The sequence below is a fragment of the Pseudomonas flexibilis genome (assembly GCF_000806415.1).
Lineage (GTDB): Bacteria > Pseudomonadota > Gammaproteobacteria > Pseudomonadales > Pseudomonadaceae > Serpens > Serpens flexibilis.
Genome location: NZ_JTAK01000008.1, coordinates 1 through 56,156, shown reverse-complemented (window position 1 = coordinate 56,156; position 56,156 = coordinate 1). Strand labels below are relative to the sequence as shown.

General features: G+C 65.7%; 53 protein-coding genes, 1 tRNA gene and 1 pseudogene (1 of these 55 running past the window's edge). 24 read left to right on the top strand and 31 right to left on the bottom strand.

The window, feature by feature from the left end:
* The 15 genes from nuoG to PT85_RS16365 form a co-directional block, all read right to left on the bottom strand.
* Positions 1–2,325: the 5' portion of an NADH-quinone oxidoreductase subunit NuoG gene (gene nuoG, locus PT85_RS16435; protein ID WP_039607262.1), read on the bottom strand. Its footprint begins 378 nt before the window's first position; 2,325 of the gene's 2,703 nt are visible here — the first part of the coding sequence; it begins with the start codon at positions 2,323–2,325; its stop codon lies beyond the left edge, outside the window.
* Positions 2,326–2,369: 44 nt separating this feature from the next.
* Complete coding sequence (gene nuoF / locus PT85_RS16430; RefSeq protein ID WP_039607261.1) at positions 2,370–3,710, bottom strand: NADH-quinone oxidoreductase subunit NuoF; 1,341 nt, start codon at positions 3,708–3,710, stop codon at positions 2,370–2,372.
* Positions 3,707–4,204 (bottom strand): NADH-quinone oxidoreductase subunit NuoE, encoded by a 498-nt coding sequence (gene nuoE / locus PT85_RS16425; protein ID WP_039607260.1) that lies wholly within the window; start codon positions 4,202–4,204, stop codon positions 3,707–3,709. Before nuoE ends, nuoF begins: the two co-directional genes overlap by 4 nt.
* A 2-nt stretch (positions 4,205–4,206) precedes the next feature.
* Entirely contained in the window at positions 4,207–6,009 is a 1,803-nt protein-coding gene (nuoC, locus tag PT85_RS16420; protein ID WP_139182076.1) for an NADH-quinone oxidoreductase subunit C/D, read from the bottom strand.
* Positions 6,002–6,676, bottom strand: a complete 675-nt coding sequence (locus PT85_RS16415; RefSeq protein ID WP_027590926.1) for an NADH-quinone oxidoreductase subunit B — start codon at positions 6,674–6,676, stop codon at positions 6,002–6,004. The genes nuoC and PT85_RS16415 overlap by 8 nt, the downstream gene beginning before the upstream one ends.
* A gap of 10 nt (positions 6,677–6,686) precedes the next feature.
* A complete protein-coding gene (locus PT85_RS16410; protein WP_027590925.1) occupies positions 6,687–7,097 on the bottom strand; it encodes an NADH-quinone oxidoreductase subunit A in 411 nt (136 codons plus the stop codon).
* Between the two features lie 153 nt (positions 7,098–7,250).
* Positions 7,251–8,846, bottom strand: a complete 1,596-nt coding sequence (locus PT85_RS16405; protein WP_039562125.1) for an isocitrate lyase — start codon at positions 8,844–8,846, stop codon at positions 7,251–7,253.
* Positions 8,847–9,275: 429 nt separating this feature from the next.
* On the bottom strand, positions 9,276–10,025 hold the full coding sequence (locus PT85_RS16400; RefSeq protein WP_039607259.1) for a secretin N-terminal domain-containing protein: 750 nt from the start codon (positions 10,023–10,025) through the stop codon (positions 9,276–9,278).
* A gap of 51 nt (positions 10,026–10,076) precedes the next feature.
* Positions 10,077–10,505 (bottom strand): GNAT family N-acetyltransferase, encoded by a 429-nt coding sequence (locus tag PT85_RS16395; RefSeq protein ID WP_027590922.1) that lies wholly within the window; start codon positions 10,503–10,505, stop codon positions 10,077–10,079.
* Positions 10,495–11,664 carry a ribosomal protein uL16 3-hydroxylase gene (locus PT85_RS16390; protein WP_039607258.1) on the bottom strand — a complete coding sequence of 390 codons (1,170 nt, stop codon included), beginning with the start codon at positions 11,662–11,664 and terminating at the stop codon, positions 10,495–10,497. Before PT85_RS16390 ends, PT85_RS16395 begins: the two co-directional genes overlap by 11 nt.
* An 85-nt stretch (positions 11,665–11,749) precedes the next feature.
* Positions 11,750–13,120 carry an adenylosuccinate lyase gene (gene purB, locus PT85_RS16385; RefSeq protein WP_039607257.1) on the bottom strand — a complete coding sequence of 457 codons (1,371 nt, stop codon included), beginning with the start codon at positions 13,118–13,120 and terminating at the stop codon, positions 11,750–11,752.
* A gap of 86 nt (positions 13,121–13,206) precedes the next feature.
* Positions 13,207–13,830 carry a high frequency lysogenization protein HflD gene (gene hflD, locus PT85_RS16380; RefSeq protein ID WP_027590919.1) on the bottom strand — a complete coding sequence of 208 codons (624 nt, stop codon included), beginning with the start codon at positions 13,828–13,830 and terminating at the stop codon, positions 13,207–13,209.
* Positions 13,827–14,936, bottom strand: coding sequence for a tRNA 2-thiouridine(34) synthase MnmA (mnmA, locus tag PT85_RS16375; protein WP_267958212.1), 1,110 nt, complete (start codon positions 14,934–14,936; stop codon positions 13,827–13,829). The genes hflD and mnmA overlap by 4 nt, the downstream gene beginning before the upstream one ends.
* A gap of 11 nt (positions 14,937–14,947) precedes the next feature.
* Positions 14,948–15,385, bottom strand: coding sequence for an NUDIX hydrolase (locus PT85_RS16370; protein WP_027590917.1), 438 nt, complete (start codon positions 15,383–15,385; stop codon positions 14,948–14,950).
* A gap of 140 nt (positions 15,386–15,525) precedes the next feature.
* On the bottom strand, positions 15,526–17,751 hold the full coding sequence (locus PT85_RS16365) for an NADP-dependent isocitrate dehydrogenase (RefSeq protein ID WP_027590916.1): 2,226 nt from the start codon (positions 17,749–17,751) through the stop codon (positions 15,526–15,528).
* 353 nt (positions 17,752–18,104) lie between these two features.
* Here PT85_RS16365 and icd point away from each other — a divergent pair, with 353 nt between their 5' ends.
* Positions 18,105–19,361, top strand: coding sequence for an NADP-dependent isocitrate dehydrogenase (icd, locus tag PT85_RS16360; protein WP_027590915.1), 1,257 nt, complete (start codon positions 18,105–18,107; stop codon positions 19,359–19,361).
* A gap of 73 nt (positions 19,362–19,434) precedes the next feature.
* On the opposite strand, the gene cspD is transcribed toward icd, so the two are convergent.
* A complete protein-coding gene (cspD, locus tag PT85_RS16355) occupies positions 19,435–19,692 on the bottom strand; it encodes a cold shock domain-containing protein CspD (protein ID WP_027590914.1) in 258 nt (85 codons plus the stop codon).
* A gap of 213 nt (positions 19,693–19,905) precedes the next feature.
* Here cspD and clpS point away from each other — a divergent pair, with 213 nt between their 5' ends.
* Together clpS and clpA are read left to right on the top strand one after the other, a co-directional pair.
* Positions 19,906–20,268, top strand: a complete 363-nt coding sequence (clpS, locus tag PT85_RS16350) for an ATP-dependent Clp protease adapter ClpS (protein WP_027590913.1) — start codon at positions 19,906–19,908, stop codon at positions 20,266–20,268.
* A gap of 25 nt (positions 20,269–20,293) precedes the next feature.
* A complete protein-coding gene (gene clpA / locus PT85_RS16345) occupies positions 20,294–22,561 on the top strand; it encodes an ATP-dependent Clp protease ATP-binding subunit ClpA (protein ID WP_039562129.1) in 2,268 nt (755 codons plus the stop codon).
* A 105-nt stretch (positions 22,562–22,666) separates the two neighbouring features.
* Here clpA and infA read toward each other — a convergent pair whose 3' ends face one another.
* From infA to trxB, 4 genes are all read right to left on the bottom strand, one after another.
* Positions 22,667–22,885, bottom strand: coding sequence for a translation initiation factor IF-1 (gene infA / locus PT85_RS16340; protein ID WP_027591103.1), 219 nt, complete (start codon positions 22,883–22,885; stop codon positions 22,667–22,669).
* 97 nt (positions 22,886–22,982) lie between these two features.
* A complete protein-coding gene (locus PT85_RS16335) occupies positions 22,983–23,690 on the bottom strand; it encodes an arginyltransferase (protein ID WP_039607256.1) in 708 nt (235 codons plus the stop codon).
* A 55-nt stretch (positions 23,691–23,745) separates the two neighbouring features.
* Complete coding sequence (gene aat / locus PT85_RS16330) at positions 23,746–24,426, bottom strand: leucyl/phenylalanyl-tRNA--protein transferase (RefSeq protein WP_027591101.1); 681 nt, start codon at positions 24,424–24,426, stop codon at positions 23,746–23,748.
* Between the two features lie 36 nt (positions 24,427–24,462).
* Positions 24,463–25,413, bottom strand: a complete 951-nt coding sequence (gene trxB / locus PT85_RS16325; RefSeq protein WP_027591100.1) for a thioredoxin-disulfide reductase — start codon at positions 25,411–25,413, stop codon at positions 24,463–24,465.
* A gap of 293 nt (positions 25,414–25,706) precedes the next feature.
* Here trxB and PT85_RS16320 point away from each other — a divergent pair, with 293 nt between their 5' ends.
* The 6 genes from PT85_RS16320 to cysG all read left to right on the top strand — a co-directional run bounded on the left by PT85_RS16320 (position 25,707) and on the right by cysG (position 33,242).
* On the top strand, positions 25,707–28,061 hold the full coding sequence (locus PT85_RS16320; protein ID WP_052199829.1) for a DNA translocase FtsK: 2,355 nt from the start codon (positions 25,707–25,709) through the stop codon (positions 28,059–28,061).
* A 14-nt stretch (positions 28,062–28,075) separates the two neighbouring features.
* The gene (gene lolA / locus PT85_RS16315) at positions 28,076–28,699 is read left to right on the top strand and encodes an outer membrane lipoprotein chaperone LolA (protein ID WP_027591098.1); all 624 of its coding nucleotides are present in this window, start codon (positions 28,076–28,078) and stop codon (positions 28,697–28,699) included.
* Between the two features lie 21 nt (positions 28,700–28,720).
* On the top strand, positions 28,721–30,046 hold the full coding sequence (locus PT85_RS16310) for a replication-associated recombination protein A (protein ID WP_039607255.1): 1,326 nt from the start codon (positions 28,721–28,723) through the stop codon (positions 30,044–30,046).
* Positions 30,043–30,417 (top strand): fluoride efflux transporter CrcB, encoded by a 375-nt coding sequence (gene crcB / locus PT85_RS16305; RefSeq protein ID WP_039607254.1) that lies wholly within the window; start codon positions 30,043–30,045, stop codon positions 30,415–30,417. The genes PT85_RS16310 and crcB overlap by 4 nt, the downstream gene beginning before the upstream one ends.
* Before the next feature lie 15 nt (positions 30,418–30,432).
* Complete coding sequence (gene serS / locus PT85_RS16300; RefSeq protein ID WP_039607253.1) at positions 30,433–31,713, top strand: serine--tRNA ligase; 1,281 nt, start codon at positions 30,433–30,435, stop codon at positions 31,711–31,713.
* Between the two features lie 140 nt (positions 31,714–31,853).
* Positions 31,854–33,242: a siroheme synthase CysG gene (gene cysG / locus PT85_RS16295; RefSeq protein WP_039562137.1), complete on the top strand. Its 1,389-nt coding sequence runs from the start codon at positions 31,854–31,856 to the stop codon at positions 33,240–33,242.
* A gap of 45 nt (positions 33,243–33,287) precedes the next feature.
* On the opposite strand, the gene PT85_RS16290 is transcribed toward cysG, so the two are convergent.
* The 7 genes from PT85_RS16290 to PT85_RS16260 all read right to left on the bottom strand — a co-directional run bounded on the left by PT85_RS16290 (position 33,288) and on the right by PT85_RS16260 (position 37,503).
* Entirely contained in the window at positions 33,288–34,295 is a 1,008-nt protein-coding gene (locus tag PT85_RS16290; protein WP_039607252.1) for a glutathione S-transferase family protein, read from the bottom strand.
* A gap of 81 nt (positions 34,296–34,376) precedes the next feature.
* On the bottom strand, positions 34,377–35,360 hold the full coding sequence (locus tag PT85_RS16285) for a glycosyl transferase family protein (protein ID WP_039607251.1): 984 nt from the start codon (positions 35,358–35,360) through the stop codon (positions 34,377–34,379).
* Positions 35,357–35,692 carry a TusE/DsrC/DsvC family sulfur relay protein gene (locus tag PT85_RS16280; RefSeq protein ID WP_027591091.1) on the bottom strand — a complete coding sequence of 112 codons (336 nt, stop codon included), beginning with the start codon at positions 35,690–35,692 and terminating at the stop codon, positions 35,357–35,359. The genes PT85_RS16285 and PT85_RS16280 overlap by 4 nt, the downstream gene beginning before the upstream one ends.
* Positions 35,689–35,985: a sulfurtransferase complex subunit TusB gene (gene tusB / locus PT85_RS16275; protein ID WP_039607250.1), complete on the bottom strand. Its 297-nt coding sequence runs from the start codon at positions 35,983–35,985 to the stop codon at positions 35,689–35,691. Before tusB ends, PT85_RS16280 begins: the two co-directional genes overlap by 4 nt.
* Entirely contained in the window at positions 35,985–36,344 is a 360-nt protein-coding gene (gene tusC, locus PT85_RS16270; protein WP_039607249.1) for a sulfurtransferase complex subunit TusC, read from the bottom strand. Before tusC ends, tusB begins: the two co-directional genes overlap by 1 nt.
* Positions 36,344–36,736 (bottom strand): sulfurtransferase complex subunit TusD, encoded by a 393-nt coding sequence (gene tusD / locus PT85_RS16265; RefSeq protein ID WP_039607248.1) that lies wholly within the window; start codon positions 36,734–36,736, stop codon positions 36,344–36,346. Before tusD ends, tusC begins: the two co-directional genes overlap by 1 nt.
* Before the next feature lie 98 nt (positions 36,737–36,834).
* Positions 36,835–37,503: a Bax inhibitor-1/YccA family protein gene (locus PT85_RS16260; protein ID WP_039562147.1), complete on the bottom strand. Its 669-nt coding sequence runs from the start codon at positions 37,501–37,503 to the stop codon at positions 36,835–36,837.
* Positions 37,504–37,640: 137 nt separating this feature from the next.
* On the opposite strand from PT85_RS16260, the gene PT85_RS16255 reads away from it, so the two are divergent.
* Positions 37,641–37,728, top strand: a tRNA-Ser gene (locus tag PT85_RS16255).
* Between the two features lie 101 nt (positions 37,729–37,829).
* Here the strand turns inward: PT85_RS16255 and PT85_RS16250 are convergent.
* Both PT85_RS16250 and PT85_RS16245 read right to left on the bottom strand, forming a co-directional pair.
* Positions 37,830–40,337, bottom strand: a complete 2,508-nt coding sequence (locus tag PT85_RS16250) for a sulfite reductase flavoprotein subunit alpha (protein ID WP_039607247.1) — start codon at positions 40,335–40,337, stop codon at positions 37,830–37,832.
* Between the two features lie 85 nt (positions 40,338–40,422).
* Positions 40,423–42,537 carry a TonB-dependent receptor gene (locus PT85_RS16245; protein WP_039607246.1) on the bottom strand — a complete coding sequence of 705 codons (2,115 nt, stop codon included), beginning with the start codon at positions 42,535–42,537 and terminating at the stop codon, positions 40,423–40,425.
* Positions 42,538–42,755: 218 nt separating this feature from the next.
* Between PT85_RS16245 and PT85_RS16240 the strand changes: the two genes are divergently transcribed.
* From PT85_RS16240 to PT85_RS16195, 10 genes and pseudogenes are all read left to right on the top strand, one after another.
* Positions 42,756–44,375: an FMN-binding glutamate synthase family protein gene (locus PT85_RS16240; protein WP_039607245.1), complete on the top strand. Its 1,620-nt coding sequence runs from the start codon at positions 42,756–42,758 to the stop codon at positions 44,373–44,375.
* 168 nt (positions 44,376–44,543) lie between these two features.
* Positions 44,544–44,900, top strand: a complete 357-nt coding sequence (locus PT85_RS16235) for a metalloregulator ArsR/SmtB family transcription factor (protein ID WP_027591544.1) — start codon at positions 44,544–44,546, stop codon at positions 44,898–44,900.
* 15 nt (positions 44,901–44,915) lie between these two features.
* On the top strand, positions 44,916–45,386 hold the full coding sequence (locus PT85_RS16230; RefSeq protein ID WP_039607244.1) for an arsenate reductase ArsC: 471 nt from the start codon (positions 44,916–44,918) through the stop codon (positions 45,384–45,386).
* A gap of 21 nt (positions 45,387–45,407) precedes the next feature.
* Entirely contained in the window at positions 45,408–46,121 is a 714-nt protein-coding gene (gene arsH / locus PT85_RS16225; protein ID WP_039607243.1) for an arsenical resistance protein ArsH, read from the top strand.
* 19 nt (positions 46,122–46,140) lie between these two features.
* A complete protein-coding gene (locus PT85_RS16220) occupies positions 46,141–46,638 on the top strand; it encodes a phosphatase domain-containing putative toxin (protein ID WP_039607242.1) in 498 nt (165 codons plus the stop codon).
* 12 nt (positions 46,639–46,650) lie between these two features.
* Positions 46,651–47,230 (top strand): annotated as a pseudogene (locus tag PT85_RS16215) (hypothetical protein); the annotation flags it as partial.
* Between the two features lie 18 nt (positions 47,231–47,248).
* The gene (locus PT85_RS16210; RefSeq protein WP_027591613.1) at positions 47,249–47,680 is read left to right on the top strand and encodes an OsmC family protein; all 432 of its coding nucleotides are present in this window, start codon (positions 47,249–47,251) and stop codon (positions 47,678–47,680) included.
* A gap of 184 nt (positions 47,681–47,864) precedes the next feature.
* Positions 47,865–48,614 carry a CHAD domain-containing protein gene (locus tag PT85_RS16205; RefSeq protein ID WP_039607241.1) on the top strand — a complete coding sequence of 250 codons (750 nt, stop codon included), beginning with the start codon at positions 47,865–47,867 and terminating at the stop codon, positions 48,612–48,614.
* A 147-nt stretch (positions 48,615–48,761) separates the two neighbouring features.
* A complete protein-coding gene (gene hdhA / locus PT85_RS16200; protein ID WP_027591615.1) occupies positions 48,762–49,529 on the top strand; it encodes a 7-alpha-hydroxysteroid dehydrogenase in 768 nt (255 codons plus the stop codon).
* A 24-nt stretch (positions 49,530–49,553) separates the two neighbouring features.
* On the top strand, positions 49,554–50,117 hold the full coding sequence (locus PT85_RS16195) for a dihydrofolate reductase family protein (protein ID WP_039607267.1): 564 nt from the start codon (positions 49,554–49,556) through the stop codon (positions 50,115–50,117).
* A 12-nt stretch (positions 50,118–50,129) separates the two neighbouring features.
* Here PT85_RS16195 and PT85_RS16190 read toward each other — a convergent pair whose 3' ends face one another.
* Both PT85_RS16190 and PT85_RS16185 read right to left on the bottom strand, forming a co-directional pair.
* Complete coding sequence (locus tag PT85_RS16190) at positions 50,130–51,479, bottom strand: ATP-binding protein (protein WP_039607240.1); 1,350 nt, start codon at positions 51,477–51,479, stop codon at positions 50,130–50,132.
* Positions 51,476–52,144 carry a response regulator gene (locus PT85_RS16185; protein ID WP_039607239.1) on the bottom strand — a complete coding sequence of 223 codons (669 nt, stop codon included), beginning with the start codon at positions 52,142–52,144 and terminating at the stop codon, positions 51,476–51,478. The genes PT85_RS16190 and PT85_RS16185 overlap by 4 nt, the downstream gene beginning before the upstream one ends.
* Positions 52,145–52,287: 143 nt before the next feature.
* Here PT85_RS16185 and dsbD point away from each other — a divergent pair, with 143 nt between their 5' ends.
* The 4 genes from dsbD to PT85_RS18380 all read left to right on the top strand — a co-directional run bounded on the left by dsbD (position 52,288) and on the right by PT85_RS18380 (position 55,690).
* Positions 52,288–54,084: a protein-disulfide reductase DsbD gene (gene dsbD / locus PT85_RS16180; protein WP_039607238.1), complete on the top strand. Its 1,797-nt coding sequence runs from the start codon at positions 52,288–52,290 to the stop codon at positions 54,082–54,084.
* Positions 54,081–54,917, top strand: a complete 837-nt coding sequence (locus PT85_RS16175; protein ID WP_027591619.1) for a TlpA disulfide reductase family protein — start codon at positions 54,081–54,083, stop codon at positions 54,915–54,917. Before dsbD ends, PT85_RS16175 begins: the two co-directional genes overlap by 4 nt.
* 2 nt (positions 54,918–54,919) lie before the next feature.
* On the top strand, positions 54,920–55,474 hold the full coding sequence (dsbG, locus tag PT85_RS16170; RefSeq protein WP_234702721.1) for a thiol:disulfide interchange protein DsbG: 555 nt from the start codon (positions 54,920–54,922) through the stop codon (positions 55,472–55,474).
* A gap of 87 nt (positions 55,475–55,561) precedes the next feature.
* Positions 55,562–55,690 carry a hypothetical protein gene (locus tag PT85_RS18380; protein ID WP_267958211.1) on the top strand — a complete coding sequence of 43 codons (129 nt, stop codon included), beginning with the start codon at positions 55,562–55,564 and terminating at the stop codon, positions 55,688–55,690.
* Positions 55,691–56,156: the final 466 nt, after the last annotated feature.

Below are 56,156 nucleotides of genomic sequence, written 5' to 3'. Positions count from 1 at the left end.
CGGATCGCCGGCCCGCAGGTGGCCGCCCACCTCGTCCTGGAAGCGGTTCCACGCCTGCGGCGAGTTCCAGCCCGGGGACCAGGCGAAGGGGATCTGCTGCCGGGGCTCGGTGCTGCCGGCATAGCCCTCCATGGAAAAGGCGAACGCGCTGTCCCGATCCTGGGGCTGGCGCGGCTCGTGCACGTTGAGGTTGGCGCGCATGGCGGTGCGGCCGCTGTAGCGATGCGGTTCGCGGGCCAGCTTGAGGCCGCGAATGCGAAAGCTTGCCCGGGGCGCGGCGTCGCGGATGCCGGCCAAGAGCGGGTGGGCGGCGGCGCACGCCTCGGTGGCCTGGTCCAGCTCGGTCCAGTCCACCGGGCGGCTCTGCAGGGTGCAGTGCAGGGCATGCAGCCAGCGCCAGCCCTCGCGAATGCGACACTCAGGGTCGTAATAATACGGCTCGAAGACCTGGAAGAAGCGCTGCGCGCGGCCTTCCTGGCTGACCAGGGTGCCGTCGGCCTCGGCGAAGCTGGCGGCGGGCAACAGTAGCTGGGCGCGCGCAGCGGTGGCGGTCGCCTGATGGTCGAGGACGACCAGTGTGGCCTGCTCCAGGGCGGCCTCGATGCGCTGGGCGTCGGTGCGCCGGTACAGATCGTTCTCCAGCACCACCGCGGCCTGTGCTTCGCCACGCTGCAGAGCCTGCAGCGCGTCCTCCAGGGGGCTGCCGCCGAGCAGGCTCAGGCCGAGGCTGTTGGCTTCCGGCACTACCAGGCTGAGCGATGCGTTCTTCCGGCGATTCTTCAGCGCCTGGGCGATGTTGCCCACGGCGTCGAGCAACGCGGGCTCGCCCAGCGAGGTGCCGCCGATCAGCAGCGGCCGGCGGGCGGCCAGCAGGGCGGCGGCGATGCGCTCGGCATCTTCCCGGGTTGCTGGCTCCAGCCCCTCGACCGCCGGGGACTGCGGATCGATGGCGTGTGCCACGGCGAAGCCCAGGCGCGCCAGATCGCGCGGTGCAGCCCGGTGGCAATGCTCGGCCAGATCATCCAGGCGGGTGTGCTCCAGGCTGGCGATGAACAGCGGATTCAGCGCCCGCTGGGCGACGTTCTGCACGGCGGCCTGATGCCAGTCCGGGACCTGCAGCGCGGCGGCCATCTCCCCGGCCTTGCCGTGGGCGGCCTGGCGCACCGCCAGGGCCAGGCGGGCGGCGGTCTGGGTCAGGTCCTCGCCGAGAATGAACACCGCGTCGTGGCGTTCGATGTCGCGCATCGAGGCCACCGGCAACGGGCCCTTGTGCAGCAGGTCGCGGACGCGGTTCAGGCCGTCCAGCTCGGCGGCGCTCACCCCGCTGCAGAAATGTCGCTCGCCGACCAGCGTGCGCAGGGCGTGGTTGCTTTCCAGGCTGGCACGCGGCGAGCCGATGCCGATCACCCGCTTGCCGCGCAGCAGCTCGGCAGCCTTGTCCAGCGCGGCATCAATGCCCAGCATGGCGTCCGCGCAGCGGGGCTGGCGCGGGCGGTCCGGGCGATTGACGAAGCCGTAGCCGAAGCGGCCACGGTCGCAGAGGAAGTAGTGGTTGATCTCGCCGTGGTAGCGGTTCTCGATGCGGCGGATTTCCCCGTAGCGTTCGCCGGGGCTGATGTTGCAGCCGGCCGCGCAGCCGTGGCAGATGCCGGGTGCGTACTGCATGTCCCACTTGCGGGTGTAGCGCTCGGAGTGGGGTCGGTCGGTAAATACCCCGGTCGGGCAGACCTCGGTGAGGTTGCCGGCGAACTCGCTGTCCAGCGGGCCGTCCTCGACGCGGCCGAAGTACAGGTTGTCATGGGCGCCGAATACGCCCAGGTCGGTGCCGCCGGCGTAGTCGTTGTAGTAGCGCACGCAGCGGTAACAGGCGATGCAACGGTTCATCTCGTGGCCGATGAACGGTCCGAGGTCCTGGTTTGCGTGGGTGCGCTTGCTGAAGCGGTAGCGGCGCCGGCTATGGCCGGTCATCACCGTCATGTCCTGCAGATGGCAATGCCCGCCTTCCTCGCATACCGGGCAGTCGTGCGGGTGGTTGATCATCAGCCACTCGACGACTCTTGCGCGGAACGCGCGGGCTTCCTCGTCGGCGATGGAGATCCAGGTGTTGTCGCTGGCCGGCGTCATGCAGGACATCACCAGCCGGCCCCGGGTATCGTGCTCGTCGCGGAACTGCTTCACCGCGCACTGGCGGCAGGCGCCGACGCTACCCAACGCCGGATGCCAGCAGAAGTAGGGAATGTCGAGGCCGAGCGACAGGCAGGCGTGCAGGAGGTTGTCCGCCCCGTCGACCTCGTATGCCTGTCCGTCTACATGAATGGTGGCCATGCTGCTGTCCTTCCTGTCCGCCGCAGCGGGGTTGCGGTTTCTCCTCAGGTTTGCGCGAGCCCTCGGCGCGCGCGCGCCGAGGGCGCGATGCCGGCTTTGAACTCGTCGCGGAAGTACTTCAGGGCACTGCCCAGCGGCTCCACCGCGCCCGGCGCGTGGGCACAGAACGTCTTGCCCGGGCCGAGGAACTCGACCAGTTCGCCGAGCACCTGCAGGTCCTCGGGCGTGCCCTGGCCCTGCTCCAGCGCGCGCAGGATCTTCACGCTCCACGGCAGGCCGTCGCGGCACGGCGTACACCAGCCGCAGGACTCGCGGGCGAAGAACTCCTCCATGTTGCGCAGCAGCGACACCATGCTGACCGACGCATCGACGGCAAGTGCCAATCCGGTGCCCATGCGGGTGCCGACCGCGGCGATGCCGCCGGCGTGCATCGCCGCGTCCAGGTGTTCAGGCAACAGGAAGCCGGTGCCGGCGCCGCCGGGCTGCCAGCACTTGAGCTTATGGCCATCGCGCATGCCGCCGGCGTGGGTTTCCAACAGCTCGCGGGCGCTGATGCCGAAGGGCAGTTCCCACAGGCCGGGCGTGCGGACCCGGCCAGAGAAGCCCATCAGCTTGGTGCCCATGTCGTCGCTGCCGGAGCGGGCCAGGGAGCGGTACCAGTCCACGCCGTGCAGGATGATCGCCGGCACGTTGCACAGGGTTTCCACGTTATTGACACAGGTCGGTCGGCCCCAGGCGCCGACGCTGGCCGGGAAGGGCGGCTTGGCGCGCGGGTTGGCGCGGCGGCCTTCCAGCGAATTGATCAGCGCGGTTTCCTCGCCACAGATGTAGCGGCCGGCGCCGGTGTGCACGAACAGCTCGAAATCGAAGCCGCTACCGAGGATGTTGCGGCCCAGCAGGCCGGCGTCGCGGGCCTCTGCCAGGGCGCGGTTGAGGATGCGCGCCGCGTCGACATACTCGCCGCGCAGGAAGATGTAGCCGCGACCGGCTCGCAGCGCGTGGGCGCTGATCAGCATGCCTTCCACCAGCAGGTGCGGCAGCTGCTCCATGAGCAGCCGGTCCTTCCAGGTGTTGGGTTCCATCTCGTCCGCATTGCACAGCAGGTAGCGGATGTTCCGCGTGTCGTCGGCGGGCATCAGGCTCCATTTCACCCCGGTCGGAAAGCCTGCGCCGCCCCGTCCCTTGAGGCCGGAGTCCTTGACCGCCTGCACGGTGGCAGCCGGGGTCAGCTCGTCGAGGGCCTTGCGCAGCGCCTGGTAGCCGTTGGTACGGCGGTATTCGTCCAGCCACACCGGTTCGCCATCCTCGCGCAGGCGCCAGGTCAGCGGATGGGTGTCTTCGGCACGTGGTACGCGGTTGGCGGGACCGAGAGAGGCGAGTTTCATGGATAGGCCTCCAGCAGCCGGGCGAGGGCGTCGGCGCTCACGTTGCCGTAGGTGTCGTCATCGATCATCAGCGTGGGCGCCTTGTCGCAGTTGCCCAGGCAGCACACCGGCAGCAGCGTGAAGCGGCCATCGGCGCTGGTTTGCCCGGGCTCGATGCCGAGCTGGTCACGCAGGCGGACGAGCAGCGTCTCGTGACCGGCAATAAAGCAGGTCATGCTGTCGCACACGCGCAGGATGTGGCGGCCCACCGGTACGCGAAAGATCTGGCTATAGAAGGTGGCTACGCCTTCCACGTCGCTGGCGGGGATGCCCAGCAGTTCGCCAATGGCCTCGCAGGCGCCGTCCGGCACCCAGCCACGCTGCTGTTGCACGATCTTCAGCGCCTCGATTGAAACGGCCCGCGAGTCCTCGAAGTGCTGTTTTTCCTGCTCAATGGCCTGCCGTTCGGCCTCGCTCAGGGTGAATCGGTCGGTCTGGATCAGGGTCTGGCTCATGGTCAGCGGTCCACGTCGGCCATCACGAAATCGATGCTGCCCAGGTAGGCGATCAGATCGGAGATCATGCTGCCGTTGATCACCGAGGGAATCTGCTGCAGGTGCGGGAAGCTGGGGGTGCGGATGCGCGTGCGGTAGCTCATGGTGCTGCCGTCGCTGGTCAGGTAGTAGCTGTTGATGCCCTTGGTCGCCTCGATCATCTGCAGGCTTTCGTTGGCCGGCATCACCGGCCCCCAGGAGACCTGCAGGAAGTGGGTGATCAGCGTCTCGATGTGCTGCAGCGTGCGTTCCTTCGGCGGCGGCGTGGTCAGCGGATGGTCGGCCTTGTGGGGCCCTTCCGGCATGTTGCGCAGGCACTGTTCGATGATCTTCAGGCTCTCGCGCATCTCGCCCAGCTTCACCAGGCAGCGGTCGTAGGCATCGCCGTTGACGGCCAGCGGCACTTCGAACTCGAAGTGCTGGTAACCAGAGTAGGGACGCGCCTTGCGCAGGTCGAAGTCGCAGCCGGTGGCGCGCAGGCCGGCTCCGGTCACGCCCCAGTCCAGCGCGTCGCGGGTGGTGTAGGAGGCCACTCCCCTGGTACGTCCGATCAGGATGCTGTTCTTCAGGGCGGCCTTCTCGTACTCGTCCAGGCGCCGGGGCATCCAGGCGAGGAACTCGCGCACCAGGGTGTCCCAGCCGCGCGGCAGGTCGTGCGCCACACCGCCGATGCGGAACCAGGCCGGGTGCATGCGAAAGCCGGTGATCGCCTCCACCACCCGATAGGCCCGCTGGCGATCGGTGAAGGTGAAGAACACCGGGGTCATGGCACCGATGTCCTGGATATAGGTGCCGAGGAACAGCAGGTGGTTCAGGATGCGGAAGAACTCGGCGAGCATCACGCGGATGAAATCCACGCGGTCCGGCACCCGGATACCGGCGAGCTTTTCCACGGCCAGCACATAGGGCAGGTTGTTCATCACCCCGCCCAGGTAGTCGATGCGATCGGTGTAGGGGATGTAGCTGTGCCAGCTCTGGCGCTCGGCCATCTTCTCGGCGCCGCGGTGGTGGTAGCCGATCTCCGGCACGCAATCGACGATCTCCTCGCCGTCCAGCTGCAGGATGATGCGGAAGGCGCCGTGGGCCGAGGGATGGTTGGGGCCCAGGTTGAGGAACATGAAATCCTCGTGGGCGCCGCGCCGCTGCATGCCCCAGTCCTCGGGGCGGAAGCGCAGCGCCTCCTGCTCCAGATCCTGTTTGGCGGCGGTCAGGCTGTAGGGGTCGAACTCCGTGGCGCGGGCCGGGTAGTCCTTGCGCAGCGGGTGCCCCTCCCAGGTGGGCGGCATGAGGATGCGGGTCTGCAGCGGGTGGCCGCTGAAGCGGATGCCGAACATGTCCCAGATTTCCCGTTCGTACCAGTTGGCGTTCGGCCAGACGCCGGTGGCGCTCGGCAGTTCCGGATCGCCTTCCAGCAGCGCGACCTTGAGCATCAGGTCGCTGTTCCGCTCCAGTGAAATCAGTTGGTAGAAGACGCTGAAGTCGGCCGGAGGCAGTCCTTGGCGACGGGTGCGCAGGCGCTCATCCATGCCGTGCAGGTCATAGAGCATCGAATAGGGGCGGGGCAGCTGGCGCAGGAAACGCAGGATCTCGATCAGCCGCTCGCGCGCCACCCAGAGCACCGGCATGCCGGTCAGGGTCGGTTGCTCGGTGAAGGCGTCGGCGCCGAAACGAGCGTGAAGTTCGCTGACAATGCCGCGATCATCCTCCTGATAGGGCGGAATGTGCAGCGTTCCGCCGGGGTGCGTCGACTGTTTAGGCTCAGACATCATCGGGACTGCGCAGTTGAGTGACCTGGATGCGCCGTTCACGGTGCCGTTCGCGCTGCGAGGGCATTTCCGCCCTATAGACGCCCTGATCGCCAATGACCCAGGAGAGCGGACGGCGTTCCTGGCCGATCGACTCCTGCAGCAGCATCAGCCCCTGCAGGAAGGCCTCCGGACGGGGCGGGCAGCCGGGCACGTAGACATCCACCGGCAGGAACTTGTCGACGCCCTGTACCACCGAGTAGATGTCGTACATACCGCCGGAGTTGGCGCAGGAGCCCATGGAGATCACCCATTTCGGCTCGAGCATCTGCTCGTAGAGCCGCTGGATGATGGGCGCCATCTTGATGAAGCAGGTGCCCGCCACCACCATGAAGTCGGCCTGGCGCGGCGATGCGCGAATCACCTCGGCGCCGAAGCGGGCGATGTCATGGGGTGCGGTGAAGGCGGTGGTCATTTCCACGTAACAGCAGGAAAGCCCGAAGTTGTACGGCCACAGGGAGTTCTTGCGACCCCAGTTGACCGCGCCGTTGAGCACCTCCTCGAGCTTGCCCAGGAAGATGCTGCGGTGGACCTGATCCTCCAGCGGATCGCCTACCGTCGAGCGTTCACCGATCGGGTAGCGCGGGTTGGCCGCCTCCGGATCGATCCGCACAAGGTTGTATCGCATCACCCATGCCTCATTGTTTGTGCGTCGCCTGACGCGCACGGCGACGGCTGGGTGACCAGTCGAGCGCGCCGATCCGCCCCAGATAAACCAGGCCCGCCAACAGGATTGCCACGAAAATGGTCGCTTCGATGAAGCCGGCCCAGCCGCTTTCGCGTACCGAGATCGCCCAGGCGAAGAGGAACAGCGCCTCGACGTCGAAGATCACGAATAGCATTGCGACCAGATAGAACTTGGCGGACAGGCGCAGGCGGGCGCTGCCGGTGGAAACGATGCCGGACTCGAAAGGTTCGTTCTTGCTGCGGCCCCAGGACTTGCCGCCGAGCAGGCTGGAGACGCCGAGCATGAAGGCGCACAGGCCCAGGACGCCGGCCAGGAACACGGCAAAGGCCCAGTGGTGGGAAAGGGTGGCGATATCGGTCATGGCCAGGCTCCCGGGTGCCGGTGCGGCGGAAGGCGCCGGTGGGTGACTAGCCTAGACCCGGATACGGAAACGACAAGGCCCCGGTATCGCTACCGGGGCCTTGTCTGGACAGTCGCACCGGCCGGACGGGCCGACCGGGCGTGAGCCGGTTCCTTAGTGGAACTGGTTCATGGTGTTGTCCTTGCCGCTTGCCTTCAGAGCCGCTTCGCCAGCGAAGTACTCCTTGTGGTTGTCGCCGATGTCAGAACCAGCCATGTTCTGGTGCTTGACGCAGGCGATACCCTGGCGGATTTCCTGACGCTGCACGCCCTTCACGTAGGCCAGCATGCCCTGGTCGGCGAAGTAGCCCTTGGCCAGGTTGTCGGTGGACAGGGCCGCGGTGTGGTAGGTCGGCAGGGTGATCAGGTGGTGGAAGATGCCTGCGTTGGCGGAACCGTCGCGCTGGAAGGTACGGATCTTCTCGTCAGCCAGCTTGGCCAGTTCGCTGTCGTCGTACTCCACGCTCATCAGCTTGGCGCGGTCGTAGGCGGAAACGTCCTTGCCTTCGGCGACCATGGCGTCGAACACCTGCTGGCGGAAGTTCAGGGTCCAGTTGAAGGACGGGCTGTTGTTGTACACCAGCTTGGCGTTCGGGATGACTTCGCGGATGCGGTCAACCATGCCCTTGATCTGGCCAACGTGCGGCTTCTCGGTTTCGATCCACAGCAGGTCGGCGCCGTTCTGCAGGCTGGTGATGCAGTCCAGCACGCAGCGGTCTTCGCCGGTGCCCTTGCGGAACTGGAACAGGTTGGACGGCAGACGCTTCGGACGCAGCAGCTTGCCTTCACGCTTGATCACGACATCGCCGTTACCCAGTTCGGCTGCGGAGATTTCTTCGCAATCCAGGAAGGAGTTGTACAGGTCGCCCAGGTCGCCCGGCTCGTTGGTCACGGCGATCTGCTTGGTCAGGCCGGCACCCAGGGAGTCGGTACGGGCGACGATCACGCCGTTGTCGATACCCAGTTCCAGGAACGCGTAGCGAACAGCGTTGATCTTGGCGAGGAAGTCGGCATGCGGGACGGTTACCTTGCCGTCCTGGTGGCCACACTGCTTCTCGTCGGAAACCTGGTTCTCGATCTGGATGCAGCAGGCACCCGCTTCGATCATCTTCTTGGCCAGCAGGTAGGTGGCTTCCGGGTTACCGAAGCCGGCGTCGATGTCGGCGATGATCGGTACCACGTGGGTTTCGAAGTTGTCGATCTGAGCCTGGATCTCGGCTTCCTTGGCCTTGTCGCCAGCGGCGCGGGCAGCGTCCAGAGCGGTGAACAGCAGGTCCAGCTCACGGGCGTCAGCCTGGCGCAGGAAGGTGTACAGCTCTTCGATCAGGCTGGAGACGGCAGTCTTCTCGTGCATGGACTGGTCGGGCAGCGGGCCGAACTCGGAGCGCAGCGCGGCAACCATCCAACCGGACAGGTACAGATACTTCTTGTTGGTGGTCTTCAGGTGCTTCTTGATGGAGATCAGCTTCTGCTGACCGATGAAGCCGTGCCAGCAACCCAGCGACTGGGTGTATACGGACGAGTCGGCGTCGTACTCGGCCATGTCCTTGCGCATGATGTCAGCGGTGTACTGAGCGATTTCCAGACCGGTCTTGAAGCGGTTCTGGGCGCGCATGCGAGCGACGGATTCCGGGTTGATGGCGCTCCAGCTGCTGCCGTACTGCTCTTTCAGGGCGGCGATCGCCTTGATGTCGTTTTGATAAGCGGACATGGTCAATCCTTCACAATGGGTTGGTCTTTCACCGACTCCCGGTCGACCTGAGCAAGGTCGTGCGACGGGCGGCTCATGCAACCTGGAGGAGGATGGACGGAAACGAGGTCGTGCAGGTAGGGAGCGAGCAGAGGTACTACAGCATCTGCGATCTGCATAGGAAATATGCAGGAAAGGGCTGTGGATCCAAGGCTTCCCCGTCCCTCGGGACGACTACGTTCCAGTCGCAACCTCGTCGATCGCCCGGTAAGGCTGAATCGGCACGAAGAGACCCGGCTGGTTGGCTTGAGTCGCTTCGGGCTGCTCTTCGAAAAGAGCCTCCTGGTTAGCGGGAGCGGGCGCATGATGCGATGGAACGACAGGCGAGTCAAACGTTTTGTAGTGTTTTTTTTGTGGCACTACATTTTTGCTTTCAGGGTTGTCCGCACATCATTCGAGAGCGTCCACGCGGATGCGCAGCGGTTGCGCCTGGGCGGAGCGGGTGGCCAGTCGGTTGTGCGTGGCGGTGAGCTCCTCGCCGGTGATCTCGATCCATTCCCCGAGACGACCAGTGACGTGGGTTTCGCCCAGCAGGGTATCTCGGGCCCCGTACAGAGCGGGGTCGATTTCGGTACGCCGGGCGCTCAGGTCCAGTTGCACGCCCGCGTCGCCGGTCAGTCTGGCCACCAGTTGCAGGGCGATGCCACTTTCCGTTTCCTGGCTTTGCAGGTAGGGCAGGCCATCCAGGTCGGCGCTGAAGCCGAGCCGGGGTTCGCTGCGCTCGAGTTGCACGAACGCGGGGCGACCTTCGCTGGCGCGGATCTGCAGGGTTCGGTGGGGCTGTCCGGCCGTCAGGATGCGAGGGGCAGGGGCGCCACTCTGCGCCGGCAGGGCGGGGTGGGTCACCACTCGGTAACGGGGCTGCTGGTCGGGGCTGGTGTCCAGGCTGATCAGCAGCTGGCGAGCCGGCGCGTCCAGCTGGTTGACAACACTCCGCAACTCATTGATGCGTTCCAGGCTGGCCCGCACCAGTAGCTGGCGATCATGGGCGGCCAGCGTCTCGCCTTCGTCGAGCAGTGCCTGGACGGCGGGCAGCAGCTCCTCGGCCGTGCGGTGCTGCAGCGGTATCAGGGCCGTGGCGGCAAACAGGGGCTGGGAAAGAGTCAACAGCAGGGCGATGACGGCTGGACGCAGGTGCATGCAGATTCTCCTTGAGCGGACGGAGTGCTCCGTCCGCATTTCAGGGCCCGCTCAGTTGCTGTGTCGGACCATGTCGACATGGGGGATGCCCGCCTCGAGGAATTCCTCGCTGACCACCCGGAAGCCCAGGCGCTCGTAGAAGGCAGTGGCGTGCACCTGGGCGGTGAGGTACTGGCGAGTCAGACCCGCCTGCTCGGCTTTCTCGATGGCCGCCTTCATCAACATCGCGCCGATGCCGCTGCCGCGCCAGTCCTTGAGCACGGCGACCCGGCCGATATGGCCGTCGGCCAGCAGGCGGGCGGTGCCAATGGGATAGTCGCCTGTGCAGGCCAGGAAGTGGGTGGCCTCCTGGTCATCGGAATCCCACTCCAGCTCCGGCGGCACCGATTGTTCGTTGATGAACACCGCTTCGCGGATACGGCGTAGTTCGGCATTGTCCTTCTGCCAGTCGGCGACGCGGACACTCAGCTCATTCTTCATCGGCCAGCTCCAGACTCCCCTGTTTGACGAGCTCCAGGAGGAGGGTACGCGCTTCGTCATTGCCCAGCCATTGGCCGAGATTGTCCTGATGCAGGGCGTCGGCGGAGCAGATCAGCTTGAGCAGATCGCGCAGCTCGGCGGGCAGCAGGCGGCTCTGGCCGCTGGCGAACAGCAACAGGCCGAGGTCTATTTCGCTCCAGGCCAGGCGCGAGCTGGGGTTGCGTACCAGCACGGCACCGTCCTCCAGGGCGTTCAGCAGTTCGTTCTCGTCGATGTCAGGGCCCGCGACCAGCTCGGGGTACTTCGGCTCGGTCATGAACTGGCCGAACCAGGTGAGCAGCAGGCGCTCATCGCCCATATGTTCTGCCAGCAGTTTCTTCAGGCGCACCAGTGCATCGCTCTGGATCTGGTAGGGATCGTCCTGTTGCGTCAGGTCGGCATCGCTGTAGCGGTCTTCGTCGGGGATGAACTGGGCCAGGAAGTCGGTGAAATGGGTCAGTACTTCGCTGGCGCTGGGGGCGCGGAAGCCTACGGAAATGGTCATGCACTCGTCTTCGGCGGTGCCGAAATGGGCCAAGCGTGGCGGCAGGTAGAGCATGTCGCCCGGTTCCAGCACCCATTCATCCGTGCCGGCAAAATCGGCAAGAATTTTCAGGTCGGCGTGTTCGAGCAGTGGGCTTTCACTGTCGCACATCTGGCCGATACGCCAGCGGCGCTTGCCGTAGCCCTGCAGCAGGAACACGTCGTAGTTGTCGTAATGCGGCCCGACGCCACCGCCCGGCGCGGCGTAGCTGATCATGATGTCGTCGATGCGCCAGTTGGGCAGGAAACGGAAGTGCTCCAGCAGCTCGGCGACCTCCGGAACGAACTGGTCGACGGCCTGTACCAGCAGGGTCCAGTCGCGCTTGGGCAGGTTCTGGTAGGTGTCTTCAGCGAAGGGGCCGCGGCGCAGCTCCCAGGGGTGTTCGCCGTGCTCCAGCACCAGGCGCGATTCGACTTCTTCTTCCAGCGACAGGCCGGCCAGCTCGTCCGGGCTGATCGGGCTCTGGAAATCAGGAATCGCCTGGCGAATCAGCAGGGGCTTCTTCTGCCAGTACTCGCGCAGGAATTGCTGCACGCTGATACCGCCCAGAAGTTGAAGTGGAGTATTAGAAGTCATTGCTAACACCTTGCTCTTTCGAGCGGAGCGGGATTCGGAAATAAAAAACGCCCGGCGCGGCCGGGCGTCCTTGAACAGGCGCGGCTCAGATGCGCTTGGCTTGGGCCACGGCGTTGCCGATGTAGTTGGCCGGGGTCAGCTTGCGCAGCTCGGCCTTGGCCTCGGCGGGAATATCCAGGGTGTCGATGAAGGTTTGCAGGCCGTCCGGGCTGATGCCCTTGCCGCGAGTCAGTTCCTTGAGCTTCTCGTAGGCGTTTTCCACGGCGTAGCGGCGCATCACGGTCTGCACGGGCTCGGCGAGGACTTCCCAGCAGTTGTCCAGGTCTTCGGCGATGCGTACGGCGTTCAGCTCCAGCTTGCCGATGCCCTTGAGGGAGGCTTCGTAGGCGATGATGCTGTGGGCAAAGCCGACACCCAGGTTGCGCAGAACGGTGGAGTCGGTCAGGTCACGCTGCCAGCGGGAGATCGGCAGCTTGCTGGCCAGGTGCTGGAAGATCGCGTTGGCGATGCCCAGGTTACCTTCGGAGTTCTCGAAATCGATCGGGTTGACCTTGTGCGGCATGGTGGACGAGCCGATCTCGCCGGCCACGGTCTTCTGCTTGAAGTAGCCGAGGGAGATGTAGCCCCACACGTCGCGGTCGAAATCGATGAGGATGGTGTTGAAGCGCGCGATGGCGTCGAACAGCTCGGCGATGTAGTCGTGCGGCTCGATCTGGGTGGTATAGGGGTTCCAGGCCAGGCCCAGGTCCTGCTCGATGAATTCGCTGGCGTTGGCTTCCCAGTCCACGTCCGGATAGGCGGACAGGTGGGCGTTGTAGTTGCCCACGGCACCGTTGATCTTGCCGAGCAGCGGCACGGCGGCCACCTGGGCAATCTGGCGCTCCAGGCGATAGACGACGTTGGCCATTTCCTTGCCCAGGGTGGTGGGCGATGCCGGCTGGCCGTGGGTGCGCGACAGCATCGGCACGTCGGCGAACTTAATCGCCAGTTCGCGGATCGCCTCGGCGGTCTGGCGCATCAGCGGCAGCAGCACGCTGTCACGGCCCTCGCGCAGCATCAGCGCGTGGGACAGGTTGTTGATGTCCTCGCTGGTGCAGGCGAAGTGGATGAATTCGTTGACGGCAGCCAGCTCCGGCAGCTGCTTGGCCTGCTCCTTGAGCAGGTATTCCACGGCCTTCACGTCGTGGTTGGTGGTGCGCTCGAATTCCTTGACGCGCTCGGCATGCTCCAGCTGGAAGTTCTCGGCCAGGCTGTTCAGCAGCGCATTGGCTTCGGCAGAGAAGGGGGCCACTTCCGGAATACCGGAGTGCTGGGCCAGGCGCTGCAGCCAGCGCACTTCCACCAGGACGCGGTTCTTGATCAGGCCGAACTCGCTGAAGATCGGGCGCAGAGCGTTGGTCTTGCTGGCGTAACGGCCATCGACGGGGGAAACCGCGGTGAGCGAGGAGAGCTGCATGGGGTTATCTCGGCAATCGGGCAGAAAAAACAGGGCGCATAGCATACCCGAAAGATCGGTAGCCAGGGCGCCCGTGATGTGGGAGGTCAGGCGCTGCGTAGCAGCGGGTAGAGCTCCTTGAGCAGCTTGCGGCGGCTGAACACCAGTTGCCAGCGGCTGCCGCCCAGCTGTCGCCAGAGGCGCGCGGCGCGCACGCCGGCGAACAGCAGGGTGCGGATCTTGGCGGCATTGGCGCTCTGTTGCAGGTAGCGCATGTCGCCCTGCACCTGGATGCGCTGGCGGAAGGTGGACAGGGTGTCCTGGTACAGCGCGCCGAAGGAGGCGATGACGTTCTCATGGGTCGGACCGAAGTGCTCGACCTGCTGCTGGATCTGGCCGAGGCGCTTGCCGATCAGGTCCATCAGATCGCCGCGCTTGTCCAGCTGGCGCTCGAGGACCAGCAGGGTCAGCGCGTAGCGCAGCGAGTCGCGCGGCAGGCTGGCCGGCGTACGCTCCAGGGTGCTGGCCAGCGCGCGATAGCCGTCGCGCAGGTTGAGGTCGTCGCCGCCGAACACCTCCAGGGTGCTTTGCGGGTTGCGCGCCAGCAGGCTGCCGACCAGGCAGGCCACGGCGGCTTCGTTGCACTGTCCGGTGCGTGCCAGGCGGTCCACCTGGATGGCGGCGGTAAACACGGCCCCCAGGGCGATCAGCTGTTCCTGGGTGCGATTCATGCGCGTGCTCCGGTGCGGGGGAACCAGGGCTCGGCCAGTTCGATGACGCCGCCGCCCAGGCAGACCTCGCCGTCGTAGAACACCACCGACTGGCCGGGGGTGACGGCGCGCTGCGGCGCGTCGAACACGGCGCGATAGCCATCTTCGGTGCGCTCCAGGGTGCAGGCCTGATCCTGCTGGCGGTAGCGCACCTTGGCGGTCAGACGGCGCGGCTCGGCAAGCTCGACGGGATTGACCCAGTAGATCTCCGAGGCGCGCAGGGCACGGGAGAACAGCCAGGGATGCTCGCCCTGGCCGACGATCAGCACGTTACGCGCCAGGTCCTTCTCCAGCACGTACCAGGGCTCTTCGCTGGCGTTCTTCAGACCGCCGATGCCCAGCCCCTGACGCTGGCCGATGGTGTGGTACATCAGGCCGTGGTGGCGGCCGATCACCTGGCCGTCGGTGGTCTCGATGTCGCCGGGCTGGGCGGGCAGGTACTGCTTGAGGAAATCGCTGAAGCGACGCTCGCCGATGAAACAGATGCCGGTGGAGTCCTTCTTCCTGGCGGTGGCCAGGCCGTGCTGTTCGGCGATGGCGCGTACTTGGGGTTTTTCCAGTTCGCCCACCGGGAACAGGCTGCGGGCGATCTGCTCGCCGCCCACGGCGTGCAGGAAGTAGCTCTGGTCCTTGTTCGGGTCCAGGCCCTTGAGCAGTTCGCTGCGGCCATCGACATCGCGGCGGCGCACATAGTGGCCGGTGGCGATCAGGTCGGCGCCGAGCGTCAGCGCGTAATCGAGGAACGCCTTGAACTTGATTTCCCGGTTGCACAGGATGTCCGGGTTCGGCGTGCGCCCCGCCTTGTACTCGGCCAGGAAATGTTCGAACACGTTGTCCCAGTACTCGGCGGCGAAATTGGCCGTGTGCAGGTGGATGCTCAGCTTGTCGCAGACGGCCTGCGCGTCCGCGAGGTCTTCCTTGGCGGTGCAGTACTCGGTGCCGTCGTCCTCTTCCCAGTTCTTCATGAACAGGCCTTCGACCTGATAACCCTGTTGCTGCAGGAGCAGGGCGGAAACGGAGGAGTCCACGCCTCCGGACATGCCGACGATGATGCGTTTGCCGTTCACGGAGAAACCTTTCAGAAAATCAGCGAGAGGGGGTAGCGGTGGCCGGCCAGGTAGTGCTCGACCGCCTTGGCGACCAACGGGCTGCGCAGGCGCTCGGCCTCGGCCTGCATTTCGGCGGGCGTCAGCCACAGGGCGCGCTCGATGCCGGTATCCAGCGGGCGCTGGGCATCATGACTCAGTGGCCGGCCGAAGAACGTGGTGCGGTAATAGGTGACGCCGTTGCTGGGGGCGGTGTACAGACCGACCCCTACCAGCCCCTGGATCTCCACCGTCCAGCCGGTTTCCTCGAGGGTTTCGCGCAGGGCGGCTTCGATGAGGCTTTCGCCAGGCTCCAGATGGCCGGCGGGCTGATTGAGCACCAGGCGGCCACGCTGCTGCTCTTCGACCAGCAGGAATCGGCCGTTGTCTTCGATGACGGTGGCGACTGTGACGTGGGCGTGCCAGTTCATCCGCTCATTCCGAGGTTCTTCAGGGGAGCGGCATTATACGCGCTTGTCGTCACAGGGCGAGCGAGAGGCGGGAAATGCAAAACCCCGGCACGAGGCCGGGGTTTTGTTGCCGATGACAGCTCACCGGCAAGGCTGCGAACTCAGGCCAGCTGTGCCAACGCGCCATTGAAGGTCGCGCTGGGACGCATGGCCTTGCTGGCCAGCTCGAAGTTCGGCTGGTAGTAGCCGCCGATGTCCTGAGGCTTGCCCTGGGCATCGTTCAGCTCGGCCACGATTCGGGCTTCGTTCTCGGTCAGGCGCTTGGCCAGACCGCTGAACTGGGCTTGCAGCTCCAGGTCTTCGGTCTGCTCGGCCAGGGCCTGCGCCCAGTACAGGGCCAGGTAGAAGTGGCTGCCGCGGTTGTCGATCTGGCCGACCTTGCGAGCCGGGGACTTATTGTTGTCCAGCAGCTGGCCGGTGGCCTGGTCCAGGGTCTTGGCCAGTACCAGCGCCTTGCTGTTGCCGTAGCTGTTGCCCAAGTGCTCCAGGGAGGCGGCAAGGGCCAGGAACTCGCCCAGCGAATCCCAGCGCAGGTAGCCTTCCTCGTTGAACTGCTGGACGTGCTTGGGCGCGGAACCGCCGGCACCGGTCTCGAACAGGCCGCCGCCGCTCATCAGCGGAACGATGGACAGCATCTTGGCGCTGGTGCCCAGCTCCATGATCGGGAACAGGTCGGTGAGGTAGTCACGCAGCACGTTGCCGGTCACCGAAATGGTGTCCTTGCCTTCGCGGATGCGCTTCAGGGACACGCGGGTGGCTTCGACCGGGGACAGGATGCTGATGTCCAGGCCGGTGGTGTCGTGGTCCTTCAGGTACTGCTGGACCTTCTCGATGACCAGGGCGTCATGCGGACGGTTGCTGTCCAGCCAGAAGATCGCCGGGGTGTTGCTCAGGCGCGCGCGGGTCACGGCGAGCTTGACCCAGTCCTGGATCGGTGCGTCCTTGACCTGGCACATGCGCCAGATGTCGCCGGCTTCCACGGCATGTTCCAGCAGCAGGTTGCCGTTCAGGTCGGTGACGCGCACGGTGCCGTCCGCCGGGATCTGGAACGTCTTGTCGTGGGAGCCGTATTCCTCCGCCTTCTGCGCCATCAGGCCGACGTTCGGGACACTACCCATGGTGGTCGGGTCGAATGCGCCGTTGGCCTTGCAGTCTTCGATCACGACCTGGTACACGCCGGCGTAGCAGCGGTCCGGAATCACCGCCTTGGCATCCTGCAGCTTGCCTTCGGCGTTCCACATCTTGCCGGAGTCGCGGATCATCGCCGGCATGGAGGCGTCGACGATCACGTCGCTCGGCACATGCAGGTTGGTGATGCCCTTGTCGGAGTTGACCATGGCCAGCTTGGCGCTGGACGCGTACACGGCCTGGATGTCTGCTTCGATCTCGGCCTGCTTCTCGGCGGGCAGCGTCTTGATGCGGGTGTAGAGGTCGCCGATGCCGTTGTTGGCATTGAAACCGACCGCCTTCAGCGCGTCGGCGTGCTTGGTCAGCACGGCGTCGTAATAGGCTTCGACGAACTGGCCGAACATGATCGGGTCGGAGACCTTCATCATGGTGGCCTTCAGGTGCACGGAGAACAGTACGCCGGTGCTCTTGGCGTCTTCGATCTGCGCGCTCACGAAGCTGCGCAGGGCCTTCTTGCTCATCACCGAGGCGTCGATGATCTCGCCGGCCAGCACCTTGGTCTTTTCCTTCAGGACGCGAACGCTGCCGTCGGCGGCAACCAGTTCGATCTTCACGCTGCCAGCGGCTTCGATCAGAGCGGCTTTCTCGCTGCCGTAGAAGTCACCCGCCTCCATGTGAGCCACGTGGGATTTGGAGTCGGCGCTCCAGGCGCCCATCTTGTGCGGGTTCTTGCGTGCGTAGTTCTTGACCGACAGCGGTGCGCGGCGGTCGGAGTTGCCTTCGCGCAGCACCGGGTTCACGGCGCTACCCTTGATCTTGTCGTAGCGGGCCTTGACGTCCTTCTCGGTGTCGTTGCTCGGTGCCTCGGGGTAATCGGGCAGCGCATAACCCTGCTGCTGCAGCTCCTTGATGGCGGCCTTGAGCTGCGGAACCGAGGCGCTGATGTTGGGGAGCTTGATGATATTGGCATCGGGAGTGGTAGCCATCTGGCCCAGCTCGGCCAGATCATCGGCGATGCGCTGTTCGGTGGTCAGGTAGTCGGGGAAAGTGGCGAGGATGCGTCCGGCGAGGGAGATGTCGCGTGTTTCTATCTGGATGCCGGAGGAGTGGGTGAAGGACTTGATGATCGGAAGCAGGGAGTAGGTGGCTAGCGCGGGTGCTTCGTCGGTAATGGTATAGATGATCGAGCGATTGGACATGTTTCGAATCGAGCCCTTGTGGGTGCTGTGGTTGCGAAAGCCGTGATGCGCGCCAGCAGTTCCTCTGCGGCGATCCAAGGCGCATCCAGGCTGAAAGGCGGATGTCTGCGGATGGTCAAGAAGGGGTAGTTTTCGACCATGAAGCGGGTTACTTCAGTCAGACTGGGATGTCCCTATGCTCCCGCGGCGGCGAACTATATCACAAGGCCCCTATCTCTCTGTAAGCGGGGCAAAGGCGGCCGGGCGGGACATCTCCGGGTGGGGCGGCGTGCGACGAGGGTATAGTTTCCACCGGGGGGGCAATTGGCTAAGCTCTGGCGCGGAAACACTCATCCAACGAAATGGAGTCCAGCATGGGTTACCAAAAGATCCAGGTCCCCGCGAACGGTGACAAAATCACCGTCAACGCCGACATGACCCTCAATGTGCCGAACAACCCCATCATTCCCTTTATCGAGGGTGACGGCATTGGCGTCGACATTAGCCCGGTAATGATCAAGGTCGTCGATGCTGCCGTGGAGAAGGCCTACGGCGGCAAGCGCAAGATCGCCTGGATGGAAGTCTATGCGGGTGAGAAGGCCACCCAGGTCTACGACCAGGACACCTGGCTGCCCAAGGAAACCCTGGAAGCCGTGCGTGACTATGTGGTGTCGATCAAGGGCCCGCTGACCACTCCGGTCGGGGGCGGCATCCGTTCCCTGAACGTGGCGCTGCGTCAGGAGCTGGACCTGTATGTCTGCCAGCGCCCGGTGCGCTGGTTCGAAGGCGTGCCCAGCCCGGTTAAGAAGCCTGGCGACGTGGACATGGTGATCTTTCGCGAAAACTCCGAAGACATCTATGCCGGTGTCGAGTGGAAGGCTGGCAGCCCCGAGGCCGAGAAGGTCATCAAGTTCCTCACCGAGGAAATGGGCGTCAAGAAGATCCGCTTCACCGAAAACTGTGGCATCGGCATCAAGCCGGTTTCCCAGGAAGGCACCAAGCGTCTGGTGCGCAAGGCGCTGCAGTACGCCGTGGACAACGATCGCAGCTCTGTGACCATCGTTCACAAGGGCAACATCATGAAGTTCACCGAAGGTGCCTTCAAGGAGTGGGGCTACGAGGTGGCGCGTGACGAGTTTGGCGCCGAGCTGCTGGATGGCGGCCCGTGGATGCAGTTCAAGAACCCCAATACCGGCAAGACCATCGTGGTAAAGGACGCCATTGCTGACGCCATGCTGCAGCAGATTCTGCTGCGTCCGGCCGAGTATGATGTCATCGCCACCCTGAACCTGAACGGCGACTACCTCTCCGACGCCCTGGCGGCCGAGGTGGGTGGCATTGGCATCGCGCCTGGCGCCAACCTGTCCGATACCGTGGCCATGTTCGAAGCGACCCACGGCACCGCGCCGAAGTATGCCGGTCAGGACAAGGTCAACCCGGGCTCCATCATCCTCTCCGCCGAGATGATGCTGCGCCACATGGGTTGGACCGAAGCCGCCGACCTGATCATCAAGGGCACCAACGGTGCCATCGGCGCCAAGACGGTCACCTATGACTTCGAGCGTCTGATGGACGGCGCGACTCTGCTGTCCTGCTCCGCCTTCGGCGACGCCATGATCAAGCACATGTAAGACTGTTTCGGCACGCAAAAGAAAGCCGACCCGCAAGGGTCGGCTTTTTTATTGGTTTTGTACCGTCCTGGCGTCAGGCGCCTTGTGTCTGCGGTGTCTTGGTGACGGGGGACGCAACCTCGACGGAGGCGATCGAGCGTATGTTCACCGCGTGCAGGCCCTTGGGACCCTGGAGTATTTCGAAGTGGACCGGCTGGCCGGCCTTGAGTGTCTTGTATCCGTCCATCTGGATTGCTGAGTAGTGGGCGAACAGATCCTCATCTCGGCCGTCAGCAACGATGAACCCGTAGCCCTTGGCGTTGTTGAACCACTTGACCTTACCGCTGAGCATGCTGATTTTCCCTCTGCAAAGGACTCCATCACTGGAGTATCATCGACTTCAATTCCATGTGAAGGCGAAACGGCCGTGGCATGGAACCACCGGTTACCCGAAGGGGTACACTTTGTTTGTATCACCGATTTCCCGAGAGTCAAGGAAGTGAGCGGGCGGCTGAGACGCCGGTCAAACCCATCACCTGTCAGCTTTTTGATCCCCTTTCCGAGCATGCAAGCAGATCAGCAGATTCGACTAACATTCAATCAGGACCGTCCCGATTGGCATGAAGATGACGATTCCGGCCTGCTCGTCGGAGAGGCCAGGCCGGCACTGCAGACGCCGCCTCTGTACAAGGTCGTCATGTATAACGACGACTACACCCCGATGGATTTCGTGGTGGAGGTATTGGAGCGGTTCTTCGCGCTGAATCGGGAACAGGCAACAAGAATCATGCTGACCGTGCACACCGAGGGCCGGGCTGTCTGCGGATTGTTTACTCGCGATATCGCCGAGACGAAGGCCGAGCAAGTCAACGAATACGCCCGTACATGCCAGCATCCGCTACTCTGTGAGATCGAGAAGGACGGCTGAATCCGGCCGCGTGGGGAGGTAAGCCATGTTGAACCGAGAGCTCGAAGTCACCCTCAATCTGGCGTTCAAAGAGGCGCGGGCCAAACGTCACGAGTTCATGACTGTCGAACACCTGCTGCTTGCCTTGCTGGATAACGAGGCGGCAGCCAGTGTGCTGCGTGCTTGTGGGGCCGACCTGGACAAGCTGCGTCATGACCTCCGGGAGTTCATCGATTCGACCACGCCGCTGATTCCGCCGCATGACGAGGAGCGGGAAACCCAGCCGACGCTGGGCTTCCAGCGCGTTCTGCAACGCGCCGTCTTCCATGTGCAGAGCTCCGGCAAGCGGGAAGTGACCGGTGCCAACGTGCTGGTCGCGATCTTCAGCGAGCAGGAGAGCCAGGCAGTCTTCCTGCTCAAGCAGCAGACCGTGGCGCGCATCGATGTGGTCAACTACATCGCCCATGGCATCTCGCGTGTGCCTGGCCAGGCCGACCACGCGGATAACGAGGACATGCAGGACGAGGAGGGCGGTGAGTCCAGCAGTGCTGGTCATCCCCTGGATGCCTATGCCACCAATCTCAACGAGCTGGCGCGCCAGGGGCGCATCGATCCGTTGGTCGGCCGCGAGCCGGAGGTGGAGCGTGTCGCGCAGATCCTGGCGCGGCGTCGCAAGAACAATCCCCTGCTGGTGGGCGAGGCGGGGGTCGGCAAGACGGCGATCGCCGAAGGTCTGGCCAAGCGTATCGTTGATCGCCAGGTGCCCGATCTGCTGGCCGATAGCGTCGTCTATTCCCTGGATCTGGGCGCGCTGCTCGCCGGGACCAAGTACCGTGGCGATTTCGAAAAGCGCTTCAAGGCACTGCTCAACGAATTGCGCAAGCGGCCGCACGCCATCCTGTTCATCGACGAGATCCACACCATCATTGGTGCCGGCGCGGCCTCGGGCGGGGTGATGGATGCTTCCAATCTGCTCAAGCCGTTGCTGTCGTCCGGCGAGATCCGCTGCATCGGCTCCACGACCTTCCAGGAATTCCGCGGCATCTTTGAGAAGGACCGGGCACTGGCGCGGCGCTTCCAGAAGGTGGATGTCACCGAGCCCTCGGTCGAAGACACCATCGGTATCCTGCGCGGACTCAAGGGCCGCTTCGAAAGCCACCACGAGATCGAGTATACCGACGAAGCGCTACGCGCCGCCGCCGAGCTGGCTGCCCGTTACATCAATGATCGGCACATGCCAGACAAGGCCATCGACGTGATCGACGAAGCGGGCGCCTATCAGCGCCTGCAGCCGGCCGACCGCCGAGTGAAATGCGTCGATGTCGCGCAGGTCGAGGACATCGTTGCCAAGATTGCGCGCATTCCGCCCAAGCATGTTTCCAGCTCCGACAAGGAGCTGCTGCGCAACCTGGAGCGTGACCTCAAGCTCACCGTGTTCGGCCAGGACGAGGCCATCGACTCGCTGGCCACGGCCATCAAACTGTCCCGCGCAGGGCTCAAGGCGCCGGACAAGCCAGTCGGTTCGTTCCTGTTCGCCGGTCCCACCGGCGTGGGCAAGACCGAGGTGGCGCGTCAGCTGGCGCGTTCGCTGGGCGTCGAGTTGGTGCGCTTCGACATGTCCGAATACATGGAGCGGCATACCGTGTCCCGCCTGATCGGCGCACCGCCCGGCTATGTGGGTTTCGACCAGGGCGGGCTGCTCACCGAGGCCATCACCAAGCAGCCGCATTGCGTGCTGCTGCTGGACGAAATCGAGAAGGCGCATCCGGAAGTCTTCAACCTGCTGCTGCAGGTCATGGACCACGGCACCCTGACCGACAACAACGGACGCAAGGCGGATTTCCGCAACGTCATCCTGATCATGACCACCAACGCTGGCGCCGAGACCGCTTCGCGTGCCTCCATCGGTTTCACGATGCAGGATCACTCCACGGATGCCATGGAAGTGATCAAGAAGACCTTCTCGCCCGAGTTCCGCAACCGCCTGGACACCATCATCCAGTTCGGCCGGCTCAGTCACGAGGTCATCAAGAGCATCGTCGACAAGTTCCTCACCGAACTGCAGGCCCAGCTCGAGGACAAGCGTGTGCAGCTGGATGTCAGCAACGCCGCGCGGGGCTGGCTGGCCGAGCGCGGCTACGACGTACAGATGGGCGCTCGGCCCATGGCGCGGCTCATCCAGGACAAGATCAAGCGGCCGCTGGCCGAGGAGATCCTGTTTGGCGAGCTGGCCGAGCATGGCGGTGTGGTGCACATCGATGTGGCGGGTGATGAGCTGGTCTTCGAATACGAGACCAGCGCCGAGGTCGCCTGATCACCAGTGGCAAAAAAGCCCGGGTCATGCCCGGGCTTTTTTTGCCACGAAAATGGCGCACAAACAAAAACGCCCGGCAGGGCCGGGCGTTCGGGCAACTCGGTTTCAGCGGGCGCGGTAGGTGATGCGGCCCTTGCTGAGGTCGTAAGGCGTCAGTTCGACGCGCACCTTGTCGCCGGTCAGGATGCGGATGTAGTTCTTGCGCATCTTTCCGGAGATGTGCGCGGTTACGACATGCCCATTCTCCAACTCCACACGGAACATGGTGTTGGGGAGGGTGTCGACGACAGTGCCTTCCATTTCCAAGCTGTCTTCTTTCGACATGCAGTATTGCCCTCGGTATTCATGAAAGCCGGGTCGCCTATGGACCCTGGCAAAAGCGGCGTGCATTGTGCCCGAAAATGCCCCGCCACGCCAAGTCTCAGGTCAGGCTGACCCAGCGCTGGTTGACCAGCAGCTCGATGGGGCGGTACTCCGTCTTGTAATTCATCTTCCGGCAATTCTTGATCCAGTAGCCCAGATAGACATCGGAAAGTTCCAGGCGTGCGGCTTCGTTGATCTGCCAGAGGATGGCGTAGCGGCCCAGGCTGCGATGTTCCTCTTCCGGCGCGTAGAAGGTGTACACAGCGGAAAGGCCGTTAGGCAGCACATCGGTGACCGCCACAGCCAACAGGTAACCGTCCTTGCGGAACTCGAAGAAGCGGGCAAAGGCCAGGTTGCGTACCAGGAAGGTCTGGAACTGCTCGCGGCTGGGCGGGTACATGTCGCCGTCGGCATGCCGCTGCTCTATATAGCGGGCGTACAGCGCATAGAGCTCCTCGCTGAAGTGCGGCGGCCGTGATGTAACCTGCAGGTCAGCGTTGCGCTTGAGGATGCGGCGCTGCTGTCGATTGGGGTGGAAGCGGGTGACCGGGATGCGCGCAGGGATGCAGGCGTTGCAATGCTGGCAGTGGGGGCGATACAGGTGATCACCGCTGCGCCGAAAGCCCATTTCCGAGAGCTCGGCGTACATGTGCGCATCCATGGGCTGGCTGGGGTCGAGAAAGAGCGTGGTGGCCTGCTCTCCCGGCAGGTAGCTGCAAGGATGGGGCTGGGTGGCATAGAACTTCAGGCGAGCCAGCTCGGTCATGGGTCGCTTACCTCAATGGATTGAGGGGGAGTGTAAGTCAGCCGGTCTGGAACGCCTAGGCGCGCCAGCTGGCTGAACTGGGCTGGTCCAGATGGCGGTGCAGGTAGGTGGCGAATTCGGCACGTGGAATGGAGCGGGCGCCAAGGCTTTCCAGGTGGCGTGTTGGCATCTGGCAGTCAATGAGGACGAAGCCCCAGTCCTGCAGGTGTCGCACCAGCGTGACGAAGCCGACCTTGGAAGCGTTGGTGGTCCGGCTGAACATGGACTCACCGAAGAACAGCTGCCCCATCGCCAGACCGTACAGGCCGCCAACGAGTTGGTCCGCTTGCCATACTTCGACCGAATGGGCGATGCCGAGTTCGTGCAGCTGCCGGTAGGCTTGTTGCATCGGGTGGGTGATCCAGGTGCCATCGCTGTTGCGACGTGGCCCGGCGCAGGCATCGATCACCTCGGCGAAGGCCTGGTCGAAGGTGACACGAAACACCTGCTGGCGCAGGCACTTGGCAAGGCTGCGCGAGACGTGCAGCTCCTCGGGGAACAGAACGGTGCGCGGATCGGGCGACCACCAGAGCGGCGGCTGGCCGTCCTGGAACCAGGGAAAGCAGCCGTGGCGGTAGGCCCGGATGAGCCGTTCGGGGCGCAGGTCGCCGCCCGCCGCGAGCAGCCCATTGGGTTCTCGCAGCGCCTGTTCGAGGGGAGGGAAGTCGAGAGTGTCTCGATCCAGCCAGGCAAGCATGGGCGGAGGAGGGCGGCCGAACGGCCGCCCGCTCAATCAGAGACTGTCGAGATACTTTTCGGCGTCCAGCGCGGCCATGCAGCCGGCGCCCGCCGAGGTGATCGCCTGGCGATAGACGTGGTCGGCCACGTCGCCGGCGGCGAATACGCCCGGGATATTGGTGGCCGTGGCGTTGCCCTCGATGCCGCCGTTGATCACCAGGTAGCCGTCGCGCATGTTCAGCTGGCCGCTGAACAGGTCGGTGTTCGGCTTGTGACCGATGGCAATGAATACGCCTGCCAGGTCCAGGGTCTTCTCGATGCCACTCTGGGTGTCCTTCAGGCGTACGCCGGTAACGCCACTGTTGTCACCCAGCACTTCTTCCAGGGTGTGGTTCCAGTGCAGGCGGATGTTGCCGGTGGCAGCGCGTTCAAGGATCTTGTCCTGCAGGATCTTCTCGGAACGCAGCTTGTCGCGGCGGTGGATCAGGTGCACTTCCTTGGCGATGTTGGCCAGGTAGAGCGCTTCCTCGACCGCCGTGTTGCCGCCGCCAACCACTGCCACCACCTGGTTGCGATAGAAGAAACCGTCGCAGGTGGCGCAGGCGGACACGCCCTTGCCGGAGAATGCTTCCTCGGAAGGCAGGCCCAGATATTGAGCCGAGGCGCCGGTGGCGATGATCAGCGCATCGCAGCTGTAGGTGCCGCTATCACCCTTGAGAATAAAGGGACGTTGCTGCAACTCGGCGGTGTGGATGTGGTCGTAGACGATCTCGGTGTCAAAGCGCTCGGCATGCTTCTGCATGCGCTCCATCAACGCGGGACCGGTCAGGCCTTCGACATCGCCCGGCCAGTTGTCGACCTCGGTGGTGGTGGTCAGTTGGCCACCGGGCTGGATGCCGGTAATGACCAGTGGCTTGAGGTTGGCGCGCGCGGCATACACGGCGGCGGTATAGCCGGCTGGGCCGGAGCCCAGAATGATCAGCCGCGAATGCTTGACTTCATTCATAAAAAAACCTCATAAGCCTTTGTTCGATAAAGAGTGCGTGGTCCAATTCAGGCCGGCCCGAAAAAACTGCCGGTAATCCTACACCGAAGGTTGCGAACGCGGGAACGCGCTCCGCTCTATCATGGCGATAGCTTGCGTGGCGACAGGCGTGCAAAGCCGTAGAATGCGACCTGATCCACGCCCGCCCCAGATGCAGGAAACGCGTTTTGAAGAAAACTTCCACCCGCAGTGTTGAGACTCCCGAATGGCGCCGGCAGTTGCCGGTGCGCCTGAAGGAGGGCGCCCTGATTGCCATGGGCGCGCTCTGCCTCTACCTGATCATGGCCCTGCTGACGTACGAACGCACCGATCCGGGTCTGTTCCGCAGCGGGCGGGTCGATCAGGTGCAGAACGCCGCCGGACGGGCCGGTGCCTGGTTCGCCGATTTGCTGTTTGGTGGGGTTGGCTATTTCGCCTATCTGTTTCCCGTGCTGCTGGCGCTCAAGTGCTGGCGCATGTTCCAGCTGCGCCATGCATCCTGGCATGTGAGTGGCTGGCTGATTTCCTGGCGGGCTATCGGCCTGGTCTTCCTGGTGCTGTCCGGGGCGGCGCTGGCGCATCTGCATTTTGAACCGGCGGCCTGGCTGCCGGCCTCTGCGGGCGGCGCCCTGGGGGAAAGCCTCGGCTACCTGGCCGAGCAGACCCTGAACGTGCAGGGCAGCACCCTGATGTTCCTGGCCCTGTTCCTGTTCGGCCTGACGGTATTCACCGATCTCTCCTGGTTCCGCGTCATGGACCTGCTGGGCAAGATCGTCCTGGACCTTGGCGAGCTGATCCAGAGCGCCATCGCCAACTGGTGGACGACGCGCCAGGCTACGCGCGCCGCCCAACCGGTGGTATCACGGAGGGTCGAGGAGCCGGTGCTGGGCGACGTTGTCGAGCCGCCCTTGCTGGAGGACGCCGAGGAGCTCAAGCGTGCGCGTCAGCGGCTGCTGGCTCGCGAGAAGAAGCCGGTGGCGGCACCCGAGCCCCGGGCAGCACAGCCGCCGGTCGTAGAACCTGTGCCGCGCAAAGCGCCAGTGATCAGTGAGCTGCCGCCTCCGCCGCGGCTGGATGACCCGGTTTTCGCGACACCCAAGCTCAAACCCGCCGCGGTTCCCGCCAATGCGCTGGAAGGCACCCTGCCGCCGCTGTCCATCCTCGATGCGGTGGAAAAGAAGGCCAGCGGCTATTCGGAAGAAGCGCTGCAAGCCATGTCGCGGCTGCTGGAGCTCAAGCTCAAGGAATTCGGCGTCGAGGTGACGGTCGAGAACGTCTACCCCGGCCCGGTGATCACCCGTTTCGAGATCCAGCCGGCGCCCGGCATCAAGGTCAGCCGCATTTCCAACCTGGCCAAGGACCTGGCGCGCTCCCTGGCGATCATCAGCGTGCGCGTGGTGGAAGTCATCCCCGGCAAGACCACCGTGGGCATCGAGATTCCCAACGAAGACCGGCAGATCGTGCACTTCTCCGAGGTGCTCTCCGCGCCGGAGTACGAAAGCGCCAAGTCGCCGGTCACTCTGGCGCTGGGGCATGACATCGGCGGCCGCCCGGTGTTTGCCGACCTGGCCAAGATGCCGCACCTGCTGGTGGCCGGCACCACGGGTTCGGGCAAGTCGGTGGGCGTCAACGCCATGATCCTGTCGATCCTGTTCAAGTCCACGCCCGAAGACGCGCGGCTGATCATGATCGACCCCAAGATGCTGGAGCTGTCCATCTACGAAGGCATTCCGCACCTGCTGTGCCCGGTGGTCACCGACATGAAGGAGGCCGCCAACGCGCTGCGCTGGAGCGTCGCCGAGATGGAGCGGCGCTACAAGCTGATGGCCGCGATGGGCGTGCGCAACCTGGCCGGCTTCAACCGCAAGATCAAGGAAGCCGAGGAAGCCGGCACGCCGCTCACCGACCCGCTGTACAAGCGGCAGAACTTCGAGGACGAGCCGCCGCTGCTGAAGAAGCTGCCGACCATCGTGGTGGTGGTCGACGAATTCGCCGACATGATGATGATCGTCGGCAAGAAGGTGGAAGAGCTGATCGCGCGCATCGCCCAGAAGGCCCGCGCCGCTGGCATCCATCTGATCCTGGCCACCCAGCGTCCTTCGGTGGACGTGATCACCGGTCTGATCAAGGCCAACATTCCGACGCGCATGGCGTTCCAGGTGTCCAGCAAGATCGACTCGCGCACCATCCTCGACCAGGGCGGTGCCGAACAGCTGCTCGGCCACGGCGACATGCTGTTCCTGCCGCCGGGCACCGGGCTGCCGATGCGCGTGCATGGCGCCTTCGTGTCCGATGACGAGGTGCACCGGGTCGTCGAGGCCTGGAAGCAGCGCGGCGCCCCCGACTATATCGAGGACATCCTGTCCGGTGCTGACGAAGGCGGCGCCGGCAGCTTCGAGGGGGGCGGCGAAGGCGGCGAGGGCAGCGAGGAAGATCCGCTCTACGACGAGGCGGTGCGCTTCGTCACCGAAAGCCGGCGCGCCTCCATTTCCGCCGTGCAGCGCAAGCTGAAGATCGGCTACAACCGCGCCGCGCGCATGATCGAGGCCATGGAAATGGCCGGGGTCGTGACGCCCATGAACACCAACGGCTCGCGCGAAGTGATTGCGCCGGCGCCGATCCGCGACTGACTGCGAGGAATTCAATGAACCTGTTGCGCCTTCTGATACTGGCCGTTGGCCTTGCCGTCCTTCCCGCGCAGGCGGACAATGCCGCCGCGGTGAAGCGGCTGACTGACCTGCTCGGAAAATCCCAGACCCTGTCGGGGCGTTTCTCCCAGCTGACCCTGGATGCCTCCGGCACCAACCTGCAGGAATCCACCGGCGAGATGGCGCTCAAGCGCCCCGGCCAGTTCCGCTGGCATACCGACCCGCCGCTGGAACAGCTGCTGGTCTCCGACGGCAAGCAGGTCTGGCTGTACGATCCGGACCTGGAGCAGGTGACCATCCAGAAGCTGGATCAGCGCCTGACCCATACCCCGGCGCTGCTACTGTCCGGCGACGTGTCGCGGATCAGCGACAATTTCGAGGTCAGCTATCAGGAAACCAGTGGCGTGGCCGATTTCATCCTGCGGCCCAAGGCCAAGGACAGCCTGTTCGATAACCTGCGCCTGTCGTTTCGCAATGGCGTGATCAACGACATGCAACTGATCGACAGCGTCGGCCAGCGCACCAACATCCTGTTTTCCGGCGTGCGGATGAACCTGCCGCTGGAGCAGAAACTGTTCAGTTTCCAGCCTCCGCCGGGAACCGATGTGATTCACGATTAACCGAGGCATGCCAGCGTTTCCATGGACCTGTTCCAGCAAACCCCTCCCGCCCAGCCCCTGGCCGCTCGCCTGCGCGCGGCCAATCTGGACGAGTACGTTGGGCAGGAACACCTGCTGGCGCGCGGCAAGCCGCTGCGCGAGGCGCTGGAACAGGGCGCGCTGCACTCGATGATCTTCTGGGGCCCGCCCGGGGTCGGCAAGACCACCCTGGCGCGGCTGCTGGCGCAGGTTTCCGACGCGCACTTCGAGACGATTTCCGCCGTTCTGTCCGGCGTGAAGGAAATCCGTCAGGCCGTGGAAATCGCCCAGCAGCACGCCGCCCAGTCTGGCCGACGAACCATCCTGTTCGTCGATGAGGTGCACCGTTTCAACAAGAGTCAGCAGGACGCCTTTCTGCCCTACGTGGAAGACGGCACGCTGATCTTCATCGGTGCCACCACCGAAAACCCGTCCTTCGAGCTGAACAACGCGCTGCTGTCCCGCGCCCGCGTCTATGTGCTGAAAAGCCTCGACGAGGCGGCGCTGCGCAAGCTGGTGCAGCGCGCCCTGAGCGAAGAGAAGGGCCTGGGCGCCCGCCGGCTCAGCCTGCCCGAGGAAAGCCTGCAGATCCTGCTGGCCGCCGCCGACGGCGATGGGCGCCGCCTGCTCAACCTGCTGGAGAACGCCTCCGACCTGGTCGAGGACGGCGAGGCCATCAGCCCGGAAGCCCTGCAGAACCTGCTCGGCGACACCCGGCGGCGCTTCGACAAGGGTGGCGAAGCCTTCTACGACCAGATCTCCGCGCTGCACAAATCGGTGCGCGGCTCCAACCCGGACGCCGCCCTGTACTGGTTCGCCCGCATGCTCGATGGCGGCTGCGACCCGCTGTACATCGCCCGGCGCGTGGTGCGCATGGCCAGTGAGGAAGTCGGCAATGCCGACCCGCGCGCGCTGACCCTGTGCCTGAATGCCTGGGACGTACAGGAACGCCTCGGCAGCCCGGAAGGCGAACTGGCCGTGGCCCAGGCGATCGTCTATCTGGCCTGCGCGCCGAAGAGCAACGCCGTGTACACGGCCTACAACGCGGCGCGGCGCGACGTGGAGGCTTCCGGCTCGCTGGAAGTGCCGCTGCACCTGCGCAATGCACCCACCAAGCTGATGAAGCAGTTGGGCTACGGCGACGAATACCGCTACGCCCACGACGAGCCGGACGCTTACGCCGCCGGCGAGGACTATTTCCCCGAAGCGCTCGAGCCGCGCCGTTACTACCAGCCGGTGCCGCGCGGCCTGGAGCTGAAGATCCGCGACAAGCTCGAGCACCTGGCCGCGCTGGATCGCAACAGCACCCGGCAGCGGAGGCGCCCATGATCAGTGTCGTGCTCGCTGTGGCGGGCGGTGGCGCGCTGGGCAGCCTGCTGCGGTTTGCCGCCGCCAACTGGGTGACCGCCCACTGGCCGCAGCATTTTTTCCTGGCCACCCTGGCGGTAAACCTTGTCGGCTGCCTGCTGATCGGCTATCTCTTCGGCCTGTTCCTGCTGCGCCCGGAATTGCCGCTGGAGCTGCGTGCCGGCCTGATCGTCGGCTTCCTGGGCGGGCTGACCACCTTTTCCTCCTTTTCCCTGGATACCCTGCGCCTGCTGGAAAGCGGCCAGCTCGCGACCGCCCTCGGCTATGCCTTGGCCAGCGTGGTCATCAGCCTGCTGGCCACCTGGGCGGGCCTGGCTTTGAACAAACTCTGACAGACGAGAACAGACATGCTCGATTACAAACTGGTACGCACCCAGCTGCAGGACGTCGCCGCCCGCCTGGCGACCCGTGGCTACGACCTGGATGTGGCACGCATCGACGCGCTGGAAAGCCAGCGCAAGAGCGTCCAGGTGCGTACCGAGCAGCTGCAGGCCGAGCGCAACAGCCGCTCCAAGTCCATCGGCCAGGCCAAGGCCCGTGGCGAGGACATCGCGCCGCTGCTGGCCGAAGTCGACCGCATGGGTGGTGACCTGGATCAGGCCAAGCGCGAGCTGGACGCCATCCAGGCCGAGCTGGACGCGCTGATGCTGACCATCCCCAACCTGCCGCACGAATCCGTGCCGGTGGGCAGCGACGAGGAGCAGAACGTCGAGGTGTCGCGATGGGGTACGCCGCGCACGTTCGATTTCGAGGTCAAGGACCACGTGGCCCTGGGCGAGCAGCACGGCTGGCTGGATTTCGAGACCGCCGCCAAGCTCTCCGGCGCCCGTTTCGCCCTGATGCGCGGGCCCATCGCGCGTCTGCACCGTGCCCTGGCGCAGTTCATGATCGACCTGCACACCCGCGAGCACGGCTACGAGGAGTGCTACACCCCGTATCTGGTGCAGGCACCGGCCCTGCAGGGCACCGGCCAGCTGCCCAAGTTCGAGGAAGACCTGTTCAAGATCAGCCGTGGCGAGCAGGCCGACCTGTACCTGATCCCCACCGCCGAGGTGTCGCTGACCAACGTTGTCTCCGGCGAAATCCTCGATGCCAAGCAACTCCCGCTGAAGCTCACCGCCCACACCCCGTGCTTCCGCAGCGAGGCGGGCGCCTCCGGTCGCGATACCCGCGGCATGATCCGCCAGCACCAGTTCGACAAGGTCGAGATGGTGCAGATCGTCGAGCCGTCGAAGTCCTTCGAGGCGCTGGAGGAACTCACCGGCCATGCCGAGCGCGTGCTGCAACTGCTTGAACTGCCGTATCGCAAGCTGGCGCTGTGCACCGGCGACATGGGCTTCGGCGCCACCAAGACCTACGACCTGGAAGTCTGGATCCCCAGCCAGGACAAGTACCGCGAGATTTCCTCCTGCTCCAACTGCGGCGACTTCCAGGCCCGCCGTATGCAGGCGCGCTACCGCAACCCGGAAACCGGCAAGCCGGAGCTGGTGCACACCCTCAACGGTTCCGGCCTGGCAGTCGGTCGCACCCTGGTGGCCGTGCTGGAGAACTACCAGCAGGCCGATGGCACCATTCGGGTGCCGGCCGCACTGAAGCCGTACATGGGCGGCATCGAAGTGATCGGTTAAAGGGCACAGACAGGCCGGCGCAAGCCGGCCTGTCTCATTTGGGGGCAGTGGCACGGAAACTGCTCGACTTGATTTCCGACAAGCGCTGAACTTGCGCGCATGGGCTTTGATGAAGCCTGGCCCCAAAAGGTAAAGATTCCATGGATTTTCTTCCTCTATTCCACAACCTCAAGAACGCTCCGGTGCTAGTGATCGGTGGCGGCGAGGTGGCGTTACGCAAGATTCGCCTGCTGACCGATGCCGGCGCGGTGCCTCGGGTGGTCACCCACGAAGCGCTGGATGAGCTGGCGGCTCTGGTGGCCCGCCATGGCGGCGAGCTGCATCTGCGTGATTACCGAGAGGAGGATCTGAATGGGGTTCGTCTGGCAGTCGCCGCCACCGACGACGAACCGCTCAATGCCCGGATTTCCCGTGAAGCCCAGGCGCGGGGCATCCCGGTCAACGTGGTGGATGCACCGGAATTGTGCTCGGTGATCTTTCCGGCCATCGTCGATCGCTCGCCGCTGATGGTGGCGGTGTCCAGCGGTGGCGACGCGCCGGTGCTGGCGCGCTTGATCCGCGCCCGCATCGAGACCTGGATTCCCGCCGCCTACGGGCAGTTGGCCGGGCTGGCCAAGAAATTCCGTTCGCGGGTCAAGGCGGCGCTGCCGGATGTGCAGCAGCGTCGGGTGTTCTGGGAAGAAGCCTTCCAGGGCCAGATCGCCGAGAGCCTGTTCGCCGGCAAGCCGGCCGAGGCCGAGCGTCTGCTGGAGGAGAAGCTGGCGGGCAGTTCTGCCCGGTCGCTGGGTGAGGTGTATCTGGTCGGCGCAGGTCCCGGCGATCCGGACCTGCTGACCTTCCGTGCCCTGCGCCTGATGCAGCAGGCCGATGTGGTGCTCTACGACCGCCTGGTGGCGCCGGCAATCATCGAACTGTGCCGCCGAGATGCCGAGCGCATCTACGTCGGCAAGCAGCGCGCCGAGCATGCGCTGCCCCAGGAACAGATCAATCGGCGCCTGGTGGAGCTGGCCAAGCAGGGTAAGCGCGTGCTGCGCCTGAAGGGCGGCGACCCGTTCATCTTCGGTCGGGGCGGCGAGGAGATCGAGGAGTTGGCCGCCGAGGGCATTCCCTTCCAGGTGGTGCCGGGCATTACCGCCGCCTCCGGTTGTTCCGCCTATGCGGGTATTCCGCTGACCCACCGTGACCATGCCCAGTCGGTGCGCTTTGTCACCGGTCACCTCAAGGATGGCAGCTGCGATCTGCCCTGGCGGGATCTGGTCGCGCCGGGGCAGACCCTGGTGTTCTACATGGGACTGGTCGGCCTGCCGGTGATCTGCGAACAGCTGATGCGCCACGGCCGTGGTGCCGATACCCCGATCGCGCTGGTGGAGCAGGGCACCACGGTCAACCAGCGGGTGATTACCGGCACCCTGGCCGATATGCCGCAGCGCGTCGCCGAGCAAGCCGTGCGGGCGCCAACCCTGGTGATCGTCGGTGAAGTGGTGCGCCTGCGCGACAAGCTGGCCTGGTTCGAAGGAGCGCAGCGCTAGACATCTAGCCGCCGGCTCGGTGGCCAAGGCTTTGCCTTGACCACCCTACGGTTGGCGGCGCTGCCAGATGCCCTTGCCCGGCAAACTATCGCGTCCATGTGGCGCGAACAGGTCCAGCGCCGGACCCTTGGGCACGATGCCGGTCGGGTTGATGGTCTGGTGACTGGCGTAGTAGTGGTGCTTGATGTGGGTGAAGTCCACGGTGGCTGCCACGCCCGGCCACTGGTACAGCTCACGCAGCCAGCCATGCAGGCTCGGATAGTCGAGGATGCGTTGCTGGTTGCACTTGAAGTGACCGTGGTAGACCGCGTCGAAGCGGATCAGGGTGGTGAACAGGCGCCAGTCTGCCTCGGTCAGGTACTCGCCGGCCAGGTAGCGCTGCCGGCTCAGGCGTTGTTCAAGCCAGTCCAGCTCGCTGAACAGGTCGTCGTAGGCTTCTTCGTAGGCGTCCTGGGTGGTCGCGAAGCCGGCCCGGTACACGCCGTTGTTCACCCGTGGGTAGATGCGCGCGTTGAGCGCGTCGATCTCGCCATGCAGGGGCTCGGGATACAGGTCGAGGGTCGAGCCGGTCAGGCCATCGAAGGCGCTGTTGAACATGCGCAGGATGTCCGCCGATTCGTTGCTGACGATGCGCTGCTGACGCTTGTCCCAGAGCATCGGTACCGTCACCCGCCCGGTGTAGTGCGGATCGTCCTGCCGGTAGCGCTGGTGGAGAAACTCCAGATCATCCAGGGCATCGCCGCTCGAGCCGGTCTGGGGGTCGAAGGTCCAGCCGTGCTCGCGCATCAGCCAGCTCACCACCGAAACCTGAATGATGTCCTCCAGCCCCATGAGCGCCCGGGCGATCAGGGTGCGGTGCGCCCAGGGGCAGGCCAGGCTCACGTACAGGTGGTAGCGCCCGGCCTCGGCTGCGAAACCGCCGGCTCCCGTGGGGCCGGCGCTGCCGTCGGGAGTGATCCAGTGGCGGCGCTGCGCCTGTTCGCGCTCGAAACGGCCATCGCGGGCGGTGTCATACCACTGGTCATGCCAGTGGCCATCGATCAGAAGACCCATCGTCTATTCCCCTCTGTGTGCAGAGGAGTCTAGCGGCGCCAGGCTGATGGATGGGTGAGCTGTTCCGGTCGTTTCTATCGATCAGTTCGATCTGTTGCGCTCAGCCCAGTAGCGCTCGGCAAGGGCAAAGGCCTGCTCGCGCTCATGGCCCAGACCGTGCAACGCCAGGGCGATAGTCGCCTGCACCGCCAGCTCGCCATAGGCATCTGTCGCCTCGCCGCGCCAGACTGCCAGCAGCTGTACCGGGTCCAGCCGCTCGGGCTTCGTGTGCCGTTGCGCGGAGAGCGCCGGCCAGCTCTCGTCGCGGGTTTCGCCGGCGGCGGTCAGATAGAGCGTGGCAGGGCTATCCGGATTGACCTCGATCTCGCCGCCTTCGCCCTTGATGACGATGGCGGTGTCGCCGAGCAATTGGCTGGCGCTGCGGTGAGTCTCCTGATAGCCGGGATGGAAGATGCTCTGCAGCCCACAACGCGCGCCCAGCGGGTTGAGCAGGCGCGCCAGGGAATGAATCGGCGAGCGCAGGCCCAGCACGTTGCGCAAGCCGATCATGTGCTGCAGGCGCGGCATCCACGCGCTGAGCGGAATAAAGGCCAGGTTGTGCCGGTCGAGCGCGTCGCTGACCTGTTGCCAGTCCTGGCACTGTGGAATGCCCAGCAAGGCGAGGACATCCTCGGTATACAACCGTCCGGCGGTGTGGTCACCGGCGCCATGCACCAGGGTGCGTACGCCTTGGTTGGCCAGGCACTTGATGGCCAGCAGATACCAGGGCAGATGGCGCTTCTTCCCGGCGTAGCTGGGCCAGTCGATATCCACCGCAATCGGCGGGGCGTCGAGGCGGGCACGCACCGCCTCGGTAAAACCGGCCATCTCCTCGGCGCTTTCCTCCTTGTGGCGCAGCAGCATCAGGAAGGCGCCCAGCTGCACCTCCTCGACCTGGCCGTCGAGCAGCATGCCCATGGCGTCGCGGGCCTCCTCGCGGGTCAGTCCCCGGGAGCCGCGCTGGCCCTTGCCGAGGATGCGCACGTATTGGGCAAAGGGATGTTCGAGCGAGGTATCGAGCGTCATATGCAGTTCGTCGGCTTTGGCAGGCCGGCCAGCTTGGCGGCCAGCTTGGCGGGAGTGCCCTTGAACAGGCGGTTGAGGTGCAGGCTGTTGCCCTTGTCCGGCCCCAGCTTCAGGGCTACGTACTTGATCAGCGGCCGGGTTGCCGGCGACAGCTGGAACTCGGCATAGAAAGCCTGCAGCAGGTGCAGGATTTCCCAGTGCTCTGCGGTCAGTTCCAGCCCTTCTCGCGCTGCCAGTGCCGCGGCGATGGCGTCGTTCCAGTCGTGACGGTCGGCCAGGTAGCCGTCCTTGTCCAAGGCGATGGTCTGCCCGTTGACCTGCAAGTCGCTCATAGCCAGCCGTTCACCTTGTCGTATTGCGCGCACAGCTCGACGAACGCCGGGTAGTCCACTGGAGTAACCCGTTCGGCTGCGCCAAGATTGCGGGCCTGCAGGTCTTCCTGCAGGGCATACAGACGAACCGTTGCGGGCAGGGTTTGCAACAGGGACCAGGCCTCGCTGCTGGTATGCAGCGCCTGGCAGGCATCGCCGCACAGCAGCAGGGCGTCGTCGGCACCCAGCAGGCGCAGGACACTGTCCAGCGGCTGGCGCCAGGGGGATTGGCTGAGCAGGTGCAAGGTAGTCATCAGAGAGTCATCACCAGATCGAAACGGGCCAGCAGCGCCGGCAGTTCCGAGCCGTGCAGCGGGGTCACCGGCAGGCTGAGCGTGGCATCGGCCAGGCCGCGACGGGTCAGGCTTGCCTGGCACACATACAGATCATCCACGCCGAACAGCGGCAGGGCCTGCAGGTTGGCGCTCAGGTCCTTCTGCTCCAGCGCGGCCGCCTGCTGACCGACTGGCAGCTGGAACACGCCGTCGTCCATGAACAGCAGGGCAATGGGCAGCTCGAACGCTCCACCAGCCAGGGCGATATCCAGTGCCTCGCGCGCGGCGGTGCCAGCCCAGGGTGACTGGCGGCAGATCAATAGGAGGGACTTGGCCATCAGTCGCCTCCGAAGCAGACCAGGCGGTCCGCCAGTTGCGCTGCTTCGTGCAGCTGGCCAAGCCCCGACAGCTCCCACGGCGCGCCCGTGCTGATCGCCTCGCGCTCGTAGCGGCGGGCTTCCTCGGCATTCAGTACGCCACGGCGTAGGGCAGCGGCGATGCACACCACGCCGTCCAACCGGTGCTCTGCCACGAATGCGCGCCATTGCGCCGCCATGTCCAGCTCGTCCTGCGGCGCGACCATTGCGCAAGAGGCGTTGTAGACACCGTCCCGGTAGAAGAACAGGCGGACGATCTCGTGTCCGCTGGCCAACACCGCCTCAGCGAAGCGCAGGGCCCGCCGCGACGCAGGCGCATGAGGTGGGGAGAAGAGGGCAATGGCAAATTTCATGGCTCGGATACCGCGACTACAGGCCGTCATCATACCCGCGACGGCACCGGAAACGAAAAGGCCCGCGCGAGGCGGGCCCTTTCATTAGAGGCAACCGATCAGTCGTCGCTGCCCATGATCCCGAAGATCTGCAGCAGGCTGATGAACAGGTTGTAGATTGACACATACAGGCTGATGGTGGCCATGATGTAGTTGCGTTCGCCACCGTGGATGATCTCGCTGGTCTGGTAGAGAATCACCGCCGAGGAGAACAACACGAAACCGGCGCTGATCGCCAGTTGCAGGCCGCTGATCTGGAAGAACAGGCTGGCCAGCACAGCCGCCAGGAGCACGAAGAAGCCGGCAGTGATGAAACCACTCAGGAAGCTCATGTCCTTGCGGGTGGTCAGCACATAGGCGGACAGGCCGAAGAACACCAGGGCGGTCATGGCGAACGCGGAGCTGATCACCTCGGCGCCATTGGCCATGCCCAGGTAGTGGTTGAGGATCGGGCCCAGGGTGTAACCCATGAAGCCGGTGAGGGCGAAGGTGGACAGCAGGCCCCAGCCGGAGTTGCGCAGCTTGGCGGTGAGGAAGAACAGGCCATAGAAGCCGATCAGCACCACGAAGATGTTCGGGTAGGGCAGACGCATCTGCTGGGAGACATAAGCGACGATGCCGCTGAACGCCAGGGTCAGTGCCAGCAGGCCGTAGGTGTTGCGCAGCACGCCGCTGACTTCGCGCTGTTCCACCTGCGCGTGATTCAGTGCGTAGTTACGTTCTTGCATGAGGCTCTCCTGTCGAGGAAGGCATTTGAGATGGCCGGATCATAGCAAAACCCCGTGGCAGAGGAACCCGCAGTGTTTGACAGTGTGTTGCGATCCGGTACTATTGCCGCCCGCGCCGGACGGCGCGGTTTCTTTTCGGAAGTGTGGCCGAGTGGTTTAAGGCAGCGGTCTTGAAAACCGCCGACGGGCAACCGTCCGTGAGTTCGAATCTCACCGCTTCCGCCATCTGATTCGCTGAAAGCCCCGCACTGCGGGGCTTTTGCGTTTCCGAGCACTGTATATCCGAGCCAGCCCATGCTGCGCCGGCGCGGAAGGCCGCCCGGCCTTCAATACACATCGCGCCGGTAGCGCCCGGCCTCGACCAGCGCCCGCACGGCTTCGGCGCCCAGCAGCTCGTGCAGCGTGGCGTCGACCCCCGCGGCCATGCCGTCCAGGCTGCCGCAGACATACAGCGCCGCACCTTCGGCCAGCCAGTCGCGCAGGCGATCCTGCTGTCGGCGCAGCAGATCCTGGACGTAGAACTTGTCCGGCTGATCGCGGGAGAAGGCCAGGTCCAGGCACTGCAGATCGCCGCATTCCAGCGCCGCCTGCAGTTCCGATGCGCAGTGGAAGTCGTGGGTGCGCTGGCGCTCGCCGAACAGCAACCAGTTGCGCCGCTGCCCAACCAGGATGCGTGCGCGCAGCAGGGCGCGCAGGGCGGACAGGCCGGTACCGTTGCCGATCAGGATCAGTGGGCGGTCATCCGCCGGAAGGTGGAACGCGCTGTTGCGGCGTATCCGACCCAGCAGTTGCTCACCCTCGGCCAAGTGAGCGGTCAGCCAGCCGGAGCAGAGGCCCAGGTCGTCGCCGGCGTGCCGCACCTGGCGGACGAACAGCTCCAGCACCCCATCGGCCGGGATGGAGGCGATGGAGTACTCGCGGCTGGCGAGCGGCAACAGGCTGTCGACCAGTGCCTGTCCGTGCAGGCCGACCCGGTGGGCGAACGTTTCCGGCAGTTGCCGGGTGCTCAGTGCCTCGGCCAGGCGGACCGGCTGCCCGTCGAGCTCGACGGGCTCGTCGGCGTCGCCTCCGTGGCGCTGCAACCAGGCCACGACCCTGGCCTGCGCATGACGTGGACGGATCTCGAGGATGTCCCCGGCTCGCCAATCGCTCGGGCCATTCAACGTCAGGGTAAGCCGGAAGACCGGACCGCCCTGGCTGCCAGGATTCAGAAGCTGGCGCCGCTGGAGGGTCCAGCCGGTCCAGCGGTGGTCATGCCAGGCGGGAACTGGCGTGCCGGTCAGCTCGCTCAACTGGTGTTGCCAGTGCCGCAGGGCGCTCGAGTCCTGGTCGTCGACCTCCACGGACTCGAACAGGCGTCTGCCGCCCTGGCGCTCCAGCCAGGCGTCGACGCGGCGGGCGAAGGCGCAGAACTGCGCGTAATGCCGGTCGCCCAGGGCCAGCACCGCATAAGCGAGCCGATCCAGCGGCAGGGTGGCTCCCAACAATCGGCGCTCGAAGCCTCGGGCGTTGTCCGGCGCTTCGCCGTCGCCGAAGGTGCTGAGCACGAACAGGGCGCGAGGGTGCCGGAGCAGGCTTGCCGCGTCGAGGCGCGCCAGGGGTTCGACGCGCACTGCCAGGCCGGCGGCCTGCAACTGGCTGGCGCTCTGCCAGGCAAGCTGTTCGGCGAAGCCGCTCTGGCTGGCGTAGCCGATCAGCCAGCCATCTCCAGGCGCGGCATTTGGTGTGCTGCGGGCCGCCCGCACGGCGCGGCGCTTGCGACGGCGATCCAGGTAGAGCAGCCAGCCGGTAACCAGGAACAGCGGCATGAGCGCGCTGGCCAGCAGCATGAGAACTTTGCCCGGCAGGCCGAAATACTCGCCTGAGTGCAGCGCGTAGACGCTGGTGAGTAGGCGGGCCGTGAACGTCTTGTCGGCATAGCGTTCGTGGCGGACGATCGCCCCGCTGCGCGGATCGAGCTGCAGCAGGTTGAAGGCACGGACGTGCGCGGCGTCGCGCAGAATGTAGAAGACCGTCGCCGGCTGGCCTGCCGCCGCCGGGAGGCGCAGATTCCAGGCGATCAGCTGCGGGCCCGCCGCCTGCTGTATGCCCTGCCAGAGGGCGGCGTAGTCCGGGGTCGCCGGTGCATCGATCGCTGGCTGGCGGGCTTGCACGGCCGGCGGCGGGTCGGCCAGCAGCGCGGTAAGGCCCGCGCGATACCAGTCGTATGACCAGTACAGCCCCGTCAGGCTGGCGCACAGATAGAGCGGCAGGACCCAGGTCCCGGCGACCGCGTGCAGGTCCCAGTGGAAGCCGCGTCCGGTCTTGCGCCAATCGAGACTCAGCCAGGCGCGCCAGTGGCCGGCCTGGCGCGGCCAGCGCAGATACAGCCCGGACAGACACAGGAAGACCAGCATCAGGGTGCTGGCCGCGGTGATCTGCTTGCCGGTCTCGCCCATGGCCAGCCAGCGGTGCAGCTGCAACACCACCTGGAAGAATTCCTGGCCGCGCGGGGTACCCAGCACCTGCCCGTTGGCGGGGTCGAACAGGATGCGCGCGCCACGCCGCTCGCCGGGAGGCGGCGCCAGGTAGGCGGTGGCGGGACCCGCATGGCGGTCGTCGATGCGCAGATCCACGACCCGTTCACCACTGCTCGATTCGAGCCGGGCAACCAGCTCGCCGAGCTCGAGCCGCGGCGCTTCGGCCGTTGCGAGCTGTCCATGGCCGCTGTTGAGCAGGCGGAGGATTTCGCCCTCGAAGCTGTACAGGGCGCCCGTCACGCCCATGACGGCCAGCACCAGGCCGGCGCTAATGCCGAAGAGCCAGTGCAGCTGGAAGAGGGTTTTCTTGAACACGAGGGTACATCCATGGGGTATCGGAATTCCTGCGGAGCCGATGCCGCCGGCGAGCGCTGGCAGCATCCGCTCCGCGGGGAGCGCCTTAGAAGTCGAGCTGGTAGCCCAGGGTGAAGGTGCGCCCGCGCCCGGCGAAGTACTGATCGTCCCGGGTGCTGGCAGCCTGGGCGTAGTAGGTCATGTAATCGCGGTCGAGCAGGTTCTCGACCCCCAGGCTGACCTCGCCGACCGGCAGACGGTAGCCGAGCGAGGCATCCACCAGGCTGTAGCCGTCGAAGTGCAGGCCGGGGGTGTCGAAGCTGCGGCTGGCGTAGTGGTTGGCCTGCAGGCGGCTGTTCAGCCGGTCGGTCCAGCGGGCCTGCCAGCTCAGCCCGAGGCGGTCCGGCGCGATGTTGGCGCCGTCCAGGTCGGTGTCGACCTTGCCGTCGCCGTCGGTGTCGGATTCACCGGTGAGCCGGGCATAACTGGCCTGCAGGCGGTGCGCGTCGCTGACCTGCCAGCCAGCGGTGGCCTCGACGCCGGCGATCTCGGTGCGCTCGCGGCGCACCTGGAATACCCCGCCGACCCGCTCGAGCCGCGAACCCAGGTCCGAGTCGGACTCGAAATAGCTGATCTCGAAGTCGACCGCCTGGCCGCTCAGGCGCAGGCCGACCTCGCGGTTGTCGGTGACCACCGGCTGCAGGTCGAGGAAGCTGTCGACCCGCTGACCGGGCTGGCTGATGCCGCGCAGCACGCGACCGACATCGGGCATGCCGAAACCTTCCGAGTAGTTGGCGAACAGTTGCGCCCACTCGTTGACCTGGAATACCACCCCGGCGTTGTAGAGGGTTTCCTCGAAGTCGGGCTTGCCGCCTTCGACGCTCACGCCGGCGGGCGGGTTGTTGGCGGCGAGGGTGCGGAAGCTGTCGACCTTCAGTTCGGCGAATTCGTGGCGCACGCCACCGTGCAGGGTCAGGCGGTCGGTGGCGCGCAGTTCGGCCTGGGCGAACGGGGCCACATTGCGGAACACGGTTTCCGGTACCCATTCGCGGTCGGTGGCGATCAGCATCTGGCGCGTGGTGTCCTGCAGGACGTCGATGCCGCCGGTGAGCTTGAGGTGCCCGTGGAACAGGCCGTCGCGACTGAGGCTGAGCTTGCCGCCGAACTTGTCCGACTCGTTCTGTGACTGATCGAACAGCGTTCCGACCGGGGCGATGGCGGCATCCTGGAAGCTGCCCAGGACCCCGCCGCCGTAGCGAGCGCGAAAGCGCTGGCCGAACAACTGGGCGGTAAGCAGATTGCCGGCCAGGTCGGCATCGGTGTAGGTCAGCGCGCCGGCCAGCACATCGTTCTGCGGCGCCTTGCCCAGTGGTTGGCCCTTGCGCGAGGTGGCCGGGATATCGGCGGCGCGGTCGCCTGGCACGTTGACGTAGTCGTGCTCGCCTTCGAGCTGGAAGCGGTTGACCATCAGCTCCAGGTTGCGGTCGGAGTCGAACCAGTAGCCGAGCTTCGCCAGCAGATCGGTGCTGGTGGAATCCATGATGTCGCCCTGGGTGTCGTCGACGCCGATCAGCCGGTCGTTGGCGTCGTAGTGCATGCCGCGGCTCTGGCCGCTGATGGCGGCCAAATAGTCCCAGTCGCCCTGGTTGCCTTCGATGCGGTAGTCGAGCTTGTAACCCATGCCCGCGCCGGCGAAGTCGTCGGCGGCTTCCAGGCTGACGCCGGCATGCTGCTTGAGGGTGCCGCCCTGCGGCCGGCGGGTGACGTAGTTGATGATCCCGCCGGTGGCGCCCAGGCCGTGCTCGGCGCTGGCGCCGTGGATCACCTCGATGCGCTCGACCATCGACAGATCAAGGGTGTAGCCGTCGCGCCCGCCGGCACGCAGGGGCGTGGATTGCGGTACGCCGTCGATCATGATCAGCGCCGCCCGGCCCCGGAAGGTTTCGCCCGCGTTGCTCAGCTTCTGCCGGCTGGGCGAATAGGAGGGGATCAGATTGCTCAGCACCTGGCCATGGTCCGAGGTGATCGCCAGCTGTTCCTCGATCTGTGCCCGGGTGATGACGGTGATCTTCTGGGGTGTCTTGCCGACGGCGCTCTTGCCGCGAGTGGCGTTGATGGTGAGGGTGTCGAGTTCGAGCGTTTCCGCGGCGATGACCGTTGCGCAGGGTACGGTCATGAACGCCAGGGAAATGCAGACGCAGAGGCGGGTTTTGCGGAACACGTGAAAGCTCCAGGTGGTTTTTTATTGAGGCACAGCGGGAACCGAGGGGGCCGGCCGAGCACCGGCAAGAGGCGGAGAGAATGCTAAAGGGCTGTCGCAAGGCAATCAATAGTAAGCATTATCATTTAGATTAAGTTTGACTGTTTCCGGTGCCATCAAGCCATCCGTGCGCCCCGCTGGTAGACTCCCGCGATTCGTCCGCAGTCCCGGGAGGGGAGATGAACCTGTCGTTGCTCAGCCGCTACGCCTTCTTCGCTGGTTGTGTGCTGGTCACCCTGGTGTGCCTGCCGCTGCTGCCCGGCCAGGCCTGGCTATGGCCGCTGGCACTGCTGGCGGGGGCGCTGAGCCTGCTGGGCCTGCACGATCTGCTGCAGACCCGCCACGCGGTGCTGCGCAACTACCCGGTGCTGGGCCACATCCGCTACCTGGTGGAAAGCATTCGTCCGGAGATCCGCCAGTACCTGCTGGAAGGGGACGCCGAGCAACTGCCGTTCTCCCGCTCGCAGCGCTCGCTGGTGTACGCGCGGGCCAAGAACGAGCCCGCCGACCGACCGTTCGGCACCCAGAGCGACGTCTACCAGACCGGCTTCGAGTTCATCAGCCATTCCATGCTGCCGGCAGCGCACGGCAACCCCGACGATTTCCGCGTCACCATCGGTGGCCCGCAGTGCCGGCAGCCGTACTCGGCCTCGGTGTTCAACATCTCGGCGATGAGCTTCGGCTCCCTCAGCGCCAACGCCATCCGCGCGCTGAACAAGGGCGCGCGGATGGGCAACTTCGCCCACGACACCGGCGAAGGCAGCATCAGCCCGTACCACCGCGAGCATGGCGGCGACCTGATCTGGGAGCTGGGCAGCGGCTACTTCGGCTGCCGCACCGAGGACGGCGCATTCGATCCGCAGCGCTTCGCCGCCCAGGCGCAGCAACCGCAGGTGCGGATGGTCGAGATCAAGCTCAGCCAGGGCGCCAAGCCCGGCCACGGCGGCATCCTGCCGCAGCACAAGATCACTGCGGAGATCGCCGCCGTGCGCGGCATTCCGCGCGACCGCGATTGTGTCTCGCCGGCCCGTCACAGCGCCTTCGGCACACCCATCGAACTGCTGCAGTTCATCGCCCGGCTGCGCGAGCTGTCCGGCGGCAAGCCGGTCGGCTTCAAGTTCTGCCTGGGGCACCCCTGGGAATTCATGGCCATCGCCAAGGCCATGGTGGTGACCGGCATCCTCCCCGACTTCATCGTCGTGGACGGCAAGGAAGGCGGCACTGGCGCGGCGCCGCTGGAGTTCAGCAACCACATCGGCGTGCCGCTGCGCGAGGGACTGCTGTTCGTGCACAACACCCTGGTCGGCCTGAACCTGCGCGACAAGATCCGCATCGGCGCCAGCGGCAAGATCATCAGCGCCTTCGACATTGCCTCCGTACTGGCCATCGGCGCCGACTGGGCGAACTCCGCGCGTGGCTTCATGTTCGCCATCGGCTGCATCCAGTCGCAGAGCTGCCACACCAACAAGTGCCCGACCGGCGTCGCCACCCAGGACCCGCTGCGCCAGCGCGCCCTGGTGGTGCCGGACAAGGCCCAGCGGGTGTTCAACTACCACCGCAACACCCTCAAGGCGCTGGCGGAGATGCTCGCCGCCGCCGGCCTCAGCCACCCGTCCGAGTTGGAGCCGCGCTTCCTGGTGCGCCGGCTGTCGGCCACCGAGATCCAGCTCTACTCGCAGATGCACGTCTACCTCAAGCCCGGCGAGCTGCTGGACGGCACGGTGCAGGGCGAGTTCTACCGGCGCATGTGGGCAATGGCCCAGGCCGACAGCTTCGCCCCGGCGACCGTGGAGGCCTGAAGGTAGGGGCGCCCTAGGTGCCGGCGCTCGAAGGCTTTACTTCATATATGGCGGATAATATATTCGCCAAAACGAATTAACAGCCGAGCCTCACGATGAGCAGTAAGACCAGAGGCACGAGCGCATCAAGATGTTCGTGCTGGTGAAGAACAAACGCTGAGGATTGCCATGGTCGAGCACCTGACCCCCGCCACGGTTTTCAAATCCCTGGCCGACGAAACCCGCGCGCGCATGACCCTGCTGATCGCCCGCGAGGGTGAGCTGTGCGTCTGCGAACTGACCACGGCACTGGAGGAAAGCCAGCCGAAGATCTCCCGTCATCTCGCGCTGCTGCGCAGCAGCGGTGTGCTGGAGGATCGCCGTCAGGGCCAGTGGGTGTATTACCGCCTGCACCCCGATCTGCCGGACTGGGTGCATGAGATGCTCAGCACCATCCTGGCGGCCAACAAACACTGGCTGCGGCCGAATGCCGAGCGCCTGGAGGGCATGCGCAACCGCCCCGAGCGCAGCAGCGCCTGCGCCTGACGCATGAGTAGTCCCATGAAAATTCTGTTCCTGTGCACGGCCAACAGTTGCCGCAGCATTCTCTCCGAAGCCCTGTTCAACCACCTGGCCCCGGCTAGCGTGCGCGCGTACAGCGCCGGCAGTGAGCCGAAGGGATTCGTCCATCCACTCACCCTTGAGGCTCTGGGGCGAGCGGGCGTGGCCTGCGACGGCCTGTTCAGCAAGCCCATCGAGGCGCACGCCGAGCTGCAACCCAACGTTGTCATCACCGTCTGCGACAAGGCGGCCGGCGAGGCCTGTCCGGTGTTTTTCGGCCCGGCGCTGCGTGCTCACTGGGGGCTGGAGGACCCGTCCGAGGTCAGCGGTTCGGACGTCGAGAGCGCAGCGGCGTTCGACGCCACGGTCGGCCGGATCAAGAGCCGTATCCAGGCCTTTCTCGCCTTGCCGTTCGACCAGTTGAATGCCGATACCCTGAAGGCCGAACTGACCCGTATCGGCAGCCTGTAATCCTTTGCCCGGATAGACGCCATGCACGACGATCTGCCCAACATCGACGCCACGCTCCTGGACCTGCCCAGCCACGAGCGGCTCGGCCTGCCGGATGCCGCAGGCCATAAGCCACGTATCCTGCTGCTCTACGGCTCCTGCCGCGAGCGTTCCTACAGCCGCCTATTGGCTGAGGAGGCGGCTCGACTGTTGCGACGCTTAGGTGCCGAGACCTGCATTTTTGACCCGTCCGGCCTGCCGCTGCCCGATGATGCCCCGGAAGATCATCCCAAGGTGCGTGAGCTGCGCGAGCGAGTGCTTTGGTCCGAAGGCATGGTCTGGTGCTCGCCAGAGCGCCACGGCGCCATGAGCGCAGTGTTCAAGGCGCAGATCGATTGGATCCCGCTGAGCATGGGCGCAGTCCGCCCGACCCAGGGCAAGACCCTGGCGCTGATGCAGGTCTGTGGCGGGTCGCAGTCGTTCAATGCGGTCAATCAGATGCGCGTGCTCGGTCGTTGGATGCGCATGGTGACCATCCCCAACCAGTCCTCCGTGCCCAAGGCGTTTCTGGAGTTCGACGAGGCCGGGCGCATGAAGCCGTCGCCCTATTACGACCGAGTGGTCGATGTGATGGAGGAACTGTTCAAGTTCACTCTGCTGGTGCGTGATCGCGCCGACTATCTGGTGGATCGCTATTCCGAACGCAAGGAGTCGGCAGAAGAGTTGTCCCGGCGCGTCAATCTGCGCAGCATCTGAATCCCAAAGGAAACTCACTGTGTCCCATCCCTACGACATTCTCAACGTTCCTGGCTGCTCCGGCCGATTGATCTTCACCCCCTGCCCGGGTAGCAAGGACACCAGCGTGGCTGAGGCCCTGGATACCCTGCGGGCCGCCGGCGCCGAGGCGCTGATCACCCTGATGCCGAGTGGCGAGCTGGAGCAGCACCAGGCCGCCGGCCTGCCAGCGCTGTGCGCCGAGCGCAACCTGCAGTGGTTTCACCTGCCGGTGGCAGACGAGCAGGTACCACAGGCCGACTTCGATGCCGCCTGGGAGCAGACGCGCGAGCGCATGCAGGCCTTGCTTGGCCAAGGCGGCACCCTCGCGATCCATTGCAAGGGTGGCTCTGGGCGCACCGGCTTGATCGCGGCGCGCTTGCTGGTGGATCGCGGCCTGCCGCGTGACCAGGCGGTGGCGATGATCAAGACCTTGCTGCCCAAGGCCATTCAGCATCCGGCGCATGTCGCCTGGCTCGCGCAGTACGACTGCAAATAATTCCTCCCCGCGACCAACACCCAGAGCCTGCTCGACCAGCCCCACAAGGACCTGCGCCGCGCTGATGAGCCTGATCCCGATCACCATCGGCTCGGCCACCGCCATCGCCGAGACCTTCCCGGAACTGCGCGGCAAGCTGAACGGCCACGCGGTGCTGGCGCTGGTCTGGCTGGCCAGCCTGGTGCTGCTGAAGAAGGACCTCGGCAAGGGGAAGAGCAAACCGAAGTTCCGCGACCTGCTGTCCAAGAGCCGGGCGATCAACATTCTTTCCGCCGCGCGGCTGTTCCTGTTCGGCGCCCGCGACGTGTGGTTCGTGGTGGCCCTGCCGGTGTTCCTGGCCAGCCGCTTCGGCTGGGACTTCTGGCAGGTCGGTGGCTTCCTGGCCAGCTGGGTGATCGGCTACGGCATCGTGCAATCCGTTGCCCCGTACTTCACCGGCAAGCGCAGCGGCCGGGTTCCCGACGGCCGCGCCGCCATCGCCCTGGGCCTGCACAGCGCGCTGCTGGCGCAGGCGGTGCTGATCGGCGGCCTGCTGCTGGCGGCGCTGATTTCCATCGGCTTGCCGCGCCATGGCGCGGCGGCCAGAACCTGACGATGCAGGGAGACCGTGATGACTGAGACCAAGACCAAGATGACCTTCCAGGTGCGCTCCATTCGCCAGGATGCCCACGGCAGCGAAGCGCAGTGCAAGGACGCCCGCATTCAGTTGGACACTGACCTGGCCGGGCGGCGTGACGCCTTCAACCCGGCCGAGCTGCTGCTCGCCGCGTTGTCGGCCTGCATGATCAAGGGCATCGAGCGGGTCGTGCCGATCCTGAAGTTCTCCTTGCGCGGCGTGGAAGTGCGCATCGACGGGGTGCGCCAGGATGTGCCGCCGAGGATGGAGTCGATCCACTACGAGATCATCGTCGACACCGACGAGCCGGACCGGCGCCTCGACCTGTTGCACGAAAATGTCCGGAAGTACGGCACGGTTTTCAACACCGTCGCCCCCGGTACCGAACTGAGTGGCGTCCTGCGGCGCGGCTCGGTCCAGGAGTAGGGGCGGCACCTGATATACCCTCTGAGGGTATGTTGGGGCGCGACTCAACGCGACAGGTCTCTGAACGATGAAGGCTGTACAAGAGGCCGCGTTGGCCCCGGCGGGCAAAACGCCAACCCCGTCGTTCCCGCCCGGCGCCGGGCGGGCTACCCTGCGGATGCCGCCGACGCTCAGGAGAGCCCGCATGATCACCACCCTGATCGAGCACGTGACCCGTCAGCACATCGCCCTGCAGTCTGGCGCCGCCCGCCTGCGGGCCCGCACCGATAGCGAGGCGCTGCACGACATGCGCGTCGCCGTGCGTCGCCTGCGCAGTCTGTTACGACCGCTGCGCAGCCTGACGCCGTTCGCCGCCCTCGAAGCCGCCGCAGCCGCCTTCGGCCAGAAGAGCACCCCGCTGCGCGACAGCGAAGTCCTGCTGGAAGAACTGCGCCGGCGCGGCCATACCCGTCTTTCCAGCCGCCGCAAGGCCCTGGAACGTGGCTACGACAGCCTTCTGGCCGGTCCTGAACTGGCCCTGCTGCTGCAAACCCTGGATGCCTGGCCCGCCACCCTGCGCCTGGCGGTATGGCACGACGAACTGGGCGACCTGGCGCCGTACATCCGCAAGCGCCTGGCCCGCCAGCAACGGCGCCTCGGCCTGGCCCTGCGCGACCCCGAGCACGACCGCCACCGCCTGCGCGTGCTGATCAAGCGCGTGCGCTACGCCGCCGAAGCCTACCCGGCCCTCGCCGCACTGCCGAAACCCGCCGCCCGCCAGTTGAAAGCCGCCCAGGCCGCCCTCGGCGACTGGCACGACCACCTGCAATGGCTGCACCGCGCCGAAACCGAGCGCGACCTGCAGCCGTATTGCGAAACCTGGCGCCGAGCCCAGATCGCGGCCGAACGCCGTGCGGATCGTGCGCTGCAACCGTTGCTGGACGTGTTCACATAAGAGCGGAACGGGCCGGCGGTGAGCCCGCGCTGGGGCGGCGCGCGAAGCAGCCATCAACAACGCCCTCGCAATGCCCTCGCAATTGCTGCGATGAGCCGCAGCCCGTCTCCCGTATACTCCCGGCACACCTCATCCCAGGAGAGCACCATGTATCGCCCCGAAGATTTTCGTCTTGATGGTCAGGTTGCGGTCGTCACAGGCGCCGGCGCGGGCATCGGCCGGGCCATAGCGCAAACGTTCGCCGCCGCTGGCGCGGCGGTGCTGGTCAGCGACCTTTCGGTAGCGGCCGCCGAGGCGGTGCGTGACGAGATCATCGCCGCCGGCGGCCAGGCTGCCGCCCACGGGTGCGATATCACTGACGAGGCCCAGCTCGAACAACTGGTCGAGCGCTGCGTGGCCACCTTCGGCTCGCTCACGCTGCTGGTCAGCAATGCCGGTGGCGGCGGTCCGAAGCCCTTCGACATGCCGATGGCCGATTTCCGCCGCGCCTACGAACTGAACGTGTTCTCGCTGTTCCGCCTGGCCCAGCTGGCGGCGCCGCACATGGAGCGCGCCGGCGGCGGGGCGATGCTGGCGATCTCCTCGATGGCCGGCGACAACCGCAACCAGCGCATGGCCTCCTACGGCTCTTCCAAGGCTGCGGCCAACCACCTGGTCCGCAACATCGCCTTCGACCTGGGGCCGCGCGGTATCCGCGTCAACGGCATCGCCCCCGGCGCGACCCTTACCGATGCGCTGAAAAGCGTGCTCACCGAGGACATCCAGCGCCGCATGCTGGCGCACACGCCGATCCAGCGGCTCGGCGAACCGCAGGACATGGCCAACGCCGCGCTGTTCCTCTGCTCGCCGGCGGCGGCCTGGATCAGCGGCCAGATCCTCACCGTCTCCGGCGGCGGGGTGCAGGAGCTGGACTGACCCACCCAGCGAGACGTGCTGATCATGAAGACCCAATACTTCGCCGCCGCCAGCCTGGATGGCTTCATCGCCACCGAGGACGACTCCCTGGACTGGCTGTTCCCCCTGGGCGATCTCGACGACTCCAGCTACCCGGCGTTCATTGCCGAGGTCGGCGCGCTGGCCATGGGCGCGGCCACCTATGAGTGGCTGCTGCGCAACGCCGACGCGGTCACCGCTGAAACCGGCTCGCCCTGGCCCTACACGCAACCGGCCTGGGTCTTCACCCACCGCACGCTGCCGACCCTCGAAGGTGCGGACATCCGCTTCGTGCACGGCGACGTGCGTCCGGTGCACGCCCAGATGCGCGCCGCCGCCGGCAGCCGCAACCTCTGGATCGTCGGCGGCGGCGAACTCGCCGGCCAGTTCTACGACGCCGGCCTGCTGGACGAACTGATCATCCAGATCGGCTCCGCCACCCTGGGCCACGGCAAACCGCTGTTTCCGCGTCGCGTACTGAGCCCGGTCCTGCGCCTGCTCTCCGTCCGGCAGATGGGCGCCGGCATGGCCGAACTGCGTTACGCGGTGGAAAAGGGCGGCGCTGAATAAGCGCGTTCCTTGCTACCGACTCGTACATCCTTGTGCATCGCTCGCCAACGGAATGACCAGCTCCGCAACCAGGCCGCCATCCGGGCGCGGCTTCAGGTTCAGGGTGCCGCCAAACCGTTCCAGGATGGCGCGAACGATCGAGATGCCCAGGCCGGCGCCGTCCTGGCGTTGGCGACCCTGATCGCCCCGCCAGAAGCGGCGGCCGATCTGTGCCACCTGTTCCGGGCTCAAACCGGGGCCGCGATCGGCGATGTCGATGCGACAACGGTGATGCGCGTGCTCGACGTGCACGTCGACCTCGATGGCGTGCGGGGAATAGCGCATGGCGTTGTCCACCAGGTTGCGCACCGCGGTTTCCAGCATGGAGCGGGGCATGGGCGCGGCTGCATCCGTGCCGGTCGTGGACAGTCTTAGGCGGCCGGGCGCGGTGTGGTCGATCTGCATGATCACGCCAGTGACAGACTCGAGCACCGACTCGCAGCGGTCCGCCGGCGCGACGGGGGCTTCGGTGCGCGCCAGGATCGCCATCTGATCCAGGGTGTGTCGCAGGCGCTTCACGCCTTCTTCCGCATTGCTGAGCGAGGCCTGGGCGTCGTCGCCTTCGGAGAGCCTGGCGACCTGCAGGTGCGTGTCGATCACCGTCAGCGGCGTGCGCAGCTCATGCGCCGCGGCATCGGTAAAGGCCCGTTGGCTGGATAAGGTCCGGGACAGCCGCTCGAGCAGCCCGTTCATGGCGTCCAGCACGGTTCGCAGCTCCGCGGGCGCATGGGCCACGGCCAGCGGCGTGGTGTCGTCGATCTGCCGGGCGCGCAACTGCTGGCGCAGCCCGTTCAACGGTGACAGCCCCCGACCGATGCCGATCCAGAGCGCGACCAGTCCGCCGAAGAGGGCAACCAGGAAGGGCACGCCCACTGCGGACAGCAGGTCCCTGACCAGCTGGGTTCGCTGGTCCAGGCGATCCGCCGTCGTGATCTGGTAGCCGCCAGCGTTCAAGACATAGATGCGCCATTGCTCGCCTTGCACATCGCGGGTAGTGAACCCCGCGGGAAGAGCGTCGAATCCGCGATGCGCGCCGGAGGTGGTGCGCGCCAGGATCTCCCCGCGCAGCGTGCGTATCTCGCACTCGATCCCCTCGCCGCCACCGACCTGAACCGCATCGGCGAAATCGGCAGGCGTGGAATGAGGGGACAGCGCCGTTCGTTCCAGCAGACCCGCCACCATGCGGGCCGACATGGCGAGCCGGCCGTCGAGGGTGCGCTCCAGGTTGGCTTCGGCGCCGCGCAGCATCCAGCCTGCGGCGGCGCCCCAGAGCAGCACCAGTGCGATGCCGGTGATCAGAACGGCGCGCAGGCGCAGGCTCATGGGGAGGGTCTCCAGCCAAGGCGATAGCCCAGGCCACGCGCGGTCTCGATTGCTGCGCTCCCCAGCTTGCGGCGGATGTTGTGGATGTGAACATTCAGGGCATTGCTGCCGATCTCCTCGCCCAGTCCGAACAGGCGCTCATTCAGCACCTGCGGCGTGACCCAGCGACCGTCGGCATCGGCCAGGTGCGTCAGCAGATCGATCTCGCGGCGTGACAGGGCAACGGATTCGCCGTGCAGCCAGGCAAGACCGCTCGCGGGTTCCAGGCGCAGCGGGCCGGCCGCGACGACTTGCGCGGCGCGTCCCTGGGTGCGTCGGACCAGGGCATGCAGGCGCGCGGCCAGTTCCCGCAGATCGAACGGCTTGACCAGATAGTCGTCGGCGCCCTCGTGCAGCCCCTTCAGCCGATGCTCGATGGCATCCCGGGCGGTAAGGATCAGCACCGGCAGGTGGGGGTCGACAGCGCGCAGCGTGGCCATCAGTTCCATTCCGTCGCGGTCGGGAAGGCCCAGATCGAGCACCAGCGCATGAAAGGTTTCTTCCAGGTGCGCGGTCTCCGCCGCCTGCGCGGTGCGTACGTGATGCGCGCCGATGCCGTGCTTGCTCAGCCCCGCCACGACGCCCTTGCCGATCAGCTCGTCATCTTCCACCAACAACACACGCATCCGGGTTTCACCTCCTCTGGACCAGGCGGCATGGTAAGCCACCGAGTCCCGGGGTGTTAGCGACTCGGCTCGGCGGCCGCTTTAGTTTCGTTTAATCGAACGCACGCATGATCCTCCCGACCTTGTTCAGGAGGATTCGGATAGTGTCCCGGTATCGAAGCGTTCTCGCGGTGTTCCTGTTGTGCTGCGCCAGCATCGGCAGCGTCTGGGCAAGTGGTGGCCTGTTCGCCTGGGACAAGCGCGCTCCTCAGTTCCTGGATGCAGACCAGGTCTTTACGCTGGCGCCGGTCCGGCAGGAGGGCGACGCGCTCACGGCCGCCGGTCTGGTTGCCGAGGGTTACTACCTCTATCGGCATGCCATCCGCCTGGTCGATGCCCAGGGTGGCGATATCCCCCTGGACCTGCCCGCAGGCGCGCCCAAGCACGACGAGTTCTTCGGCGATACCGAAATCTACACCGGGGATACCCTGCAGTTGCGCTTCCCCGCCGCGACCGCCGGACCGCTGACGCTGCACTGGCAGGGATGTGCCGAGGACGGTATCTGCTATCCGCCGCAGACGCTCAGCGTGGCGCTGCCGGCGGGTGCCGCAGCAGGGGCCGGCGTGACGCCGCAGGCATCGCCCGCCCCGCCAGCCGCCGCCCTGGCGGAGGATGAAGCGGCCGCGCGCCAGCTCGCAGCGCTGGGGCCCGTCGCCGGGACGTTGCTGTTCTTCGGCTTCGGTCTGCTGCTGGCCTTCACCCCCTGTACGTTGCCGATGATCCCGATCGTGTCGTCCATGGTTGTCGGCAGCCAGGCCGCCCCCCGACGGGCCCTGGGTCTGTCCCTTGCCTATGTACTGGCGATGGCGGCGGCCTATGCGGTGGTTGGTGTCATGGCCGGTCTGGCCGGCGCCAATCTCCAGGCCGCGCTGCAATCGCCCTGGCTGCTTGGGTCCTTCGCCGCCTTGTTTCTGCTCCTGGCCAGCTCGCTGTTCGGCCTGTTCGAGTTGCGTCTGCCGAGCGTTCTGGTGGACCGCCTTTCGTCCTCGGGCGCAGGGAAGGGCGGCAGCCTGGGTGGCGCCGCGGCGCTGGGCGTTCTGTCGGCGCTGCTGGTCGGCCCCTGCATGACCGCGCCGCTGGCCGGAGCGCTGCTGTATATCGGGCAGACCGGCAGCGCCCTCTACGGTGGGCTGGTGCTGTTCGCGCTCGGTCTGGGCATGGGGCTGCCTCTGCTGGCGATAGCGCTGTTCGGTGCCCGGGTCCTGCCGCGCCCCGGCCCCTGGATGGAACGGATTCGCATCGCCTTCGGCTACCTGATGGTCGGCATGGCGGTCATGATGCTGGCGCGCTTCCTGCCCGCCACGATCAGCCTGGCCCTGTGGGGCTTCTGGGCTCTGTCCGTGGCGATCGGACTGATTGCCTGGGCGCAGAGTCTGGCCGCGCGCCAGCGCCTGGCCTGGACGGTACGGGTGGGCGCGGCCATTTCCGGCGTGTGGTCGGTGCTCATGCTGGTGGGCGCGGCCTCGGGAGGCGACTCGGTGCTCCAGCCGCTCACGCACCTGCGAGGGGTCGAGACGGCGTCGGCGGCCGCGCGCGTGAACTACGTTGCGGCCAAATCCATCGAGGACGTGGACGCGCGCCTGGCGGAGGCCGCCGCCCGTGGCCAGTGGACGCTGATCGACTTTTACGCGGACTGGTGCGTGAGCTGCCATGTGATCGAGCGAAACGTCTTCGGCGATCCCGCCGTCGCGGCGCGGCTGGCCACCCTGCAGGTGCTGCGACCCGACGTGACGCGCAATGACGCGACGGATCAGGCCCTGCTCAAACACTGGGGCGTCATGGGGCCGCCGACGCTGATTCTGGTCGGCCCGGATGGCCAGGAGCGCCGCGCGTTGCGTGTGGTGGGCGAGGTCAGCGCCCGCGACTTCCTGAATCAACTGCTGGCGGCGGGCATCCGATGATCAGCGCGGGCCCTTTTTCGATCCAGGTGGTCATCCTCATCGTCGCCGTGTTGTTGGCCTGGGTAATAACGCGCAAGGTCGCGCAGCGACTGCCCGACACACCCGCCCGGCAGGCCGGCGGCCTGCTGCTCGACGCCGTGTTCTGGGGCCTGGTGGCCGCGCGGCTTGGCTACATCCTGCAGTGGTGGAGCGACTACGCGGCGTCGCCGCTGTCGATGATCGCCATCGGCGATGGCGGCTTTTCCGGGGGGAGCGGGGTGCTCGGCGGTGTGGCATTCGCCTGGTGGCGAACCCGAACGATGCCCCTGCTACGCCGCCCGCTGCTGGTGGGCAGCGCCGCCGGCGTGCTCAGTTGGTCCGCCGCCACAGGCGTGCTCGGCCTGATCCAGCTCGCGGTGGCGCCACCCTTGCCCGAGCTGCAGTTGAACCGCCTCGATGCGGACCCCGTGGTACTCAGCGAGTACACAGGGCGGCCGGTGGTGGTCAACCTGTGGGCCAGCTGGTGCCCACCTTGTCGTCGCGAAATGCCGGTGCTGGAGCAGGCTCAGTCCCATTACCCCGGCATCGCCATCGTCATGGTCAACCAGGGGGAAAGTGCTGCCCAGGCCCGCGACTTCCTGGCGCGCGAGCACCTGACCTTCCAGGAAAACCTGCTCGATCCCGCCGGCCGCCTCATGCGGGACATGGGCGCGCGCGGCCTGCCCACCACCCTGTTCTTCGATGCCCAGGGCCGGCTCGTGGACTCGCACGTGGGTGAACTCACCCGGGCGAGCCTGCGGGACACCCTGTCACGCCATTTCCAGCCCCTTACGATCAATACCGCCAAGGAGTGACCATGTTTGTACCGCGTTCGCGCTTCCCGAGCCTCTTCTCCGCAACCCTGCTGGCGATGGCGCTTCTGCCGGCGCATGCCGATGACCGGCCCGCAGCGCTGCAGATGCTGGAACGACAGGGGCTGACCATCGCCCAGGAATTCGACGTCGGTGGCGGCCTGCGGGCGTTTGCCGCGGCCGCGGGCGACCGCCCCGTCGCGGTGTATCTGACGGGCGATGGCAACGTCATCGTCGGCACGCGCCTGGATGCCAACGGCGCCGCGCTCGATGAGGAGGCGCTGCAACGCCTGGTGGCCAAACCCGTCAGTGACAAGGTATGGGCCCAACTGGAGGCCGCGACCTGGGTACAGGACGGCAGCGCCAACGCGCCGCGCGTGGTGTACACCTTCAGCGATCCCAACTGCCCGTTCTGCAACCGTTTCTGGAAGGCGGCCCGACCCTGGGTGGACACCGGCAAGGTTCAGTTGCGGCACGTCATGGTGGGCATTCTCAAGGCGGACAGCCAGGCCAAGGCGGCGGCGATCCTCGACGCGGCCGATCCGTCCGCGGCCCTGTAGCAGAACGAGCAGGCCTTCGACCGGGGCGGAATCACTCCGGCCAAGCGCACCTCCGACAAGGCGCGCACGGCGCTGGAGGACAACCAGATGCTGATGATGAGCCTGGGCTTCCGCGGCACCCCTGCGATCCTGGTGCGCGACAGCGAAGGCCTGGTCCAGAAGTACAACGGCATGCCGCAGCCGGCCGCGCTGGCCGAGATCATGGGGCCGCGCTGAGGTCAGTCGACGCGGCCCTCTTCCATGATGGAAGGGGGCCGCACGGCCGAACGGCGTTACGCGCTGGAGCAGGGTGGCGCCGAATACAGGCCAGGCCCGAACGACCGATCCGGACCTGCGACCTTTCAAGGATTGTTTCGCCCGCACCACCCGCGCTAACCTCCGGCCCATTCCCTCCGCTGGCAAAGGATTGCTGTCTTGCTGCGCCCCGTGCTCCACCCATCGCTCTCCCTTTTTTCAAGAGCCGTCCCGCGACGTGGCTGGCGCCTGCGCGCGCGTGGGGCAGGGTGCGGGTTATATCGAATGCACGCGAATACGGGGTGGTGCGGAAGGGGAGCGGTAGGCGTTTGATTGAAAAGGGGATCTTCTTTCTGCGGGGAGGATCGAGGGCGGAGTTATACCGAATCCACTGTTATCCGTTGGCGTGGGTTCCATCTAATCACTGTTAGAGCGCAAACCATGAACC

Coding starts and splice junctions, on each gene's coding strand:
- PT85_RS16205 (WP_039607241.1), top strand. CDS start 47,865: ATGATCACCACCCTGATCGAGCACGTGACCCGTCAGCACATCGCCCTG.
- serS (WP_039607253.1), top strand. CDS start 30,433: ATGCTCGATTACAAACTGGTACGCACCCAGCTGCAGGACGTCGCCGCC.
- cspD (WP_027590914.1), bottom strand. CDS start 19,692: ATGCTCAGCGGTAAGGTCAAGTGGTTCAACAACGCCAAGGGCTACGGG.
- PT85_RS16185 (WP_039607239.1), bottom strand. CDS start 52,144: ATGCGTGTGTTGTTGGTGGAAGATGACGAGCTGATCGGCAAGGGCGTC.
- PT85_RS16290 (WP_039607252.1), bottom strand. CDS start 34,295: ATGGGTCTTCTGATCGATGGCCACTGGCATGACCAGTGGTATGACACC.
- PT85_RS16175 (WP_027591619.1), top strand. CDS start 54,081: ATGATCAGCGCGGGCCCTTTTTCGATCCAGGTGGTCATCCTCATCGTC.
- dsbG (WP_234702721.1), top strand. CDS start 54,920: ATGTTTGTACCGCGTTCGCGCTTCCCGAGCCTCTTCTCCGCAACCCTG.
- lolA (WP_027591098.1), top strand. CDS start 28,076: ATGAACCTGTTGCGCCTTCTGATACTGGCCGTTGGCCTTGCCGTCCTT.
- PT85_RS16285 (WP_039607251.1), bottom strand. CDS start 35,360: ATGACGCTCGATACCTCGCTCGAACATCCCTTTGCCCAATACGTGCGC.
- cysG (WP_039562137.1), top strand. CDS start 31,854: ATGGATTTTCTTCCTCTATTCCACAACCTCAAGAACGCTCCGGTGCTA.
- PT85_RS16210 (WP_027591613.1), top strand. CDS start 47,249: ATGACTGAGACCAAGACCAAGATGACCTTCCAGGTGCGCTCCATTCGC.
- clpS (WP_027590913.1), top strand. CDS start 19,906: ATGCAAGCAGATCAGCAGATTCGACTAACATTCAATCAGGACCGTCCC.
- aat (WP_027591101.1), bottom strand. CDS start 24,426: ATGCTTGCCTGGCTGGATCGAGACACTCTCGACTTCCCTCCCCTCGAA.
- PT85_RS16335 (WP_039607256.1), bottom strand. CDS start 23,690: ATGACCGAGCTGGCTCGCCTGAAGTTCTATGCCACCCAGCCCCATCCT.
- nuoE (WP_039607260.1), bottom strand. CDS start 4,204: ATGAGCCAGACCCTGATCCAGACCGACCGATTCACCCTGAGCGAGGCC.
- tusB (WP_039607250.1), bottom strand. CDS start 35,985: ATGACTACCTTGCACCTGCTCAGCCAATCCCCCTGGCGCCAGCCGCTG.
- PT85_RS16190 (WP_039607240.1), bottom strand. CDS start 51,479: ATGAGCCTGCGCCTGCGCGCCGTTCTGATCACCGGCATCGCACTGGTG.
- crcB (WP_039607254.1), top strand. CDS start 30,043: ATGATCAGTGTCGTGCTCGCTGTGGCGGGCGGTGGCGCGCTGGGCAGC.
- trxB (WP_027591100.1), bottom strand. CDS start 25,413: ATGAATGAAGTCAAGCATTCGCGGCTGATCATTCTGGGCTCCGGCCCA.
- infA (WP_027591103.1), bottom strand. CDS start 22,885: ATGTCGAAAGAAGACAGCTTGGAAATGGAAGGCACTGTCGTCGACACC.
- PT85_RS16240 (WP_039607245.1), top strand. CDS start 42,756: ATGAACCTGTCGTTGCTCAGCCGCTACGCCTTCTTCGCTGGTTGTGTG.
- PT85_RS16365 (WP_027590916.1), bottom strand. CDS start 17,751: ATGTCCAATCGCTCGATCATCTATACCATTACCGACGAAGCACCCGCG.
- icd (WP_027590915.1), top strand. CDS start 18,105: ATGGGTTACCAAAAGATCCAGGTCCCCGCGAACGGTGACAAAATCACC.
- PT85_RS16230 (WP_039607244.1), top strand. CDS start 44,916: ATGAAAATTCTGTTCCTGTGCACGGCCAACAGTTGCCGCAGCATTCTC.
- PT85_RS16410 (WP_027590925.1), bottom strand. CDS start 7,097: ATGACCGATATCGCCACCCTTTCCCACCACTGGGCCTTTGCCGTGTTC.
- tusC (WP_039607249.1), bottom strand. CDS start 36,344: ATGGCCAAGTCCCTCCTATTGATCTGCCGCCAGTCACCCTGGGCTGGC.
- PT85_RS16280 (WP_027591091.1), bottom strand. CDS start 35,692: ATGAGCGACTTGCAGGTCAACGGGCAGACCATCGCCTTGGACAAGGAC.
- clpA (WP_039562129.1), top strand. CDS start 20,294: ATGTTGAACCGAGAGCTCGAAGTCACCCTCAATCTGGCGTTCAAAGAG.
- PT85_RS16390 (WP_039607258.1), bottom strand. CDS start 11,664: ATGACTTCTAATACTCCACTTCAACTTCTGGGCGGTATCAGCGTGCAG.
- arsH (WP_039607243.1), top strand. CDS start 45,408: ATGCACGACGATCTGCCCAACATCGACGCCACGCTCCTGGACCTGCCC.
- PT85_RS16415 (WP_027590926.1), bottom strand. CDS start 6,676: ATGCGATACAACCTTGTGCGGATCGATCCGGAGGCGGCCAACCCGCGC.
- PT85_RS16310 (WP_039607255.1), top strand. CDS start 28,721: ATGGACCTGTTCCAGCAAACCCCTCCCGCCCAGCCCCTGGCCGCTCGC.
- tusD (WP_039607248.1), bottom strand. CDS start 36,736: ATGAAATTTGCCATTGCCCTCTTCTCCCCACCTCATGCGCCTGCGTCG.
- nuoC (WP_139182076.1), bottom strand. CDS start 6,009: ATGTCTGAGCCTAAACAGTCGACGCACCCCGGCGGAACGCTGCACATT.
- PT85_RS16400 (WP_039607259.1), bottom strand. CDS start 10,025: ATGCACCTGCGTCCAGCCGTCATCGCCCTGCTGTTGACTCTTTCCCAG.
- PT85_RS16395 (WP_027590922.1), bottom strand. CDS start 10,505: ATGAAGAATGAGCTGAGTGTCCGCGTCGCCGACTGGCAGAAGGACAAT.
- hdhA (WP_027591615.1), top strand. CDS start 48,762: ATGTATCGCCCCGAAGATTTTCGTCTTGATGGTCAGGTTGCGGTCGTC.
- nuoF (WP_039607261.1), bottom strand. CDS start 3,710: ATGAAACTCGCCTCTCTCGGTCCCGCCAACCGCGTACCACGTGCCGAA.
- PT85_RS16235 (WP_027591544.1), top strand. CDS start 44,544: ATGGTCGAGCACCTGACCCCCGCCACGGTTTTCAAATCCCTGGCCGAC.
- PT85_RS16320 (WP_052199829.1), top strand. CDS start 25,707: ATGGGCGCGCTCTGCCTCTACCTGATCATGGCCCTGCTGACGTACGAA.
- PT85_RS16370 (WP_027590917.1), bottom strand. CDS start 15,385: ATGAACTGGCACGCCCACGTCACAGTCGCCACCGTCATCGAAGACAAC.
- hflD (WP_027590919.1), bottom strand. CDS start 13,830: ATGAATCGCACCCAGGAACAGCTGATCGCCCTGGGGGCCGTGTTTACC.
- PT85_RS16195 (WP_039607267.1), top strand. CDS start 49,554: ATGAAGACCCAATACTTCGCCGCCGCCAGCCTGGATGGCTTCATCGCC.
- purB (WP_039607257.1), bottom strand. CDS start 13,120: ATGCAGCTCTCCTCGCTCACCGCGGTTTCCCCCGTCGATGGCCGTTAC.
- PT85_RS16260 (WP_039562147.1), bottom strand. CDS start 37,503: ATGCAAGAACGTAACTACGCACTGAATCACGCGCAGGTGGAACAGCGC.
- PT85_RS16405 (WP_039562125.1), bottom strand. CDS start 8,846: ATGTCCGCTTATCAAAACGACATCAAGGCGATCGCCGCCCTGAAAGAG.
- PT85_RS18380 (WP_267958211.1), top strand. CDS start 55,562: ATGCTGATGATGAGCCTGGGCTTCCGCGGCACCCCTGCGATCCTGGTG.